The 41,950-nt window shown below is 35.2% G+C and carries 42 protein-coding genes and 1 pseudogene (1 of these 43 running past the window's edge); 40 read left to right on the top strand and 3 right to left on the bottom strand.

The features are described from left to right. From BMY85_RS09220 to BMY85_RS09195, 6 genes and pseudogenes are all read left to right on the top strand, one after another. Positions 1-249, top strand: a pseudogene (locus BMY85_RS09220) (IS110 family transposase); the annotation flags it as partial. 235 nt (positions 250-484) lie between these two features. Next, positions 485-2,197, top strand: coding sequence for a hypothetical protein (locus tag BMY85_RS09215; protein WP_092477978.1), 1,713 nt, complete (start codon positions 485-487; stop codon positions 2,195-2,197). A gap of 89 nt (positions 2,198-2,286) precedes the next feature. After that, positions 2,287-3,072, top strand: a complete 786-nt coding sequence (gene hisA / locus BMY85_RS09210) for a phosphoribosylformimino-5-aminoimidazole carboxamide ribotide isomerase (RefSeq protein ID WP_092477977.1) — start codon at positions 2,287-2,289, stop codon at positions 3,070-3,072. A gap of 243 nt (positions 3,073-3,315) precedes the next feature. Beyond that, a complete protein-coding gene (locus BMY85_RS09205) occupies positions 3,316-4,017 on the top strand; it encodes a cell wall hydrolase (RefSeq protein WP_092477976.1) in 702 nt (233 codons plus the stop codon). Between the two features lie 115 nt (positions 4,018-4,132). After that, positions 4,133-5,818, top strand: coding sequence for a glutamine--tRNA ligase/YqeY domain fusion protein (locus tag BMY85_RS09200; RefSeq protein ID WP_092477975.1), 1,686 nt, complete (start codon positions 4,133-4,135; stop codon positions 5,816-5,818). Positions 5,819-5,856: 38 nt separating this feature from the next. After that, positions 5,857-6,681, top strand: a complete 825-nt coding sequence (locus tag BMY85_RS09195; RefSeq protein ID WP_092477974.1) for a DUF2225 domain-containing protein — start codon at positions 5,857-5,859, stop codon at positions 6,679-6,681. A 73-nt stretch (positions 6,682-6,754) separates the two neighbouring features. On the opposite strand, the gene BMY85_RS16360 is transcribed toward BMY85_RS09195, so the two are convergent. Both BMY85_RS16360 and BMY85_RS09185 read right to left on the bottom strand, forming a co-directional pair. Next, on the bottom strand, positions 6,755-7,168 hold the full coding sequence (locus tag BMY85_RS16360) for a VanZ family protein (protein ID WP_408643172.1): 414 nt from the start codon (positions 7,166-7,168) through the stop codon (positions 6,755-6,757). A 240-nt stretch (positions 7,169-7,408) separates the two neighbouring features. After that, positions 7,409-8,131, bottom strand: a complete 723-nt coding sequence (locus tag BMY85_RS09185) for a DUF6062 family protein (RefSeq protein ID WP_092477989.1) — start codon at positions 8,129-8,131, stop codon at positions 7,409-7,411. 317 nt (positions 8,132-8,448) lie between these two features. Here BMY85_RS09185 and BMY85_RS09180 point away from each other — a divergent pair, with 317 nt between their 5' ends. From BMY85_RS09180 to BMY85_RS09050, 31 genes are all read left to right on the top strand, one after another. Continuing rightward, positions 8,449-8,736 (top strand): co-chaperone GroES, encoded by a 288-nt coding sequence (locus tag BMY85_RS09180; RefSeq protein ID WP_092477972.1) that lies wholly within the window; start codon positions 8,449-8,451, stop codon positions 8,734-8,736. A 44-nt stretch (positions 8,737-8,780) separates the two neighbouring features. Then, positions 8,781-10,403: a chaperonin GroEL gene (gene groL, locus BMY85_RS09175; protein WP_092477971.1), complete on the top strand. Its 1,623-nt coding sequence runs from the start codon at positions 8,781-8,783 to the stop codon at positions 10,401-10,403. 124 nt (positions 10,404-10,527) lie between these two features. Beyond that, positions 10,528-11,055 (top strand): BACON domain-containing protein, encoded by a 528-nt coding sequence (locus BMY85_RS09170; RefSeq protein ID WP_092477970.1) that lies wholly within the window; start codon positions 10,528-10,530, stop codon positions 11,053-11,055. A 276-nt stretch (positions 11,056-11,331) separates the two neighbouring features. Further along, the gene (locus BMY85_RS09165) at positions 11,332-12,003 is read left to right on the top strand and encodes a BACON domain-containing protein (RefSeq protein ID WP_092477969.1); all 672 of its coding nucleotides are present in this window, start codon (positions 11,332-11,334) and stop codon (positions 12,001-12,003) included. A gap of 151 nt (positions 12,004-12,154) precedes the next feature. Then, on the top strand, positions 12,155-12,343 hold the full coding sequence (locus BMY85_RS09160; RefSeq protein ID WP_092477968.1) for a hypothetical protein: 189 nt from the start codon (positions 12,155-12,157) through the stop codon (positions 12,341-12,343). A gap of 130 nt (positions 12,344-12,473) precedes the next feature. Then, on the top strand, positions 12,474-12,968 hold the full coding sequence (locus tag BMY85_RS09155) for a hypothetical protein (protein WP_092477967.1): 495 nt from the start codon (positions 12,474-12,476) through the stop codon (positions 12,966-12,968). A gap of 192 nt (positions 12,969-13,160) precedes the next feature. After that, positions 13,161-14,615: an IMP dehydrogenase gene (gene guaB, locus BMY85_RS09150; protein ID WP_092477966.1), complete on the top strand. Its 1,455-nt coding sequence runs from the start codon at positions 13,161-13,163 to the stop codon at positions 14,613-14,615. A 352-nt stretch (positions 14,616-14,967) separates the two neighbouring features. Next, positions 14,968-15,519 (top strand): hypothetical protein, encoded by a 552-nt coding sequence (locus BMY85_RS09145; RefSeq protein ID WP_092477965.1) that lies wholly within the window; start codon positions 14,968-14,970, stop codon positions 15,517-15,519. 87 nt (positions 15,520-15,606) lie between these two features. Then, positions 15,607-16,545, top strand: coding sequence for a hypothetical protein (locus BMY85_RS09140; protein ID WP_092477964.1), 939 nt, complete (start codon positions 15,607-15,609; stop codon positions 16,543-16,545). A 22-nt stretch (positions 16,546-16,567) separates the two neighbouring features. Next, positions 16,568-16,768 carry a hypothetical protein gene (locus tag BMY85_RS09135; protein WP_092477963.1) on the top strand — a complete coding sequence of 67 codons (201 nt, stop codon included), beginning with the start codon at positions 16,568-16,570 and terminating at the stop codon, positions 16,766-16,768. Then, positions 16,756-17,391: an efflux RND transporter periplasmic adaptor subunit gene (locus BMY85_RS09130; protein WP_092477962.1), complete on the top strand. Its 636-nt coding sequence runs from the start codon at positions 16,756-16,758 to the stop codon at positions 17,389-17,391. The genes BMY85_RS09135 and BMY85_RS09130 overlap by 13 nt, the downstream gene beginning before the upstream one ends. Positions 17,392-17,406: 15 nt before the next feature. Then, entirely contained in the window at positions 17,407-17,565 is a 159-nt protein-coding gene (locus tag BMY85_RS16060; RefSeq protein ID WP_207646544.1) for an ATP-binding cassette domain-containing protein, read from the top strand. A 31-nt stretch (positions 17,566-17,596) separates the two neighbouring features. Next, positions 17,597-17,971: an ATP-binding cassette domain-containing protein gene (locus tag BMY85_RS09125; RefSeq protein ID WP_207646543.1), complete on the top strand. Its 375-nt coding sequence runs from the start codon at positions 17,597-17,599 to the stop codon at positions 17,969-17,971. After that, positions 17,972-19,243, top strand: a complete 1,272-nt coding sequence (locus tag BMY85_RS09120; protein WP_092477961.1) for an ABC transporter permease — start codon at positions 17,972-17,974, stop codon at positions 19,241-19,243. A 320-nt stretch (positions 19,244-19,563) separates the two neighbouring features. Next, on the top strand, positions 19,564-20,985 hold the full coding sequence (pyk, locus tag BMY85_RS09115; protein WP_092477960.1) for a pyruvate kinase: 1,422 nt from the start codon (positions 19,564-19,566) through the stop codon (positions 20,983-20,985). 199 nt (positions 20,986-21,184) lie between these two features. Further along, the gene (locus BMY85_RS09110; protein ID WP_242939712.1) at positions 21,185-21,856 is read left to right on the top strand and encodes a peptidoglycan recognition protein family protein; all 672 of its coding nucleotides are present in this window, start codon (positions 21,185-21,187) and stop codon (positions 21,854-21,856) included. 9 nt (positions 21,857-21,865) lie between these two features. Next, positions 21,866-22,396, top strand: coding sequence for an ECF transporter S component (locus tag BMY85_RS09105; protein ID WP_207646542.1), 531 nt, complete (start codon positions 21,866-21,868; stop codon positions 22,394-22,396). A 110-nt stretch (positions 22,397-22,506) separates the two neighbouring features. Continuing rightward, positions 22,507-24,312 (top strand): bifunctional homocysteine S-methyltransferase/methylenetetrahydrofolate reductase, encoded by a 1,806-nt coding sequence (locus BMY85_RS09100; protein WP_092477958.1) that lies wholly within the window; start codon positions 22,507-22,509, stop codon positions 24,310-24,312. Between the two features lie 37 nt (positions 24,313-24,349). Then, positions 24,350-26,794, top strand: coding sequence for a homocysteine S-methyltransferase family protein (locus BMY85_RS09095; protein ID WP_092477957.1), 2,445 nt, complete (start codon positions 24,350-24,352; stop codon positions 26,792-26,794). Between the two features lie 19 nt (positions 26,795-26,813). Then, entirely contained in the window at positions 26,814-27,737 is a 924-nt protein-coding gene (locus tag BMY85_RS09090; RefSeq protein WP_092477956.1) for a glycosyltransferase family 2 protein, read from the top strand. A 28-nt stretch (positions 27,738-27,765) separates the two neighbouring features. Beyond that, on the top strand, positions 27,766-28,692 hold the full coding sequence (locus BMY85_RS09085; RefSeq protein WP_092477955.1) for a glycosyltransferase family 2 protein: 927 nt from the start codon (positions 27,766-27,768) through the stop codon (positions 28,690-28,692). 44 nt (positions 28,693-28,736) lie between these two features. Beyond that, entirely contained in the window at positions 28,737-29,720 is a 984-nt protein-coding gene (locus BMY85_RS09080) for an LCP family protein (RefSeq protein WP_177180721.1), read from the top strand. A 330-nt stretch (positions 29,721-30,050) separates the two neighbouring features. Continuing rightward, entirely contained in the window at positions 30,051-30,221 is a 171-nt protein-coding gene (locus BMY85_RS15635; RefSeq protein WP_177180720.1) for a hypothetical protein, read from the top strand. A gap of 150 nt (positions 30,222-30,371) precedes the next feature. After that, on the top strand, positions 30,372-31,832 hold the full coding sequence (locus tag BMY85_RS09075; RefSeq protein ID WP_092477953.1) for a radical SAM/SPASM domain-containing protein: 1,461 nt from the start codon (positions 30,372-30,374) through the stop codon (positions 31,830-31,832). Positions 31,833-31,920: 88 nt separating this feature from the next. Then, positions 31,921-32,106 (top strand): hypothetical protein, encoded by a 186-nt coding sequence (locus BMY85_RS09070; protein ID WP_092477952.1) that lies wholly within the window; start codon positions 31,921-31,923, stop codon positions 32,104-32,106. Positions 32,107-32,150: 44 nt separating this feature from the next. Continuing rightward, positions 32,151-32,312, top strand: a complete 162-nt coding sequence (locus tag BMY85_RS15630) for a hypothetical protein (protein WP_177180719.1) — start codon at positions 32,151-32,153, stop codon at positions 32,310-32,312. A gap of 45 nt (positions 32,313-32,357) precedes the next feature. Beyond that, complete coding sequence (locus BMY85_RS15625) at positions 32,358-32,528, top strand: hypothetical protein (protein WP_177180718.1); 171 nt, start codon at positions 32,358-32,360, stop codon at positions 32,526-32,528. A 76-nt stretch (positions 32,529-32,604) separates the two neighbouring features. Further along, entirely contained in the window at positions 32,605-34,803 is a 2,199-nt protein-coding gene (locus tag BMY85_RS09065) for a peptidase domain-containing ABC transporter (protein WP_092477951.1), read from the top strand. Positions 34,804-35,007: 204 nt separating this feature from the next. Further along, entirely contained in the window at positions 35,008-35,511 is a 504-nt protein-coding gene (ilvN, locus tag BMY85_RS09060; RefSeq protein ID WP_092477950.1) for an acetolactate synthase small subunit, read from the top strand. 60 nt (positions 35,512-35,571) lie between these two features. Further along, complete coding sequence (ilvC, locus tag BMY85_RS09055) at positions 35,572-36,588, top strand: ketol-acid reductoisomerase (protein ID WP_092477949.1); 1,017 nt, start codon at positions 35,572-35,574, stop codon at positions 36,586-36,588. A 267-nt stretch (positions 36,589-36,855) separates the two neighbouring features. After that, positions 36,856-37,902 (top strand): CAP domain-containing protein, encoded by a 1,047-nt coding sequence (locus BMY85_RS09050; RefSeq protein WP_092477948.1) that lies wholly within the window; start codon positions 36,856-36,858, stop codon positions 37,900-37,902. A gap of 51 nt (positions 37,903-37,953) precedes the next feature. Here the strand turns inward: BMY85_RS09050 and mutY are convergent, their stop codons facing one another. After that, the gene (gene mutY / locus BMY85_RS09045) at positions 37,954-39,003 is read right to left on the bottom strand and encodes an A/G-specific adenine glycosylase (RefSeq protein ID WP_092477947.1); all 1,050 of its coding nucleotides are present in this window, start codon (positions 39,001-39,003) and stop codon (positions 37,954-37,956) included. A gap of 169 nt (positions 39,004-39,172) precedes the next feature. On the opposite strand from mutY, the gene BMY85_RS09040 reads away from it, so the two are divergent. From BMY85_RS09040 to BMY85_RS09030, 3 genes are all read left to right on the top strand, one after another. Next, entirely contained in the window at positions 39,173-40,453 is a 1,281-nt protein-coding gene (locus BMY85_RS09040; protein WP_092477946.1) for an O-acetylhomoserine aminocarboxypropyltransferase/cysteine synthase family protein, read from the top strand. A 155-nt stretch (positions 40,454-40,608) separates the two neighbouring features. Continuing rightward, positions 40,609-41,262 carry an HAD-IA family hydrolase gene (locus BMY85_RS09035; protein ID WP_092477945.1) on the top strand — a complete coding sequence of 218 codons (654 nt, stop codon included), beginning with the start codon at positions 40,609-40,611 and terminating at the stop codon, positions 41,260-41,262. A gap of 207 nt (positions 41,263-41,469) precedes the next feature. Continuing rightward, positions 41,470-41,950: the 5' portion of a LytR/AlgR family response regulator transcription factor gene (locus BMY85_RS09030; protein ID WP_092477944.1), read on the top strand. The gene runs 254 nt beyond the window's last position; only the first 481 of its 735 coding nucleotides appear in the window; its start codon is at positions 41,470-41,472; its stop codon lies beyond the right edge, outside the window.

Here is a 41,950-nt window from a genome sequence, read left to right as displayed (position 1 = left end):
AAAAAGAAATACGAATTGCTTGCAAAACGTCGTGGCAAGAAAAGAGCCATTATCGCTATTGCCCGTATGATTCTCACTGCTATCTATCAGATGCTGTCCACTGGAGAAGCATGGAATCCGAGCGATCTTTACAAAATTGATATGCCTGCCCCCCTTGTTGAAAAGCAAAAGGCAAAGGCAATCAAACAAGCCAAGAAACTTCTTCAAAAGGAAGGATTACTGCCTCCAGATAAGCCATTAGCTTTTTAATCTTATCATCAATTAAAACATTACTTTTTAAAGTTGCCTATCAAGACAGCTTATTTAAGTGCGCCAGTTTACGGCTTCCCTCTACTTTCTTTCACACTACCCTCCTATACTTTCTTAAGAATATGAGTAGGATGTGTGGAAATTCAAAACTTATTCATAGATTGAAATAAATTATGATTTGAGTATAAGATGGACATGGGATATAATACATATAAAAGTAAAGGCAGGTGAAGTAATGACAAAAAAAATAAAACTTGTATTTGTATTTGTGCTGTATGCTTTTATTCTTACTGCTTGTGGAGCAAAAGTTCACACAGAAACTTCTTTTCATAGAGATGGTTCAGGAACTAGAATTATTTATGTGGAGATTGCAGCTAAGGATGAGGGACAAATTAAAGGTGGTTTTGATAGATTAGAAGATACATTGAAGGAGAAATCACCAGAATGTATAGAAGTAAAACGCTATGAAGATGTAAAAAGGCAGGTCATGGTTTATGAATGCAGATATGATTTTACAGATATAGAAGATTTAAAAAAGAAAACCAAAGAAGTTACAGCCAAAGAGCCTTCTATAAAGTGGGAAGTAAATCAGGGAGCATTTCAGGGAGCCGTTTCTTATGAGGAAAACACAACCACGAAAGATCTGATAAAGTGGGCAAAGGATTTACTGGAACAAGAAAATGTAAGGAATGCAGTTTTAAGTGAATTCTTTGAGGAGGAAGAAAGTAAAGTCTCGTTTGATGGTGAAATAGTATGGACAGGGAAGGAAAATGCTTTCTTTCAAATAGATAACACTCCCGAAGTTAAGGAGATTTCGGTATATACGATCCTCGATGATGAAGGAAAAGAAGAAAAAAGGATTAAACTCGGTTTCTCTTATGAAGATTTTAAATCAATGAATGTAGAAGAGGGGCTGCATTATTTACATGAATTTTCAAAGGCGTTTCGGGTGGATGAGACATGTAATGGTTATTCCGTGACACTGACAAACCAAAAGGAATTGGAAGCTTTTTTTGAAAAGGCTTCGGGGGAACTAGGAAATGAATTGCCATATAAGGATTTAAACATTAAAAAGCCAGATAAAAACTACTATTTGGAAAAGAAATGTGATAATAATCTGTTTTCCAATCAGTTTTTAATAAAAGAGGTTTATAACCTGAACCAGCTGCTTTCGGGATTTCGTGTTACCGCTTCAACAGTGAAAGACTATGTTTCTGTTCCTAGGAGAAACATTTACAAAAGTGAGCAAGTACATCATACATATGGTCTTGAATCTAATAAAGCATATCCATATATTGGAGAATATAATAGAAATGATACGTATTATCTTGATTTTTGTGGTGGAGAAAGTGCAAAACTTTTAGACACAAAGGTTTCGTATTCAATAGATGAAAATCTTGTAGGCTTACAAAGTGTTGTATTAGAGGTTGAGAAAAATGGTATGGAGCTGGCCAATAGCCAGGTAATGAAATTTTACAGTAATCTAGGGGAAAAAGTGCAGTATGAGGAAGATGGGGAAAAGGTAAGAATTACTTTTTCCAAAGAACTCTTATTGGGAAAAGAAGATAAAAAAAGTGTACTTAAGAAAATACACACATTTGGTATTCATAAGCTGAAATATGAGTTCTCATCAGTCTTTTCGTTAAGTCGTTATATTCCCCTAAAGGGAAATAAGGTGTCATATACTATATCAATACCGTTATCCTTAAAGGTGCAGAGTTTCTCATTCGGGAATAAGACATTTCATAAAAAAGAGATTAAGAAATACAAAGATAATCAGAACTGGTCTTTTCAAGCGGATTTAGACAGCATGCAGGAAGGTAACATCAAACTTGATTTTTCTAAGCCTAATATGCTTTTTTATGGGATTATGAGCATTGCTGTTTTACTTCTGATAGGAGGCGGATTGTCTGCATATTTCTATTATAAAAGCAAACCAGGCAAATAGAGGAAAACCGACAAAACCAAGACAATTCTTCTGGAGGGGAAGCTTCCAGAAGAATTGTCTTGTAAGTAACAGAAAGAGAGGAATAGAATATGAAATTTCGGCCATGTATTGATATACATAATGGAAAAGTAAAGCAAATTGTTGGAGGAAGTTTATTGGATCAAGGGAATCAGGCTATTGATAATTTTGTGTCTGAACAGGATGCTTCTTTTTATGGAAATCTGTATCGGGAAAGTAATCTGCGAGGAGGGCATATTATTATTTTAAATCCAGCTTTATCAGAATTTTATAAAGAAGACGTTCGTCAGGCCCAGTTAGCTTTGGAAGCATTTCCGAATGGATTGCAGATTGGTGGAGGAATTACAGCAGATAATGCAAAATCCTTTCTGGAAAAGGGTGCGACTCATGTGATTGTTACATCTTATGTATTTAAAGATGGGGAAATCCAAATAGAGAGGTTACATAAGTTACTGGAAGCAGTAGGAAAAGAACATATTGTGTTAGATTTAAGCTGCAGAAAAAAAGATGGAACATATTTCATTGTCACAGACAGGTGGCAGAAGTTTACCAATGTGGAAGTAACATATGAGACATTGGACATGCTTTCAGATTATTGTGATGAGTTCTTGATTCATGCAGTTGATGTAGAAGGGAAGGCATCTGGTGTAGAGACAGAATTAGTAAAAATGCTTGGAAAGTGGAGCAAAATTCCAGTTACTTACGCAGGAGGGGTTGGCAGTTATGAAGATCTGGAGCAGCTAAAAAAGTTAGGAAACGGTCATGTGGATGTGACAATAGGAAGTGCCTTAGATTTGTTTGGTGGTAAATTAGATTATCAGCACGTGTTAGCGTTATGTAGGGAGACGGAATTGTAACAGAAAAGAAAAAGAATATGTTAAATATATGGTTAAATATTGCGTAATAAATTACAATGGAAAACAGCGTGTTTTCGGGCTTTTTAGCTGACTGAGGTAATGGACAAGTCAAGAAAATATGGAAAAAGGGTTGATTTTTTGATTAAATGTGTTATAATTATTACATAAATGTTACGAATGGTTAAGTAATTGTTTCGTACTACCGATGATAGCACATATCAAAAAAGTAGAAGGAGATTATTTATGAAATTCAAGAAAATGTTTTCTATTGTACTTATGGCACTTCTTTGTTTTAACTTTTTTAACATAAAGGTGTTTGCAGATAGCGTAGAAAGAGAGAACATAGCTTATGAGAACAATGCAAGTGAAGCGTACACGCTAAAAGCTGGAGGAACTAAGATACAAAAAGAAAACAAGCTTACGAAGGAAGCAGCAGGAATTGTACAGGAAGTTTTATGCAGGAGCATAGCTGCTAAAGCGAATACAAAAGAAATATCTAAGACAGACATAAAAACGGTAAGTGTTATGTCATCTAATAAGACACAAGCAAAGACATATAAAGAATCTGATTTACGATTATTATCTGCAATCATTTATTGTGAAGCACAAGGTGAAACTTATGCAGGTAAAGTTGCAGTAGGAATTGTAGTTATGAATAGAAAAGCATCAAGTCAGTTTCCTAATACCATTAATGGAGTCATATATCAGAAAAATCAGTTCCAGCCAACTAGGAATGGTGCTTTAAAGAAAGCATTAAGGAAATATGATGAAGGCAAATTTAAATCAGGGGCTGGGAAACAATGTGTAAAAGCAGCAAAAGAAACTTTAGACGGAACAAAAACAGTAACATATAAGTCACAAAAAATAAATTTAAAAGGATATCATTTCTTTAGCTGTTATCTAAAAGGATGCAGAATAAAGATTGGTAATCATCAATTTAAATAGAATGAGCTTGAATCAAAAGGGGGAGTTGTAATTTTTTGCAACACCCCCCTTTTCACTTAGTAATAGATGTGATATTATAATATTGATTTTCAAAAAGACGCAAGGAGGGGACACAGTGGAAAAAGAACATGTTTCTGAAGAAAAAGAAGTGGTGACAAAAAACTTTATCGAACAGATTATTGATAAAGATATAGCAGAAGGAAAATGCAAGAAAGTCATAACACGATTTCCACCAGAGCCTAACGGATATCTTCACATTGGACATGCTAAGTCCATTCTATTAAATTCAGGATTAGCCGAAAAATATAATGGTCAATTCAATCTAAGATTTGATGATACAAATCCTACAAAGGAAAAGACAGAGTTTGTGAAATCAATTGAAGACGACGTACAGTGGATTGGAGGCAAATTTGATGACAGAGTATTTTTTGCCTCTAATTATTTTGAGCAGATGTATGAAGCAGCAGTTACACTTATTAAAAAGGGAAAAGCATATGTTTGTGATTTAAATGCGGATGAAATCAGAGAGTATCGTGGAACTTTAACAGAGCCTGGAAAGAACAGCCCTTATAGAGACCGTTCTGTTGAGGAAAACTTAGCTTTATTCGAACAGATGAAAAATGGTGAGTTTGCAGACGGAACAAAGGTTTTACGTGCTAAGATTGATATGGCTTCGCCTAATATCAATATGCGTGATCCAATTCTGTACCGTGTTGCTAGAATGACACACCATAATACTGGCGATAAGTGGTGCATTTACCCTATGTATGACTTTGCGCATCCAATTGAAGATGCCATTGAAGGGGTAACGCATTCAATCTGTACATTAGAGTTTGAGGATCATAGGCCGCTTTATGACTGGGTTGTAACAGAATTAGGTTATGAAAACCCGCCAAAGCAGATTGAATTTGCTAAACTGTATCTTACTAATGTAATTACAGGCAAACGTTACATTAAAAAGTTAGTAGAAGAAGGTATTGTGGACGGATGGGATGACCCAAGACTGGTTTCTATTGCCGCACTTCGGCGCAGGGGTTTTACACCAGAATCCATCCGGAAGTTTATGGAACTTTGCGGTGTATCGAAGAGCAACAGTTCAGTGGACTATGCAATGCTAGAGTATTGTATTCGTGAAGACCTGAAGATGAAGAATGACCGGGTTATGGCTGTTCTTGATCCAATTAAGTTAATTATTGATAATTACCCAGAAGGTGAAATAGAATATCTTGATGTACAGAATAATCAGGAAAATGAGGAGCTTGGCACTCGTAAGGTTCCATTCGGCCGTGAATTATATATTGACCGTGAGGATTTTATGATAGAGCCTCCAAAAAAATATTTCAGATTATATCCAGGTAATGAAGTTCGTCTGATGCATGCATATTTTGTAAAATGTATTGACTATAAAACAGACGAAAATGGAAATGTTATAGAAGTGCATTGTACGTATGATAAAGAAACCAGAAGCGGTTCAGGCTTTACTGGCCGTAAGGTAAAAGGGACAATACATTGGGTAGAGTGTACGACAGCAGTTCCAGTAGAAGTAAGAAATTATGAAAATATTGTAAATGAAGAGCTGGGTGTTTACAACGAGGATGGCAGTTTAAACTTAAATCCGAATTCTTTAACGGTGTTGAAGAATTGTTTTGTAGAACCATATTTAAAAGGTGCGAAAGCACTTGACCGTTTCCAATTTGTTCGTCATGGATACTTCTGTGTGGATAGTAAGGACTCAAGAGAAGATAAATTAGTATTTAATCGTATTGTTTCGTTAAAGAGTTCATATAAACCAAATAAATAATTTTATTATTTATGTAATACCACATAGGAGGTTGGAGAATGAGTGATTTGTTTTCTGGATTAGAGGAATTTGGTCTTGGAGGATTAAAAAATGTAGAAGTATATGAAAATGAGTCAGCAAAATCGGAGGAGGCTGCACCTGTAAAGCATCAAGTGACAGAAGCTGAGATTTTATTTGATAAAACATATACGTGTCCTGTATGTGACAAGGAATTTAAGAGTAAAACCGTTCGTACAGGTAAGATTAAACTGATTTCTGCTGATACAGATTTGCGGCCTAAATACCAGCTTGTTGATTCTTTAAAATATGATGCCATAGTTTGTCCGCACTGTGGATATGCAGCGTTAAGCCGTTATTTTAACTACATGACATCTACGCAGGCACGTTTTATTAAAGAACAGATCTCTAATAACTTTAAAGGAATCAATCAGGAGGGGGATATTTATACCTATGATGAGGCCATTTCAAGACATAAACTTGCACTATTAAGTACGATTGTCAAGAAAAGCAAGCAGAGCGAAAAGGCATATACATGTCTGAAGCTGGCTTGGCTCTGCCGAGGAAAACGCGAAAGCCTGCCAGAGGATACAGAGAATCTTGAGGAAGTAAAGAAAAAGCTTATGGCAGAGGAACTTGAGTTTCTTACAAAGGCTTATGAAGGTTTCTTAGGTGCTTTTTCAAAGGAAATGTTTCCAATGTGCGGTATGGATGAACACACAACTACTTATCTTGTTGCCGATTTAGCAAGAAGATGCGGCAAATTTGATGAATCTAAGAGATGGCTTTCTAAAGTTCTTACTGCAAGAGATGCCAAGGAACGTATTAAGGCGAAAGCTAGGGAAATTAAAGAGTTAATGCCTTAAGTAAATATATAAAACAATAGGAAAGTGCCTGCTAAATTTCACTGGATGATTTTTAGCAGGCGTTTTCTTATTATCACATACCATAAAAGGTTTTCTGGTGCGTTGAATAGTTATTGCAAATAGTAATTATAAAAGAAAATATATCGTTTCCAGATTTTGTTTCTGGAAAATAGCGTATAGACAGCTTTTTTATGAGTTTGCTTATCAATGAAAAACAGATGCATCCAAGGAAGCTACCTAGTATATTTAAAATAATATCTTGCAGGTCAAAGCAGATATCTATAGTATGTAAAGTAATAATGAGTACAAGTTGCATGAATTCAATACTGGCTGATAATAGCAATGTAAATATATAGTTTTTTCTCTTTGTAGTATTTACCAGAAATGGAATACAAAATCCAATAGGAAAGGTTAATAGTATATTTCCTGTAATTTGGTATGTATCTAAATGATTAAATTTCAATTTGAAATTGATGCATTCTGTTATAGAAGAGAAAAATTGAGAACCATCTAATAAGTATAAGAGTTTTTCAATGAGTGGTACTAAAAGCTGGTCCTAAATACTATCTATATTTTTATAAATTAGAGGATGATTATATCGATCTTTATTTAGAAGGCACTCTAAGAAGCAACAGTTAATTCCATACAATGATACCATAATGTTTAAAGTAACAAAGGAGCATACCAATCAAAATGTAAGGATTGATTGCATGCTCCCTTATCTTTATTACGATTCATCTAACATAACAGAATTTATCTTCAAAATCGAACGAGGCACTGCATCCCTGGAGTTTTTCCAAGGAGCATCCTGATTCCGGTAATCAAACTTGTCCCGGAACCATTCTAGATCTTCTTTTACCCGTTTCATATTTTCTAAATATAAACGATTTAAATCATTTATAAATTCATTCAGCAGATTACCACTTAGATTGCTTCCTGCCATTTGATAAAGCATTCCATAATGCTTCGTACAGAATCCTTTGGAATTTCGGAAGGTATCTCGAAATGTACCCTCTGTTTTATATAAATAAAAAATAGTAGCGATGTATCGGTCAAAGGTGTTACGAATACGGTTACATACAAAACAGTTTGCTTCTAAGTAATCCACGTAGGACTTTACGTCGGTATAAGCTGGTTTTTTAAAGAAAGAACCAGTGGCAGGCTTACCGTTTTTGGAAAGTCTTTCTAAGTTTTTAATGACTTCGTTCATATGAGTATCTAAAATCAATGTAATTCCAAGACGGTTCTGGCTGGCATACATTTGTTTGATATGGTGGCTGCAAAAGCCCACTTTGTCGGTTTCAGCACGGGTATCGTCTTCCATGTAACTTGGTCCCATAGTATATTCAATGCTCTGTGTTTCTAATTCATGGTACATGCTGCATAGGGGGCACTCACAATCAGCCTGGAAGGCATCCGTAACAGGGATTGTATAAAGTTTTTCTTTCAAGTCGTTCATCCTTTCCTTTCTGTTCATGAATATTATATCATAGACAAGAATATAATGTATATAATAGAATGCCTTGCATAAAACAGTGGAGAATGGGATATAATGAACTGGAGAAAAAAGAAAAAATGAGAATACGAGAGAAAATATGAGATATTGAGTGAAATATATTTAAAATATCAATATTTACAACACATTATAAGTTGCATAAAACTAGTAAATTGACTAATATATGTGTAACGGTTAGCACTCGATTTAGATGAGTGCTAATAACAGAAAAAAGAATAGATTTTTCGTATAGATTTAAGGAGGAAATAAACATGAAATTAGTACCTTTAAATGACAAAGTAGTGTTGAAACAATTAGAAGCAGAAGAAACAACGAAATCTGGTATCGTTTTACCAGGTCAGGCTCAGGAAAAACCACAGCAGGCTGAAGTTGTTGCAGTAGGTCCTGGTGGAGTTGTTGACGGCAAAGAAATTACAATGCAAGTGAAAGCTGGCGATAAAGTTATCTACCAGAAATATGCTGGAACAAACGTAAAATTAGATGGTGAAGAATATATTATCGTAAAAGAAAGCGATATCATTGCAGTTGTAGAAGACTAAGAAACTTATATAGAGATAGAATCTTAATTAGGAGGAATATAATCATGGCAAAGGAAATTAAATATGGTGCAGAAGCACGTGCAGCTTTAGAAGCAGGCGTTAATAAATTAGCAGATACAGTAAAAGTTACTTTAGGACCAAAAGGAAGAAATGTTGTTCTTGATAAATCTTTTGGGGCTCCACTTATCACAAACGACGGTGTTACGATTGCCAAAGAAATCGAATTAGAAGATGCATTTGAAAACATGGGTGCCCAGTTAGTAAAAGAAGTTGCTACTAAGACAAATGACGTAGCAGGTGATGGTACTACAACAGCTACTGTATTAGCTCAGGCTATGATTCATGAAGGTGTTAAAAACTTAGCAGCAGGTGCTAACCCAATCATTTTAAGAAAAGGCATGAAAAAAGCAACGGACTGTGCAGTAGAAGCGATCAAAGGCATGAGCTCAACAATTACAGGAAAAGAGCAGATTGCAAAGGTTGCTGCAATTTCTGCTGGTGATGAGGCAGTTGGTGAAATGGTAGCAGATGCTATGGAAAAGGTTTCTAACGATGGTGTTATTACAATTGAAGAATCCAAAACAATGAAAACAGAGTTGGACTTAGTAGAAGGTATGCAGTTTGATCGTGGATATGTATCTGCGTATATGGCTACGGATATGGATAAGATGGAAGCAAATCTTGAAAATCCATATATTTTAATTACGGATAAGAAAATCTCTAACATTCAGGAAATCTTACCATTATTAGAACAAGTAGTACAAAACAGTGCAAAATTATTAATTATTGCAGAAGATGTAGAAGGAGAGGCACTGTCTACATTGGTAATCAATAAGTTACGTGGTACATTCTCTGTTGTTGCTGTAAAAGCTCCAGGTTATGGTGACAGAAGAAAAGCAATGTTACAGGATATCGCTATTTTAACAGGTGGTACGGTAATTTCTGATGAAGTTGGATTAGATTTAAAAGAAACAACATTAGAACAGCTAGGCCGTGCTAAATCCGTAAAAGTACAGAAGGAAAACACAATCATCGTTGACGGTGAAGGAAGTAAAGAAGAAATCAATGCAAGAATTGCTCAGATTAAAACTCAGATTGAAGAAACAACTTCTGAATTTGATAAAGAAAAATTACAAGAAAGACTTGCTAAATTATCTGGTGGTGTAGCTGTAGTTCGTGTAGGTGCTGCAACGGAGACAGAAATGCAGGAAGCAAAACTTCGTATGGAGGATGCATTAGCTGCTACAAGAGCTGCTGTGGAAGAAGGTATTATCGCAGGTGGTGGTTCTGCGTACATCCATGCTTCTAAAGAAGTTAGCAAATTAGTTGCATCTTTAGAAGGAGATGAAAAAACTGGTGCTCAGATTATCTTAAAGGCATTAGAAGCTCCTTTATTCACAATCTCTTACAATGCAGGTCTTGAAGGTTCTGTTATTATTAATAAGGTAAAAGAAAGCCAGCCAGGAACAGGCTTCAATGCTTTAACAGAAGAATATGTGGATATGGTTGCAGCAGGTATTCTTGACCCAGCGAAAGTAACAAGAAGTGCATTGCAAAATGCTACATCCGTTGCTTCTACATTGCTGACAACAGAATCTGTTGTAGCTACAATCAAAGAAGATGTTCCAGCAATGCCAGCAGGTGCTCCTGGAATGGGAATGATGTAATTCGTATCTGAAATTAAAATCTATAATTAATATAGCAAGAGAGAATTCCGAAGTACTTCTATATAGAGGAGCTTCGGAATTTTGTCTGATTTATTAGGTATTATTCCTTGAGACATAAGAGGATATGTTCTATGCAGTTACAAGCGGGAATGAAGTATGGACTGCTACATCAGATGTTTACTGGATTAAAATTACAAAGAGCGAAGGGCAGGCATCTAATCCATCCTTAACTTTCAAAATGGAAAAGAACTCAATGACAACTAGCAGAAAAGGAACCATTACAATAAAAGCAGGAAGTGCAACGGCAACTTGCACAGTTTATCAGCTAGGAGACAGGAATGGTAAAGAGCCAGAAAAAACATCTGTATTCGGGATATCAAAACATCTGACATATGGGGTTTTTAGTTATGGACAGAAATTCACCATTACGATTACTCCTACGGTTGATTGGAAAGCTACAAGCAACAATTACTTTATCAAGTTTGCTGGTGTAAATGGTTCAGAGATATCTGGCAAGGCAAATGTGAAGAGAACATTTGAAGTTGAGGTTCTTCCAAACGACAGCAGTTCTAAAGATAGAAGAGTGGGCACGATCTATCTATCTGGTGGTGGAGAGGGGCAGTTTATAACTTTTACACAGGCACCAAGGTAGAATAGTCCCATACATATTATTACAAAGAAAAAGGGGTAATGAAACGTAGGTGCTGTTGTACTCCTAAAAGGTAGACTTATAGCGTAGTAGTTTTATTTGGCTGCTACGCTGTTTTTATTTGATAAGTCTGAGGAACTCAGACTTTGTTATGCAGTTATGAGGTAAAGTCTGATTCATTCAATCCATTGTTGGCAGATACGGATGGAAAGAGGTTGGCTATTTATGGTATAATTAGGTTGACATTTTAAAGTGGTTTAAAAAGAAAGGGGATTTATAATGAGAGGTAACAAAATCTTACATATTTTTTTAACATTAGCATTGATCATTACTATGTGTACACCAGTGGCTATTAAGGCAGAAACGACATTTCAAGTAATATCACCAATAAGTGAATCTACAGTAAGCAAGAATTTTACTTATTACGGAGGAACCTATCCTTTGGTTGTGATTCCAAGTGATAACTCAGTGTGGACAGCATATCCAAGTGCATCATGGATTAAAACTAACAAAACAACTGGTACTGCAAGCAATCCTGCAGTTGAAATTACCGTTGAGAGTAATAAGCAGACGGCATCTCGTAGTGGAAAAGTTGTTTTTTCTGCAGGAAGTGCTTCCTATACATTTACGATTTATCAAACGGGCAATCCAACTGGCAAAAACCCAGATACTGAGCCAACTATTCTGAACGTGCAGTACACTAGTCTGCAAGCTCCATCATATGGACAAAATTACTTTATTAATGTTGGCAGTAATCGAGCATGGACTGCTTATTCAACCCAAAGCTGGATTTATTATGTAGATCGTAACACATATCACGGCGGAGCAGGTAGTTGTGTAGCCATGTACATAGGTGTGAAACCTAATACCACTGGCAAGCAGCGAGTTGGACAGATTATTGTCAAAGGAGAAAATGTAACGAAAACCATAACCATTACACAATCGGCATGATAGCAAGTACCTAAATGAAATTGTTAATTGCGTATGTTTGATAACCATTTTAAAGTGTTAGAGTAACTCGGTTTTATGATTTTCTCTTTGTTTCTTAAGTCTTATTTCGTATAATAAATCCTAGAACATGAAGAATAATAAGGAGAAAATCATGAACGAGTTATATGCAGAGGCTGGAGTGAAAGTAAAACCGCCATGTAAGAATACACTGTTAAAGGCATTAATGGTTGCTGGTATTATATTTTTTGCAGTATTAGCACTTTTAGTGAAGAGTCCGTTATTTGGACCAATGGCAGCAGTATTCGTTGTAGTAGCAATTATATTTTATGCTAAGACTTAGTAATGTGGATTATGAATTGTGAAATCATTTTAAAATGCTTTTGTTAAATATAATTTATAAACAATGTATTTGTTTCCTCACTAAAATTATGTATAATAGAAGATAGCATGAGAAATGAAGGAGGAAGACAATGAATGAATCATATGCAGAAGCTGGCGTAAGAGTAAAGCCGCCTTTTCAATCTGTGTTTTTAAAGGTATTATTAATTGTTTTACTGGTATTTTTATTATTATTGGCAATATTAAGTGGAAATCAGCTTTTGGTTCCCTTAGTAGCTTTGGTAGCTGTTCTTGCTGTTTATGTATGGCCACGTCTTAGTTATGTAGAATATGAATACATATTCTGTGATGGCCAGTTTGATTTTGACCGTATTACAGGCCAGGCAAAGCGTAAAAACATGTTAAGAGTAGATATGGAAGATGTTGAGGTTATCGTATCTCCAGAAAGAAGAGAAGAGTTTGATAATAAATCAATTAGCAATGTAAAAAATTACAGCAAAGGCATGAGTAATGCATTTATGATGATTGCTTCAACAGAATCCAGCCAGATGAAAGTGTATTTTAATCCAAGTGAGAAAATGATTGAATGCATGTACAACAAAGCCCCTAGTAAAGTGAAAAAGTAGAGAGTAATAAAATTATTAGTTTTTTTAATAAATGAAAGACAGTCTATAATCTTGACAAATAGCTGCCTTTTCGATATACTTTTTAAAATTACCATAAAATTATGATATTAATAATACTAATTAATTGTTAATATGTAATTTTCAGACAATTTAATTACAGTTATTCAGACGAAAGAAAGCGAGGGTTTTAAAATGGGTACAATTATCGGCGAAGGCATTACATTTGATGATGTGCTTTTAGTACCAGGTTATTCAGAAGTAATTCCAAATCAGGTGGATTTAAGAACTAAGCTTACAAAAAAGATTACTTTGAATATTCCAATGATGAGTGCTGGTATGGACACAGTAACAGAACATAGAATGGCAATCGCCATGGCAAGACAGGGTGGAATCGGTGTTATTCACAAAAACATGTCAATTGAAGCACAGGCAGAAGAAGTTGACAAGGTAAAACGTTCTGAGAATGGTGTCATCACGGACCCGTTTTATTTATCTCCAGAACATACATTACAGGATGCAGATGAGCTGATGGCTAAGTTCCGCATTTCTGGAGTGCCCATTACAGAAGGCAGAAAATTAGTTGGTATTATTACAAACCGGGATTTGAAATTTGAAATGGATTTTTCCCGTAAAATCAAAGAATGCATGACTTCAGAAGGTTTAATTACAGCACTGGAAGGAATTACATTAGAGGAAGCAAAAAAGGTTTTGGCAAAAGCAAGAAAAGAAAAGCTTCCTATCGTTGATGGAGAAGGCAATTTAAAAGGTCTTATTACGATCAAAGACATTGAAAAACAGATTAAATATCCTTTGTCTGCAAAAGACGGGCAGGGAAGGCTTCTTTGTGCAGCAGGTGTAGGTGTTACTGCTAACATTCTGGATCGTGTAGATGCTCTTGTAAATGTAAAAGTAGATGCCATTGTAATTGATACAGCCCATGGCCATTCTGCTAACGTGCTGCGGGTTGTAAGAATGGTAAGAGAAAAGTATCCTGATTTACAGATTATTGCTGGCAACGTAGCTACAGGACAGGCAACAAAAGACTTAATTGAAGCTGGTGTAGATGCTGTTAAAGTAGGTATTGGGCCTGGTTCTATCTGTACAACACGTATTGTTGCAGGTATCGGTGTACCACAGGTAACAGCCATTATGGACTGTTATGCGGTGGCAAAAGAATATGACATTCCTATCATTGCAGATGGCGGTATCAAATATTCTGGTGATATGACAAAAGCTATTGCAGCTGGTGCTAATGTATGTATGATGGGCAGTATCTTTGCTGGATGTGACGAAAGCCCAGGAACATTTGAATTATTCCAGGGAAGAAAATATAAAGTATACCGTGGCATGGGTTCTATCGGTGCTATGGAAAATGGAAGCAAAGACAGATACTTCCAGGAAAATGCTAAGAAATTAGTTCCTGAAGGGGTAGAAGGCCGTGTTGCTTACAAAGGTACAGTAGAAGATACGGTATTCCAGCTAATCGGAGGCATCCGTTCCGGTATGGGTTACTGTGGAGCCCCTACTATTGAAGACTTAAAGGTAAATGGAAAGTTCGTTAAAATTTCTGCTGCTTCCTTAAAAGAAAGCCACCCACATGATATTCATATTACAAAAGAAGCACCTAACTATAGTGTGGAAAGATAATGGAATAGAGATAAATGAGAGACACCAGTGCGATAAGCACTGGTGTTTTTGCAAGCATAAAGAAGTCATATACATAGAAGGAGAAATATGCCCAGATTATTTCATATGCGGGTAGAAATTCCAACGAAAATAAGAGTATTCAATTTTGCAGGATGCTTAAAAAGTACGCTTATGATTTGGTATTTTGGAAATGCTTATGCAATAAGAGTCTAAAATTTATCAAGAATCTATGGTAATAATTTGACATATTATAGAAGACATGTTATTATGGGAAAAGTGTTAAGTTTGTTTAATTAATTAGTGGGAGTTTTTTGAAAATGAAAAAAATTTATTAAGAGGGGTAGGTTTGATAATGTGTTTTACATTATTGATGCCATGTAGAAATATTGCTTTTGCAGCGAAGAAAACTGCACCTGATTATCACGGAACATCAACGTATTACAGCAATGAATCATGGGAGTTTGATAAAAAGAATACTACATTGTTAACAGAATACTATAAAAAGAAAGTAGGAAATTTCTATAAATGTTTAGTGTACTATGGTGATTGGGTGAAAAATCAAGGACAAATATATTCTATAACGACTGCAGCTACGAAAGAACGTAGCGTTACAAAAATTGTAAGTACTGAACTTGGTGTATCAGCATCGGATGATATTAACGAGTTAAGTGCAAAATTGTCTAGTTCGTATTCAACAACAGTTACATATACTTTCAGTGTTTCTCAAACTAATACTTACGATTTGAGCAAATTTGTTTCAGGTGATTATAGATTGGCTGGAATGGGAACATTGTATGGATGGGATTTTAAGAAAGTTAATACAGTTACTAAGAATACATCTTTTACTAAGACAAGTTATTGTTACAGTGGAAATGGCATTACAACTACTTTAGTAACTAGATAATTTCTTAATGAAAATTTGCAGGTTTGTGGTCAATTGAGCATATCCTGCATTTTTTCGTGTATAAAAGTGAATAAAGGAGAAATAATTGTGAATAATATAACATTGCATAAATCAAGGAAAAGGAATAGAAATTCTCTGTGTATTATACTGATGTGCGTTATAATCGGTATATGTATGGCAGGGTGTACAAAAGGGAAAAATGAAAAGATGGTAATTTATGGTGGTGATGTGTTAAAATATGCGCTTTGCTATTATTCAACAATGGATTATCAACAATCTTTTGCAATCCCGATAATTTCATCTAAAAAAATTAAAAGTTTTCAATTTGAATCATTAGACATAACAGGAGCAGGGGAGTATTCTGTTCAGTGTTCTGATTTGTACTTGGAGCAATCATATAAATATAAGGGGTGGAATGTTTATTGGTGTGTGCTACAGCTAGGCATAGAAAATTATGAAAAAAGAGCTGATTTTTCAATAGATGCTATAAATTTTGTCATAAATGATAGAGAACAAAAATATAAAACACCATATTTTCATATTGCAAATACAAAAGGGTATAACGAAAATATAGTAGAAGATGGAAATGATAATATGTTATTTCATGGTGATACAGATCTTATTTATTCCAAAATTCCAGATGATAAGGAGAATCCAGTTCATACAAATGTTTCCATTTTGAAAAAATTGAAAATATGTGATTTTTGTGCATTTGATTTTTTAAACATTACAAATATGAAAGTGCTATTAAGTAACGGCACTGGTGAGGTTAAGGATGAATTTACAAAAGAGCAGATGGTGGATTATTTATTCAAAAAGAATGATAATGTTTTATTTGCATATAATTTGAATTATAAGCAAGGTATTAGAACGTTTGATATTGTAAAAACATCAAAAATTATTTTATATAAGAATCAAAAGAAAGAATTGTGTATGTTTGCTGATAATACAGGATTTTTTATAAATAACAGCGAAAACGATAAAAACATAAAAGAATATATAGAAACATTGCCTGTGAATAAGTAGGTAGGGCAGGAGGAATAAGTATTTGAGACGAATAATAGTTACAGTATTGTTACTAGTGTTATGTGTATTTTGTTTATATCTTAATTTTGAATTGAATAATAGGGATCCGTATGAAATCCAAATATCAGATAAAGATTTAGAAAATGATGATGTGAATTTTGATAGTGCATATAAGGTATCACGCACAGATATAAGAGAGTATAGAAAAAAATGGGAGTTATAACATTTGATAAGAGGGATTATCATTATATAAGACTTGAAAAGAAGAGCAAGTATAAAATATGCGTAAAGCAAGGTGATATTGTTAAAGGAGGCATGCTTATAGCAAAACAGGGCAATAATGTGTATAGGGTAAAGGATAAGGTTAGAGTAATAAATATAACATATGGAGATGTAATTGTTATCACATTATTAAGTTATCAAAATATTCTATGTAACGTTCAGTTGCCACAAGAACTAGTTAATAATTTTACATATCAGTCAGAGTCCTATATTGTTTATAATGGAATTAGGTTAGAGGGTAAAATAATTCATATTAGTGATACTATTAATAAAAGAATCTTCGAAATAAGCGTAAAAGTGAAAGATCGTAAAATGTTATTGAGACCAGGAATGGAAGTACAAGTTTTTATACTGCTCAGCAAACGGAATGGAGTAATAGCAATTCCAAACAATTATATATATCAATTTGAAAATGGTGATGCCTTTGCATGTGTAAATCAAGATGGTTCATATATATATAAACCTATTGTAACAGGGATATCTGACGGAAAATATACTCAAATTGTATCAGGAATTTCAGAAAATGATATTGTTTATGAGAATTTGACTTATAATGAAAAGTAAATATGAGAGGGGTACTTGTTATACGTTATGATTGACTTGATAGATATTACAAAACAGTACAGAGAAGATAAAATTATTATTAAGAATAGGAGTTTTTCTGTACAGGATAATGAGTTTGTTTCAATTGTAGGACCATCAGGAATTGGAAAGAGTACTTTATTAAATAAGAAATGAACAATTTGGTTTCATATTTCAGTCATATAATTTGCTGGAAGATTTAAATGTTTATGAAAATATAATTTTACCAATTGTATATAGTAATAAAAAAATTTCCTTAGAACTTAAGAAACATTTAGAATACTTGTCAAATCTGCTTGGTATAAAAGATATTATGAAAATGGAAGCAAGATTTCTTTCTGGAGGGGAAAAACAGAGAGTTGCTATTGCAAGAGCATTACTTTTTTCGCCAAAGTATATTTTAGCCGATGAACCAACTGGAAATCTTGATAATAGCAATGAATCAATTGTATTGAAGCTGTTTAAACAGTTGAAAAGCGAGGGAAAAACGGTCATTTTGGTGACACATAGTCAAAGGGCAGCACAATTTGCAGATCGAGTAATAGACTTGGGAAAGGATTAAGTGTTGGAAAAGATTAAATTTATAATTCATATATTGATAAAGACAGTATTTAGTAATAAGTTAAGAGTTGGATTGACGATTGCAGGTATTACGTTTGGTTTATTTCTTTTTACAACAGGAAATGAAGTGATAAATACCTACATAAGAAATGAGTATAAGAAAGCACAATGTTTTGATCCAAAGAGCCTGATTATTTCTTCAGATAGTAAGTTGAATGTTGATGAATTAGTTGTAGATAAGGAAGATATAAATTTGACAGAATATCAAACGTTATTGTCAACTGGTATTTGTAAACGTAGGTACAGAAATACTGGTATAAATATTGCGATGGAATTAAGTGGATGTAGTTATTCTTTTTTATCTCAGCCAGTTTATTATTATGATGGAGATGATTATTCCAAAAGGAATATTATTTTATATGGAAGTGATTTTTCAAAAAAAGATTATAATCAGAAAGATGCTAAGGTTATCATTGAAGAGAGTACATCTAAATTGTTGTTTGGGAAGAAAAATAGTGTTGGTGAAGAAATAAAGTTTAGATTTGAGAGTAGGATATATACATTAGAAGTTAAAGGTGTGATTGCTGATTTGCCAAATACAATTTCTTCTAATTTAAAAATTAATAGTGCATTATCATCTACAGAAGAAATAAATGCGACTTGCAGGTTATTTATACCAGATACATGGCTAATAAATCAGAATATGCAATCTACAAAAAAATATACATTTGTTTTGGCATTTTCAAATGAAGCTTACGAGGAAAATTGCAAATATGTAAAGAAATGGTTAAGAAAGAACAGGAATATGGAAAAATTACAGATAACAACTTATATGGACATAGTGGAAAAGTATAATATTGTGGCAAAAGCTATTAAAGCTGTTAGTAATACTATTTTAATGGCACTTGTTGTAATATCTGGATTTATTATTATGCTAACACTTTCTTTCTCAGTTAAAGAACGTATTGCAGAAATTGGAATACGGCGTGCATTAGGTGCAAATGCGAAAGATATTATGTTGCAATTTATATTTGAGGGTATTGTAATATCAATTACATCTTGGTTTATTAATATTATATGCTGTATTGTTTTGTATTCGTTTTTTTCTGCAATAATTTTAAAGTTCTTTTTTACTGTATTCTTGCTCAAATTACATTTACGAACAATAATGTTTACGTTGTTTATATCAGTTACTGAAGGTGTTGCATTTTCTGCTATACCTGCATTGCAGGCATCAAGGATAAAACCAGTTGATGCAATTAGATTTGATTAAATGATGCATAGGATGTTATTATGAATCATTCATAATGGTATTTACATATAAAAAATTGCAACTTCGCATTTTTCTGCTACAATTAGACAGTATTTCTGAGATAATAAACAAATACTAAGAAGCATCAGAATATCTGATGTTTTTTAGTATAGAAATTTATTTGGAGATTAAATGCACAAAAGCATAAAGGGAGAATTATCTGCTAGAAGGTTTTTGAAATTATAAATTGGAAAAATAAAAAAGATAATATGGGGGCAGAATTATTTTAGAACGTGCTGTTTAAATTACATTTAAATACTAGATAAGAAAGGCAGAAGTCAATGAGAAAAACAAAAATTATTTGTACACTAGGACCAGCTACAGATCAGCCAGGAGTGTTAAAGCAAGTTGCAGAAGCAGGAATGGATGTTGCTCGTTTCAACTTTTCACACGGAAGTTATGAAGAACATGGCAAAAGATTTGATGCACTTTGTAAAGTACGTGAAGAAGCCGGACGTCCTATTGCAGCACTTTTAGATACCAAAGGTCCAGAAATCAGATTAAGAGATTTTGCTAATGGGAAAGAATATCTTGAGAAAGGCCAGACCTTTACATTAACTACCCGTGAGATTGCTGGAACAAAAGACATTGTTTCTATTAGCTATACAGGATTACCAAAGGATGTTAAAATCGGAACACGCATCTTAATTGATGATGGCCTGATTGAGATGACTGTTGAAGGAAAAACAGAAACAGATATCGTATGTAAAGTTCTAAATGAAGGACCAGTTTCCAATACAAAGGGTGTAAATGTTCCAGATACTAGGCTTAGCATGCCATATCTAAGTGAAAAAGATAGAGAAGACATTATCTTTGCTTGCAAAACAGGATACGATTTTGTTGCTGCATCTTTCGTAAGAAGTGCTGCTGACGTATTCGAAGTTAGAAAAGTCTTAAGCGAAAACAATGGTGATGCAATTCGCATTATTTCAAAAATAGAGAACAAAGAAGGCGTTGACAATATTGATGAAATTATTGAAGCTTCCGATGGTATCATGATCGCTCGTGGGGATATGGGTGTTGAGATTCCAGGTGAAGAAGTACCAGTAATTCAAAAAATGATCATCAAGAAAGTGTACAAAGCTGGTAAACAAGTTATTACAGCAACTCAGATGTTAGATTCCATGATGAAAAACCCAAGACCTACTCGTGCGGAGATTTCTGATGTAGCAAATGCTATTTATGATGGTACAGGAGCTATTATGTTATCAGGTGAAACAGCTGCTGGAAAATATCCAGTAGAATCTGTTGCCATGATGGCAAAAATTGCAGAAAGAACAGAAAAAGATATTGACTATAAAAAACGTTTCAGAATTATGGAATCCAAAGAGCATGCTACAGTCAGAGAAGCGATTTCCCATGCAACGGTTATGACAGCGCATGACTTAAATGCAGAAGCAATCGTATCTGTAACAATGTCTGGTTCTACAGCAAGACGTGTAGCAAAATACCGTCCAGCAAGTCCTATTATTGGATGCTCAGTAAACGAACAAGTATTACGCCAGCTAAACTTAGCTTGGGGTGTTATTCCAATTAAGATTGAAAAAGAAAGCGATACAATGGCTTTATTTGGTCATGCAGTGAATCGTGCAAAAGAAGCTGGTTACTTAAAAGCTGGAGACATTGCAGTAATTACAGCGGGGATTCCTTTAGGTATTGAAGGAGCAACAAATATGATCAAAGTGGAAAAAGCAGGAGAATAAAAAACAAGCTTGTATTTTGCAGGCATTTGTGGAATAATTAAATATTAATGGAGTTATCTTTAAGCCTGTCGGCATTAACGAAAGTTAGCGACAGGCTTTTTTCGATTTATATAAATTTAAATACACGTTATTTTAAAAGCAAAAAAGACAGGATGTATTCATAAACTGATAAACCTGAAAAGGCAGGGGGAATATGCATATGAAAAAACGAAAAAGAAGAAAAACAGATCCGAAAGAATGTTTTATGAAGATATGTGGAATTATCTTATTTCTGGCTGTCATTTACGGACTTTTATATTCTGCAAGTGAGAAAAGAGGAAATGGACCTGGGATTATTTCAAAACTGTTTCCTACGCAGAAAGTTGGGAAGCCTGCAATTGAAGAACAGTTTTTAACACCTAATGAGTATTCCAGGCCAGGGGATAAGTTAAGAAGAGTAAAAGGCATTGTGGTTCATTATACAGCAAATCCAGGGTCAAGTGCCAAGAATAACCGTAATTATTTTGAAGGATTGAAAGATAGCAAAGAGACTTATGCAAGCAGTCATTTTATTATAGGGTTGGATGGGGAAATTATTCAGTGCATTCCTTTAGAAGAAATTTCTTATGCGTCTAACAAGCGGAATATTGATACCATTAGCATTGAATGCTGTCACCAGGATGAAACAGGAAAATTTACAGAGGAAACTTATCGTTCTCTTGTAAAGCTTGCGGCATGGCTATGTGGAAAATATAACTTAAAACAGGATGATATCATTCGTCATTATGATGTAACCAAAAAAATCTGTCCTAAGTATTTTGTAGACCATGAAGATGCATGGGACAGTTTTAAGGATAAAGTATTTGATTATATTGAAGCATTTCATAAATAGGAGGAGGTAATGAAAGAGAAAAATATGGTTACAAGTAGAAGTACAAGAATTTATAAAATGACAATTACTGCTTTGTTTTCTGCTTTCGTTTATATTGCAACAAGATTTATTAACATAACATTGCCTATTTCAGGTGCTGGAGGGCTTGTTCATCTTGGCAATGTTCCTGTTTATATAGCAGCCATTTTATTTGGAAGCAGAATTGGTGCGGTTTCAGGTTCCTTTGGAATGGCACTGTTTGATTTGACATCTGGCTGGACAATATGGGCGCCCTTTACATTTATAACATTATGGATAGAAGGATATGCAGTAGGTGCCATTACGAAGCATAAAAAAGGCAAGATGCAGATCTTTTTTGCCATGTGTGCAGCATTAATCGTAAAATGTGCAGGGTATTATATTGCGGAAGTAATTTTATTTCATAATTTTTTTACGCCACTGTTTTCAATATCTGCCAATGTGACACAAGTTGTTACTGCGGGAGTGGTAACTATTGTACTGGTACCAGTATTAAATCAGCTGCAGGAACAGTTTCATTAAGAAAATGTGGTGATAGTATTTAAATATAAGTAAGGTTTGGGCAACTGGTTGCCCATAAACCTGATTTTATGATATTATAAATTATCCATTAACAGACAAAGGAGAGGTTCATGAAATTACAAGAGTATTTAAAAGAAAACAGATTAATTACAGATGGAGCAATGGGAACCTATTATGCAGCATTAAAGGGAAATGATAGACTGGTTTCTGAATTTGCCAATATAAATGAACCAGAATTTATTGAAGAAATACATATGGAATATATAAAGGCAGGTGCAAGGCTGCTTCGGACAAATACGTTTGCAGCCAGCAGGGATGTGCTGCAAGTGGGAGCAGAGGAACAAGAGAACATAATCCGTGCAGCATGCCGTATTGCAAAAAATGCAGTAGAAAAAGTTACAAAAGAGAATAAACAGATAGAATCCCAGCCTGTATTTATTGCAGGAGATATTGGACCGATTCCGTATAATCCGGATCGGACAAAAGAAGATATAATAAAAGAATATAAAAGAATCTGTGACATTTTTATAGAAGAAAAGCTGCCTGTGATTTTATTTGAAACCTTTTCAGATTTAATTATGATACAGGAAGTAATTGCTTATGTAAAAGAAAAAAGTGATGTATTCCTTATAACAGATTTTTGTGTGAACCATAACGGATATTCTTCAATGGGGATCAAAGCCAGCCGTCTGCTGGAAATGGCTGGCAAGATGGAACAGATTGATGCAGCTGGTTTTAACTGTGGTGTTGGTTCGGGACACATGTGCCAGATTCTAAAGAAAATGGTTTTTCCAAAGAATAAATATATCATTGCTATGCCAAACGCTGGTTATCCGGAAAAGTTCCAGAATCGAATGGTATTTCGTGATAATGCAGATTATTTTGTGGAAAACATGCTAGAAGCAGCAGAACTGGGATTGGATATTGTTGGAGGCTGCTGTGGTACAACACCTGCTTACATTAAGAAACTTGCTCAGTCTATTTCACAAAAAACAGTTTTGAAAGCAGCAGCAATAGAAGTTGTACAGGAAGAACAAAAAGAACAGAAAAAACCAGCAATAGCAAATGCGTTTTATGAAAAATTAAAGCAAGGAAAAAAGGTTGTGGCTGTGGAATTAGATCCACCTTACGATGCAAAGTATGAGTCAGTTATTCAGCATGCACAGTATTTAAAAGAGCATAATGTGGACATTATTACTATGGCGGATTCACCAAGAGGACGAAGCCGTGTGGATTCAATACTGATGAGTGTGAAACTGGTACATGATGTGGGTGTTTCTGTAATGCCTCATGTTTGCTGCAGAGATCGTAATATGATTGCCATGCGTTCTTCGTTATTAGGTGCATATATTAACGATATCCGGAATCTTTTGATTGTAACAGGAGATCCTGTGCCTAGTGTAAGCCGAAGTTCTATTTCCAGTGTGTTTGATTATAATTCCATACAGCTTATGAATTTTATGAAGGAAATGAATCAGGAGCATTTTTCAGATGAACCTATTTATTATGGTGGAGCTTTGAATTATGCTGGAAGAATTGATAAAGTAGTAGAACGAATGAAAAAGAAAGCAGATGCAGGGGCAGCATATTTTCTTACACAGCCTATTTACGCTCCAGAAGATATTGAACGGATACACCAGATTAAAGAAAGAATCGATACGAAGATTTTATGTGGAATTATGCCATTTACCAGTTTTCGTAATGCAACATTTGTAAAAAATGAATTAGCTGGCATTCATGTACCAGATGAAATTGTAAATCGCTATCATCCAGATATGAGCCGCAAAGAAGCAGAGATTGTGGGAGCTGAAATCGCTAGTGAAATTATAGAAAAACTTTATGCTTTTGCAGATGGATATTATTTTATGCTGCCGTTTAACAGGGTAAGTTTCATGGATAAAATAACGATACAGTAACTTAGAGGTTTAGAACTAAGAAAGGTTTGGTATAGCAATGAACAAGAAAGAATGGAAAGAACTTGCAGAATCTAAGGTCATATTTTTAGATGGTGCAACAGGTTCTAATTTATATAAAAAGGGGATGCCAGCAGGAGTATGTCCTGAAAAATGGATACTGGAAAATCCAGAAAAACTGATTGAATTACAGATGGAGTTTATTGAAGCAGGGACAGATATTCTGTATGCTCCTACTTTTACAGGAAATCGCATTAAGTTAAAAGAGTATGGACTGGAAAATGATATCCAGCATATGAATCATGTGTTAGTAGGATTGTCAAAAGAGGCGGTAAAACGTGCAAAAGAAAAGTATCCAGAGCGAAAAATATGGGTGGCTGGTGACCTTACCATGACAGGAGAGCAAGTGTATCCTATTGGAAAGATGCTTGTGGAAGAACTGATTGATGTGTACAAGGAACAAGTGAAGTATCTGTTAGAAGCAGATGTTGACTTATTTGTTGTGGAAACCATGATGAGTCTGCAGGAAACAAGGGCAGCAGTGATTGCAATCAAAGAGTGCTGTGATTTGCCTATTATGGCTACCTTAACCTTTAATGATGACTGTAAAACTTTATTTGGAACCGATCCAGCAACTGCAGTAGTGGTATTAGAAAATTTAGGGGTAAGTGCGGTAGGTCTTAACTGTTCTACTGGACCAGACAAGATGCTTACTGTAGTAGAAGAAATGAAACGTGTTGCGACCATTCCAATTATTGCAAAGCCAAATGCAGGATTGCCTCATTTAGAAGATGGAGAGACTGTATTTGATATGCAGCCAGAGGAATTTGCAAAACATATGGAAGAACTTGTGGAAGCAGGAGCTGCTATTGTAGGTGGATGTTGTGGAAGCACGCCAGAGCATATTAAAGCATTGACTAAGAAAATTGGAAGCAGAAAACCAGTTCCTTGCAATACAGAAAAGGTAAGAGCATTATCCACAGAGAGAAAAACATTACAATTTGATTTAGATGGACGTTTTATGGTAGTAGGAGAACGAATTAATCCTACAGGGAAAAAAGCACTGCAGGCAGAACTTCGAGAAGGAAACCTGGATATGGTTCTTCAGTTTGCACAGGAACAGAAAGACAATGGTGCAAGCATTCTAGACGTAAATGTAGGAATGAATGGCATTGATGAGAAGGAAATGATGCTGAAAGTGGTAAATGAACTGACATTAGCATCTGATTTGCCTTTATGTATTGACTCAAGCCATATTCCAGTAATTGAAGCAGCCCTTCGTATCTATCCAGGACGTGCTTTAGTGAATTCCGTTTCTTTGGAGAAGGAAAAGTTTGAAAAATTAATTCCAATTGTAAAAAAATATGGAGCCATGTTTATTCTGCTTCCTCTTTCTGATGAGGGGCTTCCAAAGGATTTAGATGAGAAGAAAGAAATTATCCAGATCATTTTACAGGAGGCCAAGCGACAAGGCTTTACGGAGAAAGATATTGTGGTAGATGGATTGGTGAATACCATTGGAGCCAATAAAATGGCAGCATGGGAAACTATGGAGACCATTCGTCATTGTAAACACGATTTAGGAATTGCAACAATTTGTGGTTTATCTAACATTTCTTTTGGATTGCCAGAACGAATCTTTGTGAATTCCACGTTTTTAGCCTTAGCCATTCGAGAGGGATTAACCATGGCCATTGCCAATCCTTCACAGAATTTATTGATGAATGTTGCATTTGCGACGGACTTATTAATGAATAAGGAAGAAGCAGATGTGAATTATATAAAGAGAGTTACCCAAAATCCAATGACCATTGTAACGGAGACTAAGGATGCTGCCAAGGAAGTGGAAGGCAGCCAGAATTTTGATAAAGTGGCAGAGGCTGTTATTAAGGGAAGAAGAAAACAAGTTGTTGATTTGGTAAAGGAAGCTTTAGAGGCAGGGCAAGATCCACAGCATATGATTGAAACCATGCTGATTCCAGCCATAAATGAAGTGGGAAGATTATTTGATAAACAGATTTATTTTTTGCCTCAGCTTATTAGCAGTGCCGAAACTATGAAAATTGCAATAGATTATCTAGAACCAATGTTAAAAAAAGAAAATGAAACAAAATTGGGAACAGTTATCATGGCTACGGTAGCAGGGGATATTCATGACATAGGGAAAAATCTGGTTGTGCTTATGTTAAAGAATTATGGGTTTGAGGTAATTGATCTTGGAAAAGATGTTCCAACAGAACTGATTATTGAAACAGCAAAAGAAAAAAATGCGGATATTATCGGATTGTCTGCTCTTATGACAACTACCATGACTGAGATGAAAACAGTAATTGAACGGGCAAAAGAAGAAAAACTGACTGCCAGAATTATCATTGGAGGGGCAGTTATTACTCAGGATTATGCTGATGAAATAGGTGCAGATGGATACTCAAGAGATGCACAGGAAGCTGTAAAATTAGTAAAACGGTTATTAGATTTAAATTAAGTAAAGGAAGTCACATAAAATGAATGTTAGCTTGGATCTTATTATACCAGTCTATTTACCAGACCAGAAATTGGATGTATTGTTAGAACGTATTAGAAAGCAGAGTATACAGCCACAGCGCATTCTTCTTCTGAATACAACGGTTTCAGGAAAAGAAGATATTGTAACGCCTTACATTGAAAAATACGGTGTGGAAGTATTTCCGATTGCACCAGAAGAATATGATCATGGTGCAACAAGAGCTTATGGTGCCAGTTTATCAGATGCCGATTATCTCATGTATATGACACAGGATGCAGTACCGGCAGACAGCCATTTGATTGCCAGTCTTTTAAAAGGTTTTGAAGAACAGGAAACAATAAGCTTGTGCTATGCAAGACAGTTAGCAGGTAAACATGGGGATATCTTAGAGAAATACACTAGAGAATTTAATTATCCGGATAAAGATATTGTGAAGGGAAAAGAAGATCTAGAAACGATGGGAATCAAGGCATTTTTCTGTTCGGATGCATGTGCCGTTTACAAACGGTCCGTTTATGACGAATTAGGGGGATTTGTAAAGAAAACCATTTTTGCAGAAGATGCAATAATGGCTTACCACATGATAATGGCAGGATATCACATCAAATATGTCAAAGATGCTAAGGTGGTACATTCTCATAACTATACGTATATACAGCAGTTTAAGCGTAATTTTGATGTGGGTGTTGCACATAGCCAATATAAAGAAATTTTTGGGACTGTTCAATCCGTTCCAGAAGGTGTAAAATTAGTGAAAGAGACAGCCAGTCAGATGTGGAAAGACAAAAAGTACTTAGAGTTAATGGATTTGTTTTTTGCAAGTGGATTTAAATTTCTTGGGTATAAATTAGGCTGTCATTACAAACGTCTTCCAGAAAGTCTGGTTTTGAAAATGACTTCTTTTAAGGCATATTGGAAGTAAAGAAGCAAAAGGATGCACTGGAGGGAATATGGAAATTGTAGATATTATTATGGGAACCTATAATGGAGAAACCTATATAAGAGAACAGATCGAATCTATTTTAGAAAATACTTATAAAGACTGGCGTTTGTGGATATGTGACGATGGTTCCAAAGATAACACCGAAGCCATTGTAAAAGAGTTTGGGCAGGCATATCCTGATAAAATTTTCTGGAAACCAAATGAGAAAAACAAAGGTGCGGCCATTAACTTTTTAGACGGGGCAAGAAAAACAACAGGTGATTACGTCATGTTTTGCGATCAGGATGATTACTGGCTTCCTGAAAAGATAGCAGATACCCTTGCCTGTATGAAAAAAGCAGAAGAAGAGTACGGAAAAGAAACGCCTATTACTGTATTTACAGATGCGATTGTAGCAGATGAGGGGCTTGGAACCATACATTCTTCTTTTCATCAGAGCAGTAAGTTAGATACTTCAAAATTAGATTTGGCACATATGCTTATGGAAAATAAAATGATGGGCTGCACCATGCTGCTTAATGGAGCATTACTTGGGAAGCTTCGGACATTTCCAAAGCAGGTCCGTATGCATGACTGGTGGACTGGTATAGTTGCAGCAGCATATGGAAAAATCGTGTATCTTAATAAGGCTACCATGTTATACAGACAGCACACTAGTAATGTAGTTGGCAGTACAGAGTTTTCTAAAAAAGCCGTAATGGACAAGGCATCAAGCTGGAAGAAGCAAAAGAAGGCACTTTTAGATACCCAGAACCAGGCAGGCAGTCTGTATGAATTAGGGAAACAAGATTTGGAAGAGAGTGAGAAAAAAATGATATACGCATTTGCCACACTGCACAAAAGAAACTGGGTAATGCGTAGAGTGGACATTGTCCGCTATCGGTTCTTTAAAACAGGAACTGTTCGAAATGCAGGTGTTCTTCTATTGATTTAAATTAGATAATAGAAATGAAGCGTGTTTTAGGGAGAGAGGTAAGTATGAGTAATCGTGCAATGAATAAAAAAAGAAGAAAACGCAAGCGTATTGTGAAAAGGATTATGAGCTGCCTTCTGGTGGCGATTGCGATCGTATCAGGTTCCTTTGCGGCAAAAGTAAGATATGAGGTAACAGATGCATTTGCTACAATGGACAGAGACAAATCTTCGGATTTATCCAATGTGTTAGACGACAGTGATTTGCTTTCAGATGATCAGATTATGAATATTCTGCTGATTGGTTCGGATAAAAGGGCAAACTGGTCACAGGCAGGGCGTTCGGATTCTACTATGATTGCTACTATTGATAATAAGAACAAGCAGTTAAAACTGACTTCTCTTATGCGTGATATGTACGTGGATATTCCAGGCCACGGCAAGAGTAAGTTTAATGCTGCATATTCATTAGGCGGCGTGGAACTGTTATATGAGACTATCGCACAGAACTTTAATATCAAATTAGACGGTTATGTATTAGTAGACTTTGAGGCTTTTAAAAGCCTTATTGATGAGGCTGGTGGAGTGGAAGTCAATTTAAATCAGGAAGAATACACTTATCTTACCACTGCATACCACAGAAGCAGCGTATTAGATGTGGTACCAGGACTGCAGACTATGAATGGTGAACAGGCACTAGCTTATGCAAGAATCCGTCAGGTGGGAAATAATGATTTCGAACGTACACAAAGACAGAGAAACGTAATGCTTTCTTTATTTGCAAAAGCAAAAGCCATGCCATTTACAAAGTTATTTGATTTAGGCAAAACAGTATTGCCTTATGTGACTACAGATTTATCCAATGATGAGATTTTCCGAATGGGAAAGACAGTTTTGTTTATGGGAACTACTCATATTCATCAGATGAGAATTCCAGTAGATAATTCATATAAGAACCAGAAAATTAATAAGGCATGGATTCTTGATGTGGATTTAGCACAGAATCAGCAGGCACTTTCGGAGTTTATTTTTAATAAGGCCGAAGATTAGCAGATGAAAAAACGTTATATATAATAGTAAAAAACATTTGATGGAGTCATTTCTAACCCCAGAATGCATTGCAAATAAGTCAATTCATTCTGGGGTTTTTGGCTATTTGCAAATATTGGTTTTAAGATACGAAAATTATATAAGTTTTATTGGATAAACTTTAAGAATTTATAGTAATTACACAAAAGGCTAGTAAAAATAGGATTTATTTGATATAATATTAACAAAAAGTATTTGCTTTTATTACATAAAAATAGGATAATAACATGATGCTTCTAATTTTGGTTTAGGAGTAACATGATATTATAAAATCAGAAGGGAGAGATGAATATGAAAAAGAGAACAATGGATGAGTTTGAGAGCATGCTGAATGAGTTTGAGCCCGTTAGTGAAATCGAAGCAAAAAGTGAAGTAAATGGCGGATCAGGGCTTATTGAAATACTTTCCATCGTAGGACCAGTAATTGCGTACGCAGTTGTACCATTTACCAGGATTATTTAAATAAAGCATGTACAATAAAGGAGCTCTAGCCTGATAGATGGGATAGGGCTTCTTATTATTAAATAATAGATGCTACAATGAAATATTTCTATGGAAAAGGATTAAGTCATCTGGGCTGTTAAATCAAGTGCAGCGAAAGTGAGGGGAAAAATGAAATATCAATTAACCAATGCAGTGTGGGAAATAACCATGAAATGTAATATGAGATGTCAGCATTGTGGTTCTTCCTGTGAAGAAGCGATGGAGGATGAACTTACAACAGAAGAAGCATTAGAACTGTGTGATGATTTAAAAGAATTAGGTCTTAAATATATAACCATATCGGGTGGCGAACTGACAACAAGGAAAGACTGGCATCTGATAGCGAAAAAACTTGTTGAAAATGGAATTGTTACCAGTATGATTACAAATGGCTGGATTATGAGTGATGATACTGTTCAAAAAGCTAAAGAAGCAGGGATCAATACAATTGCTATTAGCATTGATGGATGTCAAGAAACTCATGATAAGATCCGTAAACCGGGATCTTTTGAACGGGATATAGAGAATTTTAAAAGAATTAAAGAAAGTGGGATCATACCAGCGGCGATTACAACAATTCAAAAACAGAATGTAGACGAATTAGAAGAATTGTACCAGATATTAAAAGAAGCTGGAGTCCTGACATGGCAGTTACAGATTGCACTGCCTATGGGCAATTTTAAAAAGCATATGGAAGAATGTATAGAGCCTGCAGATGTTTTAAAAGTTGTGGATTTTGCTTATTCCAAAATAGAAGAGGATATGACCATTGATTTGGCAGACAGTATTGGATTTTATTCTAAAAAAGATACTGCACTTATGAGAAAACGGTTCGGAAAGGATGCTTACTGGCAAGGATGCAGTGCAGGAAAATGTAATATTGGAATTTTGAACAATGGTGATATCGTTGGCTGTACTTCCATTCGAGGCAAAGAATTTATAGAAGGCAATATAAGAAAAACAAAACTAAAAGAGATATGGAATAGTGAAGAAAGTTTTAAATGGAACCGCTGTTTTACGCGAAACGACTTGAAAGGACTGTGTAAGGAATGCCAGTATGCGGATTATTGTCTGGGAGGATGTGCAAATCTTAGATATTGCATGAATGGAGATGTATGCTCTGAAAATACATATTGTATTTATAATATGCAACTTAATGAATATAAGAAAAAAATACAGAAACTTTGTACCTTACAGGAACTGGAATCCCTGTTATATTTTATGTTAGATAAAAAACAGATTCAAGTAGCAGGCATGGTAGCAGACAGGATAGAAGAATTAGGGATTACTAGTGAGGGAATCCAGCAGAATCTTGGATTTCTGTATTATAGCAAAGGAGACTATCAGACCTGTGCTACGATCAATCAGAAAATACTAGAACAGAATCCACAAAATAAGTATGCAAAAAAAGGACTTGGACTTGCTGTCTATCAGCTTGGAGATGTGGAAAAAGGAATTCAGCTGATGTATGAAGCTTTGGACAAAGACTATATGGATAGTTATTCTGATTTATATTTAGTATTGAAGGAACAGAAAAGAGAGAAGGAAGCTGAGGCTTTAAAACAGGAAATGGACAAGCTGGAGAAATAAGCAGAGATAATAATGCATGTTTTTACTAACAAAGCAGATGCAAAAATAAAATGCAATATTATAGAAGGAAAAGAAAGGAGGAGGTATTATGGATAAGAGGACAGTACAAGAATTTGAAAGCATGTTACATGATTTTGAGACAGTAAGTGAAGTGCAGGCTAAAGAAGAAGTAAACGGAGCTAACGTGGCAGTTATGGCATATGCAATTTCGCCAGTAGCAACAGAATGGGCAAAAAAAATAGGAAGTGAAATTGCCAAAAAACTTTTCGGTTAATTACAAAAAATATTAGCAAAATGTGCAAAAAAGGAGGAGGGCTTATGGATAAAAGAGCAATCCAGAAATTTGAAAGCATGTTAAAAGAATTTGAGGCAGTAAGTGAAGTGCAGGCTAAAAAAGAGGTAAATGGAATTTCCATGATAGCTAAGTCATGTTATAGTGTTCAGGCAGATAAGGAAATAAAAGACCTGCTTATCAAATAATTTTTTATGAATTGAGATTAAGATATAGAGAAAGGAAGATGTTTTATGGACAAGAGAACCAAAAAAGAATTTGAAAGCATGTTACATGATTTTGAAACAGTTAGTGAAATTGAGGCTAAAAAAGAAGTAAATGGAGCTAATATTCCAGCTGTTGTAGCATATGCAGTTACTACTACTCCAGTTGTTTTGGAAATAATTAAAAAACTTTTTGGCTAATGAAAAAAGGCTCTGCCTTTATGGAAAACAGGAGGCAGAGCTTTTATTTTGATAAAGATGGAATAGGAGCAAAGGGATGAGATATCAGTGTATTTACCAGCAAGATGCAACAGATTGTGGAGCAGCCTGTCTTGCTACTATTATGTCATATTACAAAAAGCAGGTTTCCATAGCCCAGATCAGAGAGCATGCAGGAACGGGGACACAGGGAACTAGTGTATATGGCCTTATACAGGCAGCAAAAGTTTATAAAATGAAAGCATGTGCAGTAAAAGGGGATAGGGAAAAACTTACAAAGGATTTATGGCTTCCTTGTATTGCAGATGTTATTGTAAATGATAATCTGAATCATTATGTTGTGATACATAAAATAACGAAAAAAGGCCTGATTATAGCAGATCCAGATAACGGGATTGTACATTTGACATTTGGAGAGTTTTTTGGAGAAGAGAAACCAAGAAAAGATCATGTAAAATATAAATGGAAACAGCATTTTATTTTTTTTACACCTGAAGACGATTTTGAGGAAACAAGACATAGAACAAACAAATACGGCAGATTCTTTTTAGAAATCGTAAAGCAGAAGAAAAACATTTTAATATTGGGAATGGTATCGTTGCTGTGTACTGCTTTGGGAGTTGTACCAGCATTTTATTATAAAATAGTGATGGATCAGATACTGGTGAAGGGGCAGAAAACCTTCTTTATATATTTATCTATAGGGATTGTAGGGATTTTAATTTGTAAAATTGGACTACAGCTTTTCCGAAGCTATCTGGTATTAAAACTAAGCAGACAACTGGATTTTTCTAGAATGGAAGAAGCATTTCGAAAGACAATGGGGCTTCCAATGAAGTTTTTTCATACAAGACGAAAAGGAGATATTATATCTAGGTTAATAGATGTTTTTAAAGTACGAGAAGGTATCATAAGTGTAACCATGAGCCTGCTTGCAGACAGCCTGATGGTTTTAGCAGGAGGCATATTGCTTTTTCGCCAGAATAGAACTATGTTTGCCATTACAGCAGTGGTTATGCTGTGTTATTTATTTGTAGTCATTGTATTTGAAAAATCCTATGAAAAAAAGAATAAAAAGTTTATGGAAAGTAATTCGAAGTTCTCGTCCTATCTGTATGAAGCGGTATCAGGAGCGGAGGAAATCAAGATTTTCCAGGCAAATCAAAAAATTGAAAAGAGATACAACCGTTATTTGGACGAGCTGTTACAGAATGCCAATACCCTAAGTATGAAACAGGAATTTCAATTGGCATTAAAAGACCTTTTGGAACTTATAGGGGGAATTCTGATTTTGTGGTTTGGTGGCCTGCAAGTGATGAGCCATCATATGTCAATGGGAGATCTTGTTGTATTCTATATGCTTTACGGATACTTCTTTTCGCCAGTAAAAAACTTAGCTAGTCTTCAGGGAAAGATACAGTCTGCCACAGTTGCACTGGAAAGAATCTATCAGATATATGAGATTGAGCCGGAAATAAAAACGGATTTGGAAAGATCTGATGATGATATTACAGAAAAGGAAGACTTACATTTTAGTGGAGATATTGAATTTAGGAATGTACATTTTCAATATGGAATAGAACAAAGCATGATAGAAGATATGAGTTTTCAAATCAAGAAAGGGGAAAAGGTCGCTTTCGTTGGGGAGAGCGGATCAGGAAAAACTACAATAGCCAGACTGATCTTGCAATTGTACCAGCCAGTAAAAGGAAAAGTTTTATTTGACGGAAAGGAAATAGAGGACATAGCATTACTGAGAAAAAGAATTGCTTATATTTCACAAGATACATTTTTGTTTGGAGGAACTGTTTATGAGAATATTACATTAGGAACGAATCGTGTAAGGAATGAACAGGTTGTAGAAGCGGCCATGATTGCACAAGCTGATGAGTTTATCAGAAAGCTTCCTTTTGGATATGATACAGTTCTAGGGGAAAATGGAACCAACCTGTCAGGAGGGCAGAAACAGCGAATTGCAATCACAAGAGCATTGCTTAGAAATCCAGATATCCTTATTCTGGATGAAGCGACAAGTAATTTAGACAGTGTTACAGCTAAATCAGTGGAATATGCATTTAATAAAAAGTTTGCGGATCATACGAGAATTATCATTGCGCATAAATTGAAATCAATTATAGACTGTGACAGAATCTTTGTTGTGAGAGATGGGAAAATTGTGGAAAGTGGTACCCACAAGGACTTGTTAGAGACTGGAAAATGTTATCGTCAGCTTATAGAACAGTATGAAAATAAATAGCATAATTTATTTAAAGTCTTTCATTCAAGAAACTACCCATCTGACAAGTAAGGTAACAACTTGACAAAGTATAACCAAGTTGTTAAAATAACTTTAGTTATTTAACGTAGCATAATTTTAGAAAAGTATTGCCCCATAGATATGCATTTTTTGTAAGATGCTGCTATGTAGGGCAATTTGTTTAAAGGAGAATACATACTTAAAATGAGAAGAATGGTTTTATCAATACTTGTTGACAACACTTCTGGTGTATTAAGCAGGGTTGCTGGACTATTTAGCAGGAGAGGATACAATATAGACAGTATATCTTCTGGAGTGACCCAGGATCCTAAAGTTTCACGACTTACAGTTGCAGTAACTGGGGAAGAATTAACCTTGGAGCAGATAGAAAAACAGCTGGAAAAGCTGGAAGATGTAAAAGAAATTATTGAGTTAAAAGAGAACAATTCTGTATGCCGGGAACTTGTACTTGTAAAGGTTATGGCAGATACAAAAGAGCGTCAGGCAATTATAGGAATTGCAGATATTTTCCGTGCCAAGATTGTAGATGTTGCAGTAGACTCGCTTATGATTGAGTTAACAGGCAATCAGAATAAATTAGATGCATTTATTAAGCTACTAGACGGTTTTATCATTAAAGAACTTGTAAGAACTGGACTGACTGGTTTGACAAGAGGACTAGGTGATATTGCCGACTATATAGATTAGCGCGATGGGACAGTCACTCATTACACTAAAAGAATAAATATAATTTAGGAGGAAACAGAAATGGCAAAGATTTTTTATCAAGAAGATTGTAACTTATCCTTACTTGAAGGAAAGACAGTAGCTATTATTGGTTACGGCAGCCAAGGTCATGCACATGCATTAAACTTAAAAGAATCAGGTGTTAATGTTGTGATTGGTCTTTATGAAGGAAGTAAATCATGGGCGAAAGCAGAAGCTCAGGGATTCAAAGTATATACAGCAGCAGAAGCTGCTAAAATGGCAGACATTATCATGATTCTTATCAATGATGAAAAACAGGCTGCTATGTATAAAAAAGACATTGAGCCAAATCTGGAAGCTGGCAATATGTTAATGTTTGCTCATGGTTTTGCTATTCATTTTGGTCAAATCGTACCACCTGCAGACGTTGATGTTACAATGATCGCTCCAAAAGGACCAGGTCATACAGTAAGAAGTGAATATCAGGCTGGTAAAGGTGTTCCTTGTTTAGTAGCTGTACATCAGGATGCTACAGGAAAAGCTCAGGATATGGCACTTGCATATGCTTTAGGTATTGGTGGAGCTAGAGCAGGTGTTCTTGAAACAACCTTCAGAACAGAAACAGAAACGGACTTATTCGGTGAACAAGCTGTTCTTTGTGGCGGTGTATGTGCATTAATGCAGGCTGGTTTCGAAACATTAGTAGAAGCTGGTTACGACCCAAGAAATGCTTATTTCGAATGTATCCACGAAATGAAATTAATCGTAGACTTAATTTATCAAAGCGGTTTCGCTGGAATGAGATATTCTATCTCCAATACAGCTGAATATGGTGATTACATAACAGGACCTAAGATCATCACAGAAGATACTAAGAAAGCAATGAAGAAAATCTTATCCGATATCCAGGATGGTACATTTGCAAAAGACTTCTTATTAGATATGTCTGCAGCAGGTGGACAGGCTCACTTCCGTGCTATGAGAAAATTAGCAGCTGAACATCCATCAGAAAAAATTGGAGAAGAAATCCGTAAATTATACAGCTGGAATGGTGAAGACAAATTAATCAACAACTAATTTGAAAATGGTTTTGCTGTTTAAATTATAATATGTAAGGGAAAAGAGAAAACGTATATTTGAATATGTTTTCTCTTTTTTTATTCTGGCAGGAAATTTTGCATTCGCTACTTTACATGCAGTTAATAATCAGATTTTACCAGCAATGGGAAAATAAGTTATGAACAAAATGTTGCATAATTATTAAGAATGTGTTAATATTTTGATGCGGTTATGGAGTATAAGACATAGCAAGGGGAAATAATAACCGAGAACAGGGAGGATATTATGCAACAATTTAAAAAGACATATCGAGCATTGTCTATCATAATGATTATGGCTGTCTTTTCCATTTCGTGGAATGGGAAAACTGGAGAAAGTCTGGTACAGGCTGCTTCTTCACTAGAAAAGCCTGTTTTAAAAGCGGCAAGCAGAACCTCAGCAACAGTTCAGCTTAAATATTCAAAAGTGAAGGGGGCAGCTGGATATCAGATTTACCGTGCTACAAAAGGGAAGGGTACTTACAAGAAAATAAAGACTACAAAAGAATTAACATATAAGGATATGACTGTTTCTGGTAATACAGCATACAGTTATAAAGTAAGAGCATATCAGGAAAAGAATAGGAAAAACATATATAGCAGTTTTTCATCCGCAGTAACTGTAAATAGAAATCTATCTAAAGTAACTGGGTTATTGGCAAGTTCTTCAGCTAACGGGATTCGCCTGAAATGGAATGCTGTTACCAATGGAACCTGTTATCGAATCTATCGTTCTAACTCTAAAAGTGGTTCTTATCAATATATAGCATCTACTGCAAAAACCAGTTTTACCAGTCAGAACTTAGCAGAGGGAAAGACATATTTTTATAAAGTTCGTGCTTATACAGAAAGCAGTCAGGTAAAATATTACGGATCATCTTCCAATGCAGCTGAAGCAAAATATGGGACAACACAGTCCAATGGTTCCTATCAGCAGCAGGTAATTGATTTAGTAAATAAAGAACGCAGGGCAGCAGGTTTATCCACTGTTACAACAACAAGTAAACTAGAAAGTGCTGCTTATAAAAGAGCAGAAGAAATCGTGGAAGTATTTGATCATACTAGACCAGACGGAACGAGTTTTTATTCTGTTTTGGGAGAGTACCAGATTTTATATACTGCCTGTGGTGAAAATATTGCCTGGGGGCAAAGAACTCCAGCTGAAGTAATGGAGGGATGGATGAACTCTCCAGGTCACAGACAAAATATCTTATCTTCCAAGTATGGAAAAGTTGGAATTGGTTATTATACAGTGAATAATAGAGCATATTGGGTACAGATTTTTACCAATTAATATAAATAAAACAAGGATTCTCCTTATGGGATGAATCCTTATTTTTTATACCTATAATTGGGAAGTATACGCTTTAAAGGCAGTAGGAATGGCATATTCTTTAGCGATTGTGTCTTTTGTCACCCATACCAGATCTTCCATCCATTCAAAATCATGTTTTGGCAAATGAATTCGGTAGCCGATCATATGCCATTGTACATGGCTGAAAATATGTTTCCCAGGTCCTAACAGTTCTAGTTCATATTCATGAATTCCGTGCTCAGACAGAATAGATTCTAATTTTTCAATGGAGAGAGCTTCATTCATATTGGGAAACTCCCATAGTCCAGCTAAAAGACCTTTATCAAATCGTTTATGAAGTGCGTATTTTCCGTTGCACTCAAGCAGAAATATAGTTTTTTCTTCGATCGTTCTCTTTTTTTTAGAAGATTTTACAGGTATTTCATCTGTAAGGTTTTTTTGAAAGGCCTTGCATTTCTTATTTAATGGGCATTGTTCGCAATTAGGTTTTCCATTGGGAATGCAGATGGTAGCACCTAAATCCATAAGAGCCTGATTCAAATCTCCTGAATGCTTTGCAGGCATAATTTTCAACATATCCTCTTCCAGTTCTTTTTTGACCTTAGGAAGCGTTATGTCATCGTAAGAACCTGTTAGACGTTTGATGACACGCAATACATTACCATCCACTGCGGGAACAGGTATCTGATAAGCAATGGATGCAATGGCACCAGCTGTATAAGTTCCAATGCCAGAAAGTTTTAACAGAGCATGATAATCACGAGGCAATTCACCATTATACTGTTCTACAACGGTAATAGCAGCTTTCTGCATATTACGTACACGGTTGTAATATCCAAGTCCTTCCCAAAGCTTTAAGAGCTGGTCAGGATCGGCCGTTGCTAAATCTTTAATTGTAGGGAATGCTTTTACAAAACGAGCAAAGTATCCTTTTACGGCTTCTACCCGTGTCTGCTGTAACATAATTTCAGAAACCCATGTAAAATAAGGATTGGACTGGTTTCGCCAAGGCAGCTCCCTTGCATTTTTATCGTACCAGTCTAACAAATCATTTACAATAAAACCATAATCTGTACTCATTTCAACCCTCATTTCGTGTATTATTGTCCTGCTGTGTATTGTACTCTATTTCGCATGGAGAAACAAGCTATAAAATAAGGAATATCCTTGTCCCTTGCATTCGATTGAAACATTTGATATGATAGGAACAAATAAGTTTTAATATAGTTTACATAGTAGGAGGAATAGCATGTCACAGAGAAGAATTGAGACACAATGTGTTCAAGGTGTATATAATCCCAAAAAAGGAGAGTCCAGAGTCATTCCGATTGTACAAAGTACAACTTTTAAATATGAAACAAGTGATCAGATGGGAAAATTATTTGATTTAGAAGAGAACGGATACTTCTATACTCGTCTGGCAAATCCAACAAATGATTTAGTAGCAGGAAAAATTGCAGAATTAGAAGGTGGCATTGCAGCCATGCTTACTTCTTCTGGACAGTCAGCAAATTTCTATGCGGTATTTAATATCTGTGAAGCAGGAGATCATTTTGTTTGTTCATCTGCATTATATGGTGGAACATTTAATTTATTTGAAGTAACTATGAAAAAACTTGGGATAGAATGTACGGTTGTGGATCCAGATGCTTCAGTGGAAGAAATTGAAAAGGCATTCCGGCCAAATACAAAGTGCGTTTTTGCCGAGACGATTTCCAATCCATCTTTAGTAGTGCTGGATATTGAAAAATTTGCAAATCTGGCCCATAAACATGGTGTACCTTTAATTGTGGATAATACATTTGCTACTCCAATCAATTGCCAGCCGATTAAATGGGGGGCAGATATTGTAACCCACTCTACAACAAAATATATGGATGGACATGCTGCAACAGTTGGTGGATGTATTGTAGATAGTGGTAATTTTGACTGGTTAGCACACAAAGAAAAATTCCCAGGCCTTACAGAACCAGATGAATCTTATCATGGAATTGTTTATGCCGAGAAGTTTGGAAAAATGGCATATATTCAAAAAGCCGTAGCACAGCTTATGAGAGACTTGGGTTCTATACAGTCTCCACAGAATGCATTTATATTAAATCTAGGTCTTGAAACATTGCATTTAAGAGTACCAAGACATTGTGAAAATGCTCAGAAGGTAGCAGAGTACTTAGCTGCAAATGATAAAATTGCGTGGGTGAAATACGCTGGATTGCCTCAGGATGCACATTATGAGACCGCAAAAAAATATTGTCCAAACGGAACTTGTGGTGTTCTTTGTTTCGGATTAAAAGGCGGACGTGAAAAGAGCATTACATTCATGGATAATTTGAAGTTAGCTGCTATTGTAACACATGTTGCGGATGCGCGTACTTGTGTACTTCATCCAGCAAGCCATACACACAGGCAGATGACAGATGAACAGTTAATGGAAGCGGGTGTACAGCCGGATTTAATTCGGTTCTCTGTGGGAATTGAAAATGTCCAGGATATCATAGAGGATATTGAACAGGCACTCAATGCTATTTAAGTACAGATGTATGCTGCTGGAAATAGGGCAGGCCTTTAAAGACTTGCCCTGTTTTTTTACTTAATGGAAATTTCGTTACACGCTGTTTCCATGTGAGCAAAAAAACTAAAAGGACAGGTTGCATTAAATTGTTGTAAGATTCGGAGGAAGTATCATTGAATTGGAAATATATTTTGTTTGATTTAGATGGAACTCTTACAGAGCCTAAGATAGGAATAACCAAGAGTTTTCAGTACGCACTCTCCAGCTTTGGAATCAAAGAAGATAATCTGGACAATCTTGAAAAGGTTATAGGCCCGCCGTTATATGATTCATTCGTTCATTTTTATCAGTTTAGTGAGGAAGATGCCAAAAAAGGTGTTGCCAAATACCGAGAAAGATTTGAAGTAGAAGGCTGGAAAGAAAATAGGCTGTATGATGGAATCGTTACAATGCTAGAGTCCCTAAGAGACAAAAAAATAGCTATTGCAAGTTCCAAGCCTGCTGTTTTTGTGGAAAGGATATGTAAGTACTTTGATATTTATAAGTATTTTGATGTGATTGTTGGAAGTGAATTAGATGGAACCAGTGCTACTAAGATAGAAATTATAAGTAAAGCATGCAGCCAGCTTGGAGTTAAAAATAAAGAAGATGTTATTATGGTTGGGGACCGTAAATTTGATATTGAAGGTGCACATCAATTTGGAATAAAGGCAATAGGTGTCAACTATGGTTATGCACAAGGAGAGGAACTTTCTTTAGCAGGAGCTGATTATATAGCAGAAACAGTAGAAGAACTGGAAAAATTATTGCGAAAAGAAAGAGGATAGAAACAAATCTTGCATAGATATGAATTTGTCAAGAGAATTGTTTAAGATGTTGTAATTATCTACATAATAATTAGTTTTATTAATAGAATCGGTAGTTATTTATTATAAAAAATATAAAAAACTTTAAAAATTATTATCCAATATTAATAATTTGTGGTATAATATACCTATGAGAATGATTTAATTTCTAGCGAAACGGGTGGTATCGTGTTACATATAGCAATATGTGATGATGAAGCAGTTTTATGTTCCAGATTAGAAGAAATGCTTTTGAAAATTGCAAAAGAATGTGGAGAACAATTAGATATTGATGTTTTCTATAAGGGAGAAGAATTATATAAATATTTAAATCAAAATGTACAATATGACATTATTTTCTTAGACATAGAGTTAGAAATGATGAGTGGTGTCGAAGTTGGTTATAAGATTCGAAATGAACTTCAGAATGATATTACACAGATAGTTTACATATCGGGGAATGAAAGCTATGCCATGGAGCTGTTTCAAATCAGGCCACTTAATTTTTTGATTAAGCCAGTTTCTTATGAAAGAATGTATAGTGTGTTTACAACCGCACTTCGAATTGTTAATAAGGGGAGCCAGTATTTTGAGTATCAGTTTAAACATGCTTCTTATAAGGTTCCTATTAAAAATATTTTATATTTTGAAAGTGAAAACAGGAAGATTA

The organism is [Clostridium] polysaccharolyticum, from assembly GCF_900111595.1.
Taxonomy (GTDB): domain Bacteria; phylum Bacillota; class Clostridia; order Lachnospirales; family Lachnospiraceae; genus Clostridium_AI; species Clostridium_AI polysaccharolyticum.
Note: the sequence above shows the minus strand (reverse complement) of the source record. Positions and strands in the feature narration are given on the sequence as shown.

Excerpts from the sequence above, each read along its gene's own strand:
- BMY85_RS09180 (WP_092477972.1), top strand. The coding sequence starts at position 8,449 with ATGAAATTAGTACCTTTAAATGACAAAGTAGTGTTGAAACAATTAGAA.
- BMY85_RS09145 (WP_092477965.1), top strand. The coding sequence starts at position 14,968 with ATGTGTTTTACATTATTGATGCCATGTAGAAATATTGCTTTTGCAGCG.
- BMY85_RS09040 (WP_092477946.1), top strand. The coding sequence starts at position 39,173 with ATGTCACAGAGAAGAATTGAGACACAATGTGTTCAAGGTGTATATAAT.
- BMY85_RS09155 (WP_092477967.1), top strand. The coding sequence starts at position 12,474 with ATGAATGAATCATATGCAGAAGCTGGCGTAAGAGTAAAGCCGCCTTTT.
- guaB (WP_092477966.1), top strand. The coding sequence starts at position 13,161 with ATGGGTACAATTATCGGCGAAGGCATTACATTTGATGATGTGCTTTTA.
- BMY85_RS09170 (WP_092477970.1), top strand. The coding sequence starts at position 10,528 with ATGTTCTATGCAGTTACAAGCGGGAATGAAGTATGGACTGCTACATCA.
- BMY85_RS09160 (WP_092477968.1), top strand. The coding sequence starts at position 12,155 with ATGAACGAGTTATATGCAGAGGCTGGAGTGAAAGTAAAACCGCCATGT.
- BMY85_RS09065 (WP_092477951.1), top strand. The coding sequence starts at position 32,605 with ATGAGATATCAGTGTATTTACCAGCAAGATGCAACAGATTGTGGAGCA.
- BMY85_RS15630 (WP_177180719.1), top strand. The coding sequence starts at position 32,151 with ATGGATAAAAGAGCAATCCAGAAATTTGAAAGCATGTTAAAAGAATTT.
- BMY85_RS15635 (WP_177180720.1), top strand. The coding sequence starts at position 30,051 with ATGAAAAAGAGAACAATGGATGAGTTTGAGAGCATGCTGAATGAGTTT.
- ilvC (WP_092477949.1), top strand. The coding sequence starts at position 35,572 with ATGGCAAAGATTTTTTATCAAGAAGATTGTAACTTATCCTTACTTGAA.
- pyk (WP_092477960.1), top strand. The coding sequence starts at position 19,564 with ATGAGAAAAACAAAAATTATTTGTACACTAGGACCAGCTACAGATCAG.
- BMY85_RS09090 (WP_092477956.1), top strand. The coding sequence starts at position 26,814 with ATGAATGTTAGCTTGGATCTTATTATACCAGTCTATTTACCAGACCAG.
- BMY85_RS15625 (WP_177180718.1), top strand. The coding sequence starts at position 32,358 with ATGGACAAGAGAACCAAAAAAGAATTTGAAAGCATGTTACATGATTTT.
- BMY85_RS09100 (WP_092477958.1), top strand. The coding sequence starts at position 22,507 with ATGAAATTACAAGAGTATTTAAAAGAAAACAGATTAATTACAGATGGA.
- BMY85_RS09070 (WP_092477952.1), top strand. The coding sequence starts at position 31,921 with ATGGATAAGAGGACAGTACAAGAATTTGAAAGCATGTTACATGATTTT.
- BMY85_RS09130 (WP_092477962.1), top strand. The coding sequence starts at position 16,756 with ATGGGAGTTATAACATTTGATAAGAGGGATTATCATTATATAAGACTT.
- hisA (WP_092477977.1), top strand. The coding sequence starts at position 2,287 with ATGAAATTTCGGCCATGTATTGATATACATAATGGAAAAGTAAAGCAA.
- BMY85_RS09095 (WP_092477957.1), top strand. The coding sequence starts at position 24,350 with ATGAACAAGAAAGAATGGAAAGAACTTGCAGAATCTAAGGTCATATTT.
- BMY85_RS09085 (WP_092477955.1), top strand. The coding sequence starts at position 27,766 with ATGGAAATTGTAGATATTATTATGGGAACCTATAATGGAGAAACCTAT.
- BMY85_RS09205 (WP_092477976.1), top strand. The coding sequence starts at position 3,316 with ATGAAATTCAAGAAAATGTTTTCTATTGTACTTATGGCACTTCTTTGT.
- BMY85_RS09165 (WP_092477969.1), top strand. The coding sequence starts at position 11,332 with ATGAGAGGTAACAAAATCTTACATATTTTTTTAACATTAGCATTGATC.
- BMY85_RS09105 (WP_207646542.1), top strand. The coding sequence starts at position 21,866 with ATGAAAGAGAAAAATATGGTTACAAGTAGAAGTACAAGAATTTATAAA.
- BMY85_RS09075 (WP_092477953.1), top strand. The coding sequence starts at position 30,372 with ATGAAATATCAATTAACCAATGCAGTGTGGGAAATAACCATGAAATGT.
- BMY85_RS09080 (WP_177180721.1), top strand. The coding sequence starts at position 28,737 with ATGAGTAATCGTGCAATGAATAAAAAAAGAAGAAAACGCAAGCGTATT.
- mutY (WP_092477947.1), bottom strand. The coding sequence starts at position 39,003 with ATGAGTACAGATTATGGTTTTATTGTAAATGATTTGTTAGACTGGTAC.
- BMY85_RS09110 (WP_242939712.1), top strand. The coding sequence starts at position 21,185 with ATGAAAAAACGAAAAAGAAGAAAAACAGATCCGAAAGAATGTTTTATG.
- BMY85_RS09050 (WP_092477948.1), top strand. The coding sequence starts at position 36,856 with ATGCAACAATTTAAAAAGACATATCGAGCATTGTCTATCATAATGATT.
- BMY85_RS09195 (WP_092477974.1), top strand. The coding sequence starts at position 5,857 with ATGAGTGATTTGTTTTCTGGATTAGAGGAATTTGGTCTTGGAGGATTA.
- ilvN (WP_092477950.1), top strand. The coding sequence starts at position 35,008 with ATGAGAAGAATGGTTTTATCAATACTTGTTGACAACACTTCTGGTGTA.
- groL (WP_092477971.1), top strand. The coding sequence starts at position 8,781 with ATGGCAAAGGAAATTAAATATGGTGCAGAAGCACGTGCAGCTTTAGAA.
- BMY85_RS09215 (WP_092477978.1), top strand. The coding sequence starts at position 485 with ATGACAAAAAAAATAAAACTTGTATTTGTATTTGTGCTGTATGCTTTT.